Source organism: Cryptosporangium minutisporangium (assembly GCF_039536245.1).
GTDB classification, from domain to species: Bacteria; Actinomycetota; Actinomycetes; order Mycobacteriales; family Cryptosporangiaceae; genus Cryptosporangium; species Cryptosporangium minutisporangium.
In genome coordinates this window covers 56587-111421 of record NZ_BAAAYN010000011.1, presented here as the reverse complement: position 1 = coordinate 111421, position 54835 = coordinate 56587, and the positions used below count along the sequence as shown (strand labels likewise).

Annotated in this window: 56 protein-coding genes (2 of these 56 running past the window's edge); 29 read left to right on the top strand and 27 right to left on the bottom strand. The window is 72.0% G+C overall.

Annotation, left to right across the window (positions count from 1 at the left end):
- Positions 1-656 carry the 3' portion of an NAD(P)H-dependent flavin oxidoreductase gene (locus tag ABEB28_RS08775; RefSeq protein ID WP_345727477.1) on the top strand. It extends 454 nt beyond the left edge of the window, so the window shows 656 of its 1110 coding nt (coding positions 455-1110); its start codon lies beyond the left edge, outside the window; its stop codon occupies positions 654-656.
- A 57-nt stretch (positions 657-713) separates the two neighbouring features.
- On the opposite strand, the gene ABEB28_RS08770 is transcribed toward ABEB28_RS08775, so the two are convergent.
- The 3 genes from ABEB28_RS08770 to ABEB28_RS08760 are packed head-to-tail and all read right to left on the bottom strand — an operon-like array spanning position 714 to position 3860.
- Entirely contained in the window at positions 714-1568 is an 855-nt protein-coding gene (locus ABEB28_RS08770) for a TIGR03619 family F420-dependent LLM class oxidoreductase (protein WP_345727476.1), read from the bottom strand.
- 45 nt (positions 1569-1613) lie between these two features.
- Positions 1614-2666, bottom strand: coding sequence for an acyl-CoA dehydrogenase family protein (locus ABEB28_RS08765; protein ID WP_345727475.1), 1053 nt, complete (start codon positions 2664-2666; stop codon positions 1614-1616).
- A 3-nt stretch (positions 2667-2669) separates the two neighbouring features.
- Positions 2670-3860 (bottom strand): acyl-CoA dehydrogenase family protein, encoded by a 1191-nt coding sequence (locus tag ABEB28_RS08760; RefSeq protein ID WP_345727474.1) that lies wholly within the window; start codon positions 3858-3860, stop codon positions 2670-2672.
- Positions 3861-4013: 153 nt separating this feature from the next.
- Here ABEB28_RS08760 and ABEB28_RS08755 point away from each other — a divergent pair, with 153 nt between their 5' ends.
- From ABEB28_RS08755 to ABEB28_RS08745, 3 genes are read left to right on the top strand one after another with little or no spacing between them, the layout of a single operon-like run.
- Entirely contained in the window at positions 4014-4922 is a 909-nt protein-coding gene (locus tag ABEB28_RS08755; RefSeq protein ID WP_345727473.1) for a 3-oxoacyl-ACP reductase, read from the top strand.
- Between the two features lie 2 nt (positions 4923-4924).
- Positions 4925-5692, top strand: coding sequence for a glucose 1-dehydrogenase (locus tag ABEB28_RS08750; RefSeq protein ID WP_345727472.1), 768 nt, complete (start codon positions 4925-4927; stop codon positions 5690-5692).
- 24 nt (positions 5693-5716) lie between these two features.
- A complete protein-coding gene (locus tag ABEB28_RS08745; RefSeq protein WP_345727471.1) occupies positions 5717-6043 on the top strand; it encodes a WD40 repeat domain-containing protein in 327 nt (108 codons plus the stop codon).
- Between the two features lie 95 nt (positions 6044-6138).
- Here the strand turns inward: ABEB28_RS08745 and ABEB28_RS08740 are convergent, their stop codons facing one another.
- The gene (locus ABEB28_RS08740) at positions 6139-7218 is read right to left on the bottom strand and encodes an epoxide hydrolase family protein (RefSeq protein WP_345727470.1); all 1080 of its coding nucleotides are present in this window, start codon (positions 7216-7218) and stop codon (positions 6139-6141) included.
- A gap of 79 nt (positions 7219-7297) precedes the next feature.
- Between ABEB28_RS08740 and ABEB28_RS08735 the strand changes: the two genes are divergently transcribed.
- On the top strand, positions 7298-7738 hold the full coding sequence (locus ABEB28_RS08735) for a MarR family winged helix-turn-helix transcriptional regulator (protein ID WP_345727469.1): 441 nt from the start codon (positions 7298-7300) through the stop codon (positions 7736-7738).
- Positions 7739-7793: 55 nt separating this feature from the next.
- On the opposite strand, the gene ABEB28_RS08730 is transcribed toward ABEB28_RS08735, so the two are convergent.
- Positions 7794-8414 (bottom strand): L-threonylcarbamoyladenylate synthase, encoded by a 621-nt coding sequence (locus tag ABEB28_RS08730; RefSeq protein ID WP_345727468.1) that lies wholly within the window; start codon positions 8412-8414, stop codon positions 7794-7796.
- A 43-nt stretch (positions 8415-8457) separates the two neighbouring features.
- On the opposite strand from ABEB28_RS08730, the gene ABEB28_RS08725 reads away from it, so the two are divergent.
- Complete coding sequence (locus ABEB28_RS08725; RefSeq protein WP_345727467.1) at positions 8458-9750, top strand: MFS transporter; 1293 nt, start codon at positions 8458-8460, stop codon at positions 9748-9750.
- Here the strand turns inward: ABEB28_RS08725 and ABEB28_RS08720 are convergent.
- The 4 genes from ABEB28_RS08720 to ABEB28_RS08705 all read right to left on the bottom strand — a co-directional run bounded on the left by ABEB28_RS08720 (position 9723) and on the right by ABEB28_RS08705 (position 14185).
- Positions 9723-10646: a TIGR03564 family F420-dependent LLM class oxidoreductase gene (locus ABEB28_RS08720; protein ID WP_345727466.1), complete on the bottom strand. Its 924-nt coding sequence runs from the start codon at positions 10644-10646 to the stop codon at positions 9723-9725. The two genes, ABEB28_RS08725 and ABEB28_RS08720, sit on opposite strands and share 28 nt — an antisense overlap.
- A gap of 52 nt (positions 10647-10698) precedes the next feature.
- Positions 10699-12354, bottom strand: a complete 1656-nt coding sequence (locus tag ABEB28_RS08715) for a class I adenylate-forming enzyme family protein (RefSeq protein ID WP_345727465.1) — start codon at positions 12352-12354, stop codon at positions 10699-10701.
- Positions 12351-13304, bottom strand: coding sequence for a cyclase family protein (locus ABEB28_RS08710; RefSeq protein WP_345727464.1), 954 nt, complete (start codon positions 13302-13304; stop codon positions 12351-12353). Before ABEB28_RS08710 ends, ABEB28_RS08715 begins: the two co-directional genes overlap by 4 nt.
- 161 nt (positions 13305-13465) lie before the next feature.
- The gene (locus ABEB28_RS08705) at positions 13466-14185 is read right to left on the bottom strand and encodes a class I SAM-dependent DNA methyltransferase (RefSeq protein WP_345727463.1); all 720 of its coding nucleotides are present in this window, start codon (positions 14183-14185) and stop codon (positions 13466-13468) included.
- A gap of 172 nt (positions 14186-14357) precedes the next feature.
- Between ABEB28_RS08705 and ABEB28_RS08700 the strand changes: the two genes are divergently transcribed.
- Positions 14358-15539, top strand: a complete 1182-nt coding sequence (locus ABEB28_RS08700; RefSeq protein WP_345727462.1) for a GNAT family N-acetyltransferase — start codon at positions 14358-14360, stop codon at positions 15537-15539.
- Here the strand turns inward: ABEB28_RS08700 and ABEB28_RS08695 are convergent.
- Entirely contained in the window at positions 15536-16270 is a 735-nt protein-coding gene (locus ABEB28_RS08695) for a GntR family transcriptional regulator (protein ID WP_345727461.1), read from the bottom strand. The genes ABEB28_RS08700 and ABEB28_RS08695 overlap by 4 nt on opposite strands.
- A 128-nt stretch (positions 16271-16398) precedes the next feature.
- Between ABEB28_RS08695 and ABEB28_RS08690 the strand changes: the two genes are divergently transcribed.
- The 5 genes from ABEB28_RS08690 to ABEB28_RS08670 are packed head-to-tail and all read left to right on the top strand — an operon-like array spanning position 16399 to position 22054.
- Positions 16399-17439 carry a BMP family ABC transporter substrate-binding protein gene (locus tag ABEB28_RS08690; protein WP_345727460.1) on the top strand — a complete coding sequence of 347 codons (1041 nt, stop codon included), beginning with the start codon at positions 16399-16401 and terminating at the stop codon, positions 17437-17439.
- Positions 17436-19094: an ABC transporter ATP-binding protein gene (locus tag ABEB28_RS08685; protein ID WP_345727459.1), complete on the top strand. Its 1659-nt coding sequence runs from the start codon at positions 17436-17438 to the stop codon at positions 19092-19094. The genes ABEB28_RS08690 and ABEB28_RS08685 overlap by 4 nt, the downstream gene beginning before the upstream one ends.
- Entirely contained in the window at positions 19075-20160 is a 1086-nt protein-coding gene (locus ABEB28_RS08680; RefSeq protein ID WP_345727458.1) for an ABC transporter permease, read from the top strand. Before ABEB28_RS08685 ends, ABEB28_RS08680 begins: the two co-directional genes overlap by 20 nt.
- The gene (locus ABEB28_RS08675) at positions 20157-21071 is read left to right on the top strand and encodes an ABC transporter permease (RefSeq protein ID WP_345727457.1); all 915 of its coding nucleotides are present in this window, start codon (positions 20157-20159) and stop codon (positions 21069-21071) included. The genes ABEB28_RS08680 and ABEB28_RS08675 overlap by 4 nt, the downstream gene beginning before the upstream one ends.
- Entirely contained in the window at positions 21068-22054 is a 987-nt protein-coding gene (locus ABEB28_RS08670) for a nucleoside hydrolase (RefSeq protein ID WP_345727456.1), read from the top strand. Before ABEB28_RS08675 ends, ABEB28_RS08670 begins: the two co-directional genes overlap by 4 nt.
- On the opposite strand, the gene ABEB28_RS08665 is transcribed toward ABEB28_RS08670, so the two are convergent.
- Positions 22040-23347, bottom strand: coding sequence for a M20/M25/M40 family metallo-hydrolase (locus ABEB28_RS08665; protein ID WP_345727455.1), 1308 nt, complete (start codon positions 23345-23347; stop codon positions 22040-22042). The two genes, ABEB28_RS08670 and ABEB28_RS08665, sit on opposite strands and share 15 nt — an antisense overlap.
- 199 nt (positions 23348-23546) lie before the next feature.
- Here ABEB28_RS08665 and ABEB28_RS08660 point away from each other — a divergent pair, with 199 nt between their 5' ends.
- Positions 23547-24230, top strand: coding sequence for an AAA family ATPase (locus tag ABEB28_RS08660; RefSeq protein WP_345727454.1), 684 nt, complete (start codon positions 23547-23549; stop codon positions 24228-24230).
- Positions 24231-24322: 92 nt separating this feature from the next.
- Complete coding sequence (locus ABEB28_RS08655; RefSeq protein ID WP_345727453.1) at positions 24323-24598, top strand: hypothetical protein; 276 nt, start codon at positions 24323-24325, stop codon at positions 24596-24598.
- A 78-nt stretch (positions 24599-24676) separates the two neighbouring features.
- Here ABEB28_RS08655 and ABEB28_RS08650 read toward each other — a convergent pair whose 3' ends face one another.
- Positions 24677-25492 (bottom strand): DUF1684 domain-containing protein, encoded by an 816-nt coding sequence (locus ABEB28_RS08650; protein ID WP_345727452.1) that lies wholly within the window; start codon positions 25490-25492, stop codon positions 24677-24679.
- A gap of 106 nt (positions 25493-25598) precedes the next feature.
- Here ABEB28_RS08650 and ABEB28_RS08645 point away from each other — a divergent pair, with 106 nt between their 5' ends.
- Positions 25599-26720 carry an esterase-like activity of phytase family protein gene (locus tag ABEB28_RS08645; protein ID WP_345727451.1) on the top strand — a complete coding sequence of 374 codons (1122 nt, stop codon included), beginning with the start codon at positions 25599-25601 and terminating at the stop codon, positions 26718-26720.
- Between the two features lies 1 nt (position 26721).
- Here the strand turns inward: ABEB28_RS08645 and ABEB28_RS08640 are convergent, their stop codons facing one another.
- Positions 26722-27432, bottom strand: coding sequence for a PASTA domain-containing protein (locus ABEB28_RS08640; protein WP_345727450.1), 711 nt, complete (start codon positions 27430-27432; stop codon positions 26722-26724).
- Positions 27433-27490: 58 nt separating this feature from the next.
- Complete coding sequence (locus ABEB28_RS08635) at positions 27491-28177, bottom strand: type 1 glutamine amidotransferase domain-containing protein (protein ID WP_345727449.1); 687 nt, start codon at positions 28175-28177, stop codon at positions 27491-27493.
- 68 nt (positions 28178-28245) lie between these two features.
- On the opposite strand from ABEB28_RS08635, the gene ABEB28_RS08630 reads away from it, so the two are divergent.
- Together ABEB28_RS08630 and ABEB28_RS08625 are read left to right on the top strand one after the other, a co-directional pair.
- The gene (locus tag ABEB28_RS08630) at positions 28246-29163 is read left to right on the top strand and encodes a LysR family transcriptional regulator (protein WP_345727448.1); all 918 of its coding nucleotides are present in this window, start codon (positions 28246-28248) and stop codon (positions 29161-29163) included.
- Positions 29164-29221: 58 nt separating this feature from the next.
- A complete protein-coding gene (locus ABEB28_RS08625) occupies positions 29222-30439 on the top strand; it encodes an NAD(P)/FAD-dependent oxidoreductase (protein ID WP_345727447.1) in 1218 nt (405 codons plus the stop codon).
- Positions 30440-30482: 43 nt separating this feature from the next.
- Here ABEB28_RS08625 and ABEB28_RS08620 read toward each other — a convergent pair whose 3' ends face one another.
- A complete protein-coding gene (locus ABEB28_RS08620; RefSeq protein ID WP_345727446.1) occupies positions 30483-31718 on the bottom strand; it encodes a TIR domain-containing protein in 1236 nt (411 codons plus the stop codon).
- Between the two features lie 179 nt (positions 31719-31897).
- Between ABEB28_RS08620 and ABEB28_RS08615 the strand changes: the two genes are divergently transcribed.
- On the top strand, positions 31898-32911 hold the full coding sequence (locus tag ABEB28_RS08615; RefSeq protein ID WP_345727445.1) for a glycoside hydrolase family protein: 1014 nt from the start codon (positions 31898-31900) through the stop codon (positions 32909-32911).
- 38 nt (positions 32912-32949) lie between these two features.
- Here the strand turns inward: ABEB28_RS08615 and ABEB28_RS08610 are convergent, their stop codons facing one another.
- A complete protein-coding gene (locus tag ABEB28_RS08610; RefSeq protein ID WP_345727655.1) occupies positions 32950-34545 on the bottom strand; it encodes an acyl-CoA synthetase in 1596 nt (531 codons plus the stop codon).
- 26 nt (positions 34546-34571) lie between these two features.
- Positions 34572-35003: a DUF1810 domain-containing protein gene (locus tag ABEB28_RS08605; RefSeq protein ID WP_345727444.1), complete on the bottom strand. Its 432-nt coding sequence runs from the start codon at positions 35001-35003 to the stop codon at positions 34572-34574.
- A gap of 61 nt (positions 35004-35064) precedes the next feature.
- Here ABEB28_RS08605 and ABEB28_RS08600 point away from each other — a divergent pair, with 61 nt between their 5' ends.
- Entirely contained in the window at positions 35065-35880 is an 816-nt protein-coding gene (locus ABEB28_RS08600; protein WP_345727443.1) for a GNAT family N-acetyltransferase, read from the top strand.
- Here ABEB28_RS08600 and ABEB28_RS08595 read toward each other — a convergent pair.
- A complete protein-coding gene (locus tag ABEB28_RS08595) occupies positions 35859-36365 on the bottom strand; it encodes a ribosomal protein L7/L12 (RefSeq protein ID WP_345727442.1) in 507 nt (168 codons plus the stop codon). The two genes, ABEB28_RS08600 and ABEB28_RS08595, sit on opposite strands and share 22 nt — an antisense overlap.
- 210 nt (positions 36366-36575) lie before the next feature.
- Between ABEB28_RS08595 and ABEB28_RS08590 the strand changes: the two genes are divergently transcribed.
- Together ABEB28_RS08590 and ABEB28_RS08585 are read left to right on the top strand one after the other, a co-directional pair.
- Positions 36576-36872 (top strand): DUF1330 domain-containing protein, encoded by a 297-nt coding sequence (locus tag ABEB28_RS08590; RefSeq protein WP_345727441.1) that lies wholly within the window; start codon positions 36576-36578, stop codon positions 36870-36872.
- A 46-nt stretch (positions 36873-36918) separates the two neighbouring features.
- The gene (locus tag ABEB28_RS08585) at positions 36919-37986 is read left to right on the top strand and encodes an MBL fold metallo-hydrolase (protein ID WP_345727440.1); all 1068 of its coding nucleotides are present in this window, start codon (positions 36919-36921) and stop codon (positions 37984-37986) included.
- An 18-nt stretch (positions 37987-38004) separates the two neighbouring features.
- Here the strand turns inward: ABEB28_RS08585 and ABEB28_RS08580 are convergent, their stop codons facing one another.
- The 7 genes from ABEB28_RS08580 to ABEB28_RS08550 all read right to left on the bottom strand — a co-directional run bounded on the left by ABEB28_RS08580 (position 38005) and on the right by ABEB28_RS08550 (position 45721).
- A complete protein-coding gene (locus tag ABEB28_RS08580) occupies positions 38005-39108 on the bottom strand; it encodes a hypothetical protein (RefSeq protein WP_345727439.1) in 1104 nt (367 codons plus the stop codon).
- Between the two features lie 84 nt (positions 39109-39192).
- Positions 39193-39858 (bottom strand): helix-turn-helix transcriptional regulator, encoded by a 666-nt coding sequence (locus ABEB28_RS08575; RefSeq protein ID WP_345727438.1) that lies wholly within the window; start codon positions 39856-39858, stop codon positions 39193-39195.
- Positions 39851-40837 (bottom strand): pyridoxal-phosphate dependent enzyme, encoded by a 987-nt coding sequence (locus ABEB28_RS08570; RefSeq protein ID WP_345727437.1) that lies wholly within the window; start codon positions 40835-40837, stop codon positions 39851-39853. Before ABEB28_RS08570 ends, ABEB28_RS08575 begins: the two co-directional genes overlap by 8 nt.
- A 46-nt stretch (positions 40838-40883) precedes the next feature.
- On the bottom strand, positions 40884-41963 hold the full coding sequence (locus ABEB28_RS08565; RefSeq protein ID WP_345727436.1) for a GGDEF domain-containing protein: 1080 nt from the start codon (positions 41961-41963) through the stop codon (positions 40884-40886).
- Positions 41964-42112: 149 nt separating this feature from the next.
- The gene (locus ABEB28_RS08560) at positions 42113-42826 is read right to left on the bottom strand and encodes an ABC transporter ATP-binding protein (protein ID WP_345727435.1); all 714 of its coding nucleotides are present in this window, start codon (positions 42824-42826) and stop codon (positions 42113-42115) included.
- A complete protein-coding gene (locus tag ABEB28_RS08555; protein WP_345727434.1) occupies positions 42823-43653 on the bottom strand; it encodes an ABC transporter ATP-binding protein in 831 nt (276 codons plus the stop codon). Before ABEB28_RS08555 ends, ABEB28_RS08560 begins: the two co-directional genes overlap by 4 nt.
- 37 nt (positions 43654-43690) lie before the next feature.
- A complete protein-coding gene (locus ABEB28_RS08550; protein WP_345727433.1) occupies positions 43691-45721 on the bottom strand; it encodes a branched-chain amino acid ABC transporter permease in 2031 nt (676 codons plus the stop codon).
- 289 nt (positions 45722-46010) lie between these two features.
- On the opposite strand from ABEB28_RS08550, the gene ABEB28_RS08545 reads away from it, so the two are divergent.
- The 7 genes from ABEB28_RS08545 (at position 46011) to ABEB28_RS08515 (ending at position 51926) form a co-directional block, all read left to right on the top strand.
- A complete protein-coding gene (locus ABEB28_RS08545) occupies positions 46011-47228 on the top strand; it encodes an ABC transporter substrate-binding protein (RefSeq protein WP_345727432.1) in 1218 nt (405 codons plus the stop codon).
- 204 nt (positions 47229-47432) lie between these two features.
- A complete protein-coding gene (locus ABEB28_RS08540) occupies positions 47433-48371 on the top strand; it encodes a thiamine pyrophosphate-dependent dehydrogenase E1 component subunit alpha (protein ID WP_345727654.1) in 939 nt (312 codons plus the stop codon).
- Between the two features lie 29 nt (positions 48372-48400).
- A complete protein-coding gene (locus ABEB28_RS08535; protein WP_345727653.1) occupies positions 48401-49378 on the top strand; it encodes an alpha-ketoacid dehydrogenase subunit beta in 978 nt (325 codons plus the stop codon).
- On the top strand, positions 49375-49620 hold the full coding sequence (locus ABEB28_RS08530; RefSeq protein ID WP_345727431.1) for a biotin/lipoyl-containing protein: 246 nt from the start codon (positions 49375-49377) through the stop codon (positions 49618-49620). Before ABEB28_RS08535 ends, ABEB28_RS08530 begins: the two co-directional genes overlap by 4 nt.
- Positions 49617-50972 (top strand): dihydrolipoyl dehydrogenase, encoded by a 1356-nt coding sequence (gene lpdA, locus ABEB28_RS08525; protein WP_345727430.1) that lies wholly within the window; start codon positions 49617-49619, stop codon positions 50970-50972. Before ABEB28_RS08530 ends, lpdA begins: the two co-directional genes overlap by 4 nt.
- 7 nt (positions 50973-50979) lie before the next feature.
- Entirely contained in the window at positions 50980-51720 is a 741-nt protein-coding gene (locus tag ABEB28_RS08520) for a 2-oxo acid dehydrogenase subunit E2 (protein WP_376981110.1), read from the top strand.
- Positions 51720-51926, top strand: a complete 207-nt coding sequence (locus ABEB28_RS08515) for a hypothetical protein (RefSeq protein ID WP_345727429.1) — start codon at positions 51720-51722, stop codon at positions 51924-51926. Before ABEB28_RS08520 ends, ABEB28_RS08515 begins: the two co-directional genes overlap by 1 nt.
- Before the next feature lie 7 nt (positions 51927-51933).
- On the opposite strand, the gene ABEB28_RS08510 is transcribed toward ABEB28_RS08515, so the two are convergent.
- Positions 51934-52656, bottom strand: a complete 723-nt coding sequence (locus tag ABEB28_RS08510) for an IclR family transcriptional regulator (RefSeq protein ID WP_345727428.1) — start codon at positions 52654-52656, stop codon at positions 51934-51936.
- Between the two features lie 128 nt (positions 52657-52784).
- On the opposite strand from ABEB28_RS08510, the gene ABEB28_RS08505 reads away from it, so the two are divergent.
- Complete coding sequence (locus tag ABEB28_RS08505) at positions 52785-54368, top strand: class I adenylate-forming enzyme family protein (protein WP_345727427.1); 1584 nt, start codon at positions 52785-52787, stop codon at positions 54366-54368.
- On the opposite strand, the gene ABEB28_RS08500 is transcribed toward ABEB28_RS08505, so the two are convergent.
- On the bottom strand, positions 54365-54835 hold the end of the coding sequence (locus ABEB28_RS08500) for an FAS1-like dehydratase domain-containing protein (RefSeq protein WP_345727426.1). Its footprint extends 672 nt past the window's final position; only the last 471 of its 1143 coding nucleotides appear in the window; its start codon lies beyond the right edge, outside the window — the gene reads right to left on this strand; the stop codon is at positions 54365-54367. The genes ABEB28_RS08505 and ABEB28_RS08500 overlap by 4 nt on opposite strands.

Sequence of the window (54835 nt, the reverse complement as noted above, 5' to 3'; positions counted from 1 at the left end):
TCGCCCAGGCCCACGACCGCGGCATCCTGGTCGCGGCGCTCGCCGGCCGGGTCGACCACGCCCGGCGCCAGGTCGCCGACGGCGTCGACATCGTGGTGGCGCAGGGGTCGGAGGCCGGTGGGCACACCGGAGAGATCGGCAGCATGGTGCTGCTGCCGGAGATCGTGGACGCGGTCGGCGACCAGGTGCCGGTGCTCGGAGCCGGCGGCATCGGGTCCGGGCGGCAGTTGGTCGCGGCGCTCGCGCTCGGGGCGTCCGGGGTCTGGATGGGATCGACCTGGCTGCTGACCGAGGAGTACGCGCAGGGGATGCCCGGCCAGACCGCGGTGAGCCAGGCGCTGCTCAAGGCGTCCTCGGCCGACACGGTCCGGGCGCGGATCTACTCGGGCAAGATGGCCCGGCTGGTGAAGAGCCGGTGGACGGAGGCGTGGGCCGCGCCGGACGCGCCCGACCCGCTGCCGATGCCGCTGCAGAACCTGCTGGTCGGTGAGGCACACCGCCGGATCGCCGCGGCGAACGACCCGGACGTGGTGGCGATGCCGGCCGGCCAGATCATCGGCCGGTTCGACCACCTGCGCCCGGTCGCCGAGGTCATCGAGGAGATGGTGGCCGAGGCCGACGCGACGGTGAGCCGCCTCGGGACCACCCGGAGCTGAAGGGCGCGACGATGAATCGGGGTCCGAGCGGCGCTTGGACCCCGCTTCGTTGCGTCCTCACAACAGCGCGGCGGGGGTATCGGTGACGAAGCGGAGGAGGGCGTCGCGGTCGCGGCGGACGCGGCCGGGCGGCGACACGATGAGCCGGTCGACTCCGGCGTCGGCGTAGGCGGCGACCAGCGACGCGTCCAGTGCCCGGCCGGCCGGCGTCACCGAGATCTCCAGGCGGCCGAGCTCGGCCGGCCGGTCGAGGTTGTCGGCCAGCTCCGCGAGCTGGGCGTCGACGGCCGCGGTCTGCTCCGGGGTCACCGCCCAGCCGTACCAGCCGTGGGCTCTGGTCACGGCCCGGCGCAGCGCCGCCGGGGACGCGCCTCCGACGTGTACCGGCCGGGCGCCGAGCCGGATCGGACGCGGCCCGGCGGTCACCCCGACGATCGACACCCGCGGCCCGACGACGCGCACCGACGACGTCGTCCAGAGCGCCTGCAGGGCCTCGAGGTACTCGTCGGTGCGGACTCCCCGGTCGGACAGCGGGACGCCCAGCGCGCGGAACTCCGGCTCCAGGTACCCGACGCCGATCCCGAACAGGAACCGGCCGCCGCTGATCCGGTCGACGGTCACCACCTGCTTGGCGAGGAGGACCGGCGGGTGCACCGGCACGACCGTGACGCCGGTGCCGAGCAACAGCGTGCGGGTGACGCCGGCGAGGTGGCCGAGGGTGACGAACGGATCCAGGAACGGCGTGTCGGGTCTGGTCGGCGACGACGGCACCGCGGGGTCGGGGAGGACGTAGTGCTCGCCGGTCCAGACGCTCTCCCAGCCCGCGTCCTCGGCCGCGAGCGCGGTCTCGGCAGCCACCTGCGGGTCCAGCGCGCAGAGGTCGGTGTTGATGCCGAACAGCCCCAGTCGCATGCGGACGGACCTTACCCCGCGCACGGGCGCAAGAGGCCGGATAAGTCACTCCGCGGCGATCACCGCACCCAGATCCAGCAGCTGGGCGGTGGCGCCGCCGCCGTCGAACTCGGTGCGCTTGGCGGCGAGGAAGTAGCGGTGCGCCGGGTGCTCGACGTCGATGCCGGTACCGCCGTGGACGTGAACCAGCGTGTGCGCGACCCGGTGACCGGCCTCGGCCGTCCAGAACTGTGCCGTGGCCACGGCCGCCGCGGGGGATTCGTCCCCGTCGGTCAGCGCGCAGGCCGCGTTCCACAGCGTCAGCTCGAGCGCGCGGACGTCGACGTACGCGTTCGCCAGCCGCTGGCTCACGGCCTGGAACGCGCCGATCGGCCGCCCGAACTGCACCCGGGTCCTGGCGTGCTCGGCGGTCAGCTCGAGCGCCGCCTCCAACACGCCGAGCTGGTACGCCGACCGCGCCACCGCTGCCCGCCCGCGGATCCAGCCCGCGACGTCGTCCCCGTCCAGCCGGCGGTCGTCGAAGAGCGCGACCCCGTCGAGCACCAGTAGGCCGGCGTCGTCCAGATTCGTGGTCGGTTGCCGCTCGATCCGCACCCCGGCGTCGTCCGGCCGGACGAGGAACACCCCGGCGACGGTCTCGACCAGCAGGGCGTCGGCGATCGGGCCGGCCGGTACCGCGCTCACCTCGCCGGACAGCTCCCAGCCCCCACCGGACCGGCCCGCGGCGGCCGGCGGCCGGACGTCGGGATGAGCCAGTGCGGCCGTGAGCACGGTCTGTCCGGCGAGCGCGGGCGCGAGCCACCGGAGACGGGTCTCGGCGGAGCCGAACCGGGCCAGGGCCGGGCCGGCGACCGCGACCGTCTCCAGGTAGGGCACGGGAGCCAGGCCGCGACCCAGCTCGATCAGGACCGAGCACTGGTCGAGAAGGTCGTCGACGCCGAGCAGTCCGGTCTCGCCGAAGGTCTGCCAGAGCGACCGGTCGAAGCGCGATCCGGCCTGCTCGGCGGCGCGCAGGGAGTCCCGGGTGACCCGGTCACCGACGATCCGTCGAGTGAGCGCGGCGAGTTCGGTCTGGGTCTCGGTGAGGGAGAAGTCCATCGTCTACCGCCGTCCGACCGGCAGCCGGAGTCCGCCGGCCGCGATGATGTCCCGCTGGATCTCGTTCGTGCCGCCGCCGAACGTGAGGATGAGCGCCGCCCGGTGCGCACGTTCGATCCGGCCCTGCAGCACCGCACCCGGGGAACCCGCCCGCAGCGTCGCCGCCGGGCCGAGCACCTCCATCAGCAGGCGGTAGGCCTCGGTGGCCAGCTCCGTGCCGTACACCTTGGTGGCCGAGGCGGCGGCCGGCGTCAGGTCGTGCTCCCAGGCCGTGCGCAGGTTCATCAGGCGCAGCACCTCGGTGTGGGCGTGGACGCGCGCCAGGTGGATCTGCACCCACTCGGAGTCCAGGAGCCGCCCGCCGCCGCGGCCCGGCGTGGCGGCGGCCCAGGCGCGGACGTCGGCCAGCGCCTTGCGGAGCGGCGCCGCCGAGGTCAGAGCGACGCGCTCGTGGTTGAGCTGGTTGGTGATCAGCGCCCAGCCCTCGTTCTCCCCGCCGATCCGGGCGTCGACCGGGACGCGCACGTTCTCGTAGTAGGTCGCGCTGGTGGTGACGCCCGCCATCGTGCGCACCGGCGTCCACGAGAAGCCGGGGGAGTCGGTCGGCACGACCAGCATCGACAACCCGCGGTGCCGGACGGCGTCCGGGTCGGTGCGGCAGGCGAGCCAGACGTAGTCGGCGTAACCGACCAGGCTGGTCCACATCTTCTGCCCGTTGATCACGTACTCGTCGCCGTCGCGCTCGGCCTTGGTGCGCAGCGAGGCGAGGTCGGTGCCGGCGCCCGGCTCGGAGTAGCCGATCGCGAAGTGCAGCTCCCCGCCCGCGATCCGCGGCAGGTAGTCGCGCTTCTGCGCCTCGCTGCCGTGGCGCATGATCGTCGGCCCGACCGTGTTCAGCGTCAGGAACGGGATCGGGACGCCGGCCACCGCGGCCTCGTCGAGGAAGATCAGCTGATCGAGCTGCGAGCGGCCCTGGCCGCCGTACTCGGTCGGCCAGCCGAGCACCAGCCAGCCGTCCTTGCCCAGCTGTCGGACGATCTCCCGGTAGGCGCTGCCGTCGCCGTAGTCCCCGCCGCCGTCCTCGGAGCCGCCGGTCTCCAGCGCGGCGCGGCGCTCCGGCGTCATCAGCGCCGCGAAGTAGCCGCGCAGCTCTTCGGCCAGGGCCCGCTGCTCCCGCGTGTAACGCAGCCGCATCCGCGCCTCCCTCTCCTCGTCGGAGTTTCCGCGAACGTAACGCGCCGCCCGTCGTGTCCGCTAGCGTAGAACGCGTTCTAGATTCTGCGCGAGCGCTCGCACTGGACGGGTGCGGGCGCTCGGAGAACCAGTTCTAAGACGGAGGGAGTTCCGGTGTCGACCGACCCGCTCGACCTGTCCGGACTGGTGGCGGTGGTCACCGGCGCCGGATCGGGCCTCGGCCGCGCCGAGGCGCTCGCCCTGGCGGCGGCCGGAGCCGACGTGGTGGTGAACGACGTCACCGCCACCGACGTGCTGGACGAGCTACCGGCCGGCCGGGCGGCGTTCGTCCGCGGCGACGTCGGGGACACGGCGGTGGCGCGCGAACTGGTCGGCACCGCGGTGCGCCGGTTCGGCGGGCTCGACATCGTCGTGAACAACGCGGGAGTGGTCCGCGACCGGATGTTGTTCTCGATGTCCGACGAGGAGTGGGACACGGTCATCCGGGTCCATCTCCGCGGTCACTTCCTGCTCTGCCGGGACGCCGGGGCCTACTGGCGCGAGGCGTCCAAGGCGTCCGGGAAGCCGGTCTACGGACGGCTGGTGAACACCACCTCCGAGGCCTGGTTCCTCGGTGCGGTCGCCCAGCCGAACTACGCCGCGGCGAAGGCCGGGATCACCGCGCTCACCGTCGCCGCCGCCCGTGGCCTCTCGCGCTACGGGGTCCGGGCCAACGCCATCTGCCCGCGAGCCCGCACCGCGATGACCGAGCCGGTCTACGGCCCTGCGCCCGCCGACGGACCCGATCCACTCGGCGTCGAGCGCGTGGCTCCGCTGGTGGCCTACCTCGCCTCGCCGGCGGCGGAGCGGATCAACGGCCAGGTGTTCTTCGTCCACGGGGGCCTGGTGGCGGTGCTCGCGCCGCCCACGGTGGCGGCCCGCTTCGACGCGGACGGAGCCGGCTGGACCGCCGCCGGCCTCGCCGAGACCCTCGGCACGCACTTCGCACAGCACACCCCGGAACAGGTATTCACCGCCCGGGATATCTCGGCGCTCCGGCCTGCGCCGTCCACAGGAGGATGACCATGCGGTTAGAGGGCAAGATCGCTCTGATCACCGGAGCGGCGCGCGGGCAGGGTGCCGCGGCCGCGCGTCGCTTCGTCGCGGAGGGCGCCCAGGTCGTGCTCACCGACGTGCTCGACGAGGACGGCGCGAAGCTCGCCGCCGACCTCGGGGACGCCGCGACCTACACACCGCTGGACGTCAGCGACGAGGGCGCGTGGGAGGCCGCGGCCGACCTGGTCCGCGAGCGGTACGGACGCCTCGACGTCCTGGTCAACAACGCCGGCATCCTGCACTTCTCGGCGCTCGCCGACACGACGCTCGCCGAGTACGAGCGGGTGATCCGGATCAACCAGTTCGGCACGTTCCTCGGCATGCGCACCGCCGTGCGGCTGATGCGTCCGGGCGGCGGGTCGATCGTCAACGTGTCCTCGGTGGAGGGCCTCGGCGGCATGGGGCTGCTCGTCGCGTACTCGGCGAGCAAGTTCGCGATCCGCGGGATGACCAAGGTCGCCGCGATGGAGCTCGGCCGGGAAGGCATCCGCGTCAACTCGGTGCACCCGGGGGCGGTCGACACCCCGATGGTGTCGAACGCGCTCGGCGGGATGACGGTGGAGATGGCGCCGATCGGGAAGAAGGTCGCGCTCGGCCGGGTCGGGACCCCCGACGAGATCGCGAACATGGTGCTGTTCCTCGCCAGCGACGAGAGCGCGTACTGCACCGGTGGCGAGTACGTCGTCGACGGTGGCGCGACCGCGACCCACGCGCTCGCCACGATCCTCCGCACGTAGCCGTCGGCTACTAGCATCACGGGCGTGAGCGTCGATCGCGCACGAATTCAGGCGGTTCTACCGGACTACGCCGTCGGCGAGGAGATCGCGGACGGCGCGGTCTACCGGGCCCGCGAGCGCAGGCTCGGCGAGGACCGCGTGGTGACGGTGCTGGCCTCGTTCGGGCCCGGCCTGGCCGCGCCGGAGCACCCGCACATCGTCCGGATCCCGAACAACGGCTACCTGTTCCGCCCGTCGGTCACGCTGCCGACCGACGCCACCCCGACCGCGGCGGCCTTCAACCCGGACGCCACCCGGGTCGCGGTCGCGGCTGCGGACGGCACCGTGCAGCTCAGGACGCTCCGCCGCTGAGTCGCGGTCTCCGGGTCGCGGTCTCCGGGTCGCGGTCTCCGGGTCGCGCTCCGGGAGGCCCCACGCCGACGTCGGGCGGCGTCCGGCACACGCGGCTAGCCGAGCTTCTCGAAGAACTCGCGGATATCGGTCGCGAGCAGGTCCGGTACTTCCAGGGCGGCGAAGTGGCCACCGCGGTCGAACTCGCTCCAGTGCCGGATGTCGTACGTCTGCTCGGCGAGCGTCCGGACCGGCCGGGTGATGTCCGCGGCGAACACGGCCACGCCGATCGGTACCGGGCAGGGGAGCGGCCCGCCGCCGGTCTCCCGGTGCAGCCGCGCCGCCGAGCCGGCCGTCCGCGTCAGCCAGTAGAGCATCACGTCGGTCAGCTTCCGGTCGACGCTCACCGGCGTCCCGGGGTCGCCCCACTCGGCGAACCGCTCCGCGATCCACGCCAGCTGCCCGACCGGCGAGTCGGTCAGCGCGTAGGCCACGGTCTGCGGCGTGCTCGCGTTCACGACCCTGGCGCCGGGCTGGTGCGTCAGGTACTCCCGGATCTGCGCGATCCGGGCGCGGTCGTCGGGGCCGAACCTCTCGTCGCCGTCTGCGGGCGGCGGGGTCGGCAGGTAGTTCAAGTGGACGCCGACCACCTGGGCAGGCGCCCGATCCCCGAGAATCCGGGAGATCGCGGAGCCCCAATCGCCGCCGTGGGCGCCGTACCGGTGGTAGCCGAGCCGCCGCATCAGCTCTGCCCAGGCGGCAGCCACCCGGTGGACGTCCCAGCCGCGCTCGCGCGTCGGGCCGGAGAAGCCGAAGCCGGGGATCGACGGAACCACCAAATGGAAGGTCTCGGAGAGCGGGGCGAGGACGTCGAGGAACTCGACGATCGAGCCGGGCCAGCCGTGCGTGAGGATCAGCGGCAGCGCCTCGGGGTTCGCCGACCGGACGTGGAAGAAGTGGATGTTCGCGCCGTCGATCTCGGTCGTGAACTGCGGATACGAGTTGAGTTCGGCCTCGTGTGCCCGCCAGTCGTACGCGGTGCGCCAGTGGTCGACGAGTGCTTTCAGCTCGCCCAGCGGGAATCCGTAGTCGCGTCCGGAATCGGGTAGCTCGTCGGGCCAGCGGGTGGCGGTCAGGCGGGCGGCGAGGTCGTCGAGGTCGGCTTGCGGAACGTGGACCTGGTATGGAGTAAACATCGTTTGATCCCCTAACGTTTGTCCGCCTAACGGTAGGTGGGCGATATCGTTAGGTCAACTAATAAACTAGGGTGAGCGCATGGACGAACCGGCCTTCTCCCGCCTGCCGTCCCTGCCGAGTTGGTTGCTGACCCAGACCGCGCTGCACGCCGGGCGACTGGTGGCCGACGGGTTCGCGGCCGACGGAGCGCGCGGCTACCACTACCGGCTGCTCGGCACGCTCGCCGAGGCGGGGCCGTCCAGCCAAGCGGAGCTCGGGCGGCGCAGCGGGATCCATCTCAGCGACGTGGTGGCAGCGCTCAACGAGCTGGCCGCGGACGGTTACGTCCAGCGAGCGCCCGATCCGGCGGACAAACGCCGGAACGTCGTCACGCTCACGGAGGCGGGCCGGGAACGGCTCGCGGTGCTCGAGGCGCGCGTCACCGCGGTGCAGGACCACGTCCTGGCGCCGCTGAACCCGTCCGAACGGAACCAGCTCGTCGCGCTGCTCCGCCGGCTACTGGACCACCACGCGCGATGACGCCGAATCGGCCTCCACCGCGCGCGTGGAGCCCGATTCGGCGTCAACCAGCGGACTACTCGAAGCGGGAGGCGTCCCCGGCGCCGCGGCGGAGCACCTCGGGCTCGTCGCCGGAGAGGTCGACGACGGTCGTGGGCTCCATACCGCACTCCCCGGCGTCCACCACCGCGTCGATCTGGTGGTCGAGGCGGTCCTGGATCTCCCACGCCAGGGTCAGCGGCCCGTCGTCGCCGGGCAGCGTCAGCGTCGTCGACAGCAGCGGTTCGCCCAGCTCCGCCAGGAGCGCCTGGGTGACCGCGTTGTCACAGATCCGGACGCCGACGGTCTTCTTCTTCGCGTGCAGCAGCCGGCGCGGTACTTCCTTGGTGGCCGGCAGGATGAACGTGTAGGGCCCCGGCGTCGACGCCTTGACCAACCGGAACACCGTGTTGCTCACCTGCACGAACTGACCGAGCTGGGCGAAGTCACGACAGACGAGCGTGAAGTGGTGCCGGTCGTCGAGCTTGCGGATCTCCTTGATCCGGTCGAGCCCGTCGCGGTTGCCGACCTGACAGCCGAGCGCGTAGCAGGAGTCGGTCGGGTACGCGATCAGCCCACCGTCGCGGATGAGCGCCACGATCTGGTTGATCGCGCGCGGCTGGGGATTGACCGGATGAACGTCGATGAACCGGGCCATGGCAGGGAGCCTAGGCGGTGAGGCCCCGGTTAGCGTGAGGGCCATGTGTTCCGCGTGTGCAGTCCCGGGTCACGGCCCCCGACCCACGAAAGCCCCACCCCGGTTCGCCGCACTGCGGAACCGCGATTGCCGCCCGTACCTGATCGGTGCCGCGCTGGCGATGATGGCGGACAACATCGAGCACGTCATCACGTACTGGGTGCTCTGGGAGCAGTTCCGATCCCCGGCGCTCGCCGGCTTCCAGGTGATCAGCCACTGGCTGCCGTTCCTGTTCTTCTCGGTGTACTTCGGCGGTCTCGCGGACCGGTTCGACTGCCGCCGGGTCATCCAGGCCGCGCAGGCGTTGTTCATGCTGGTCTCGGTGGCCTGGGGTGTCCTGTTCCTCACCGACATGCTGCAGGTCTGGAGCGCCTGCCTGCTGCTCGTCCTGCACGGGCTCGCCGGTGCGCTGTGGGGGCCGGGCGAGCAGCTGATGCTGCACGATTTCGTGGGGGACGAGGAGCTGCCGAGCGCGGTCCGGCTGAACGCGACGTTCCGCAGCCTGGGCATCCTGTTCGGCCCGGTCGTCGGCTCGGCGCTGTTGCTCGGGCTCGGTCCGACCGCGGGCATCTTCGCCAACGTCCTGTTCTACCTGCCGCTGACGGTGTTCCTGTTCCGGACGAAGTTCACCGGCCACACGCGAGACGGCGGCCTGGTCGAGCGGGCGCGGGTGGGGCTGGTCGATTCGGTACGCGTGCTGCGGGACGTGCGCGACAACCACACGCTGGTCAGCATGATCGTGCTCGGCGGCCTCGGTTCGTTCTTCGTCGGGGCGTCGCTCCAGTCGGCGATGCCGATATTCGCGCAGGACCTCGGCGCCGGCAGCGAAGGCAGTGCGTACGGTGTGCTGCTCTTCGCCAACGGCGTCGGCGGGGTGGTCGGCGGCGTCGTGCTGGAGGCCACCGGCTGGGTGCGGCCCAGCGTCCGGGCAGCGGTGATCAGCACGCTGGTCTACGGCGCCACGACGTGTGTGTTCGCGGTGACCGGCAACTACCTGCTCGCGCTGCTGATGCTCGTGGTGGGTGGCGTCGCGAACCTCGCCGCGATGTCGATCGGGCAGACGATCGTCCAGCTGGAGGCGCCCGCGGCCGACCGGGGGCGGGTCGTCGGCGTGTACGGGACCGCGGCGAACGGCCTGCGTTTCGGCAGCGGCATCACGGTCGGCCTGCTCGGGGCGGTGCTCGGCGTCCACTGGTCGCTGGGGGTGAGCGCCGCGCTGCTCTGCGTCGGCACGCTCGCCGCCGGACTGTACGCGTGGCGGGGAGCTGTTCAGCGGAGCGACCCCAGGAGCGCGTAGGTGCGCTGCTGGTCGGCGGCGCCGGCGAGGTCGGTCTGCGTGAAGACGACCTCGGTCGCCCCCGCGTCCCGGTACCGCCGGACGGCGTCCCCGACCACCTTCTCGTCGCCGAGGACGGCCAGCTCGGCCGACCTGCGAAGGCCTTCTCGCTCGACGACCCGCTGGTAGGACGGCACCCGATCGTAGAACGCGAGCTGGTCGGCGGCGGCCGCGCGGGCGGCGTCGACGTCGGACGCCAGACCGCCCGGCACGAACGCGACGATTCGCGGAGCCGGCCGCCCGGCCCGGGTGGCCGCCGCGGTGATCGTCGGCACGATCTCCTCGGCGAGCGTCCGCGGGCCGGCGAGGAACGGCAGCGTGCCGTCGGCCAACTCGCCGGCCGCCCGGAGCGCCTGCGGGCCCATCGCCGCGACCAGGAGCGGCGGCGGCGTGGCGCCGGGCAGGGTGATCGGCCACGGTGGGGCGGCGGTGACCCGCTCTCCGTGGAAGTCGGCGGTCCCGGTGCTCAGCAGGGTGCCGATCGCGGTGAGGAACTCCCGGAGCAGTGCGATCGGCCGGTCGTAGGCGATCCCGAACGTCGGCTCGACGAGATCCTTCGCGCCCAGCCCGAGACCGAGCTGGAACCGGCCCCCGGTCGCGGCCTGCGCCACCTGGGCCTGGGCGGCCACCAGCAGGGGCTGTCGCCCGAACACGGGTATCGCCGACGTACCGACCCGCAGCTCGGGCAGTTCCCGGCCGACCACGGTCGCCAGCGTGGTGGCGTCGTAGTCGAAACGCTGTCCGAACCAGACCGACCGCAGCCCCGCCTCGCGGGCGGCGCGAGCGTGCGCGAGAGCGCCGTCCACATAGTTCGGAACCGACGGGTCGGTGACGTTGATCGCGATGCCGAGCCTCATGTCCCGGGCCAACCGCCGCCGTGTGATCCCTATTCCCGACCGGATTACAGGGTTATTCGCGCAGCTCCCGGCGCAGGATCTTGCCGGTCGTGGTCTTCGGCAGCTCGTCGACCAGCTCGACCGTGCGCGGGTACTTGTACGCGGCCATGTTCTGTCGGCAGAACTCGACCAGCTCGGCGGGGCTCGCCGACTTCCCGGGCAGCAGCGACACGAACGCCTTGACGGTCTCGCCGCGGTAGGCGTCCGGCACTCCGACCACGGCCGCCTCGCGCACCGCCGGATGCGTGTAGAGCACGTCCTCGACCTCGCGCGGCCAGACCTTGTACCCGGCGGCGTTGATCATGTCCTTCTTCCGGTCGACCAGGTAGAACCATCCGTCCGGGTCCATGAAGCCGACGTCGCCGGTCCGGAGCTCGCCGCCCGGGATCGCCTCCGCGGTCGCGTCCGGCTTGTTCCAGTACCCCGGCACCACCTGCGGGCCGCGGATCGCGATCTCCCCGACCTCGCCGACCTCAGCCTCCTCGCCGTCGTCGCCGAGGATGCGGACGACGGTGTTGAACACCGGGACGCCGATCGAGAGTGCGCCGGACGCGGGGTCCACCGGCGCCGCCGCGCCGTACGGCACCGCGTGCGAGGGCGAGTTCGTCTCGGTCAGCCCGTAGATGTTGTGGATCTCCAGCCCGGTTCTCGTCCGCAGCCGGTCCCGGACGGCCGGCGCGATCGGAGCGCCCCCGGAGTAGGCGATCGTCAGCGACGCGAAGTCCTCCCGCGTGGCGTCCGGCTGGTCGGCGAGGCTGATGAACACCGGAATCGCGGCGACGGTGAACGTCGGCCGGTGCTCGCGGATCGCGTCCAGCACCACGCCGGGGTGGAACCGGTGGGCGAGGATCAGCGGACAGGGGACGAGCAGCGCGATCCCGACGTGCCCGACGAGGCCGGTGATGTGGAACAGCGGCGCGACGCCCAGCACGCGGTCCGCGGGCGTCAGCGCCATCCAGTCCCGGTAGGTCTGGCTGTTGAACGCCAGCGTGCGGTGGGTGTTCATCGCACCCTTCGGCACGCCGGTCGTCCCCGACGTGTAACTGAGCACCGCGACGTCGTCGGGGGCCGGGTCCGCCAGTGGGGGAGACTGGCCCTCGTGCTGGTCGAGTAGGTCGACCAGGTCGAGCGCGTCCTCCACCACCGGCTTCACGACGTGGGCGAACAGCCGTGGGTCCACGCGCTGCTGCCAGTCCAGCGCGGACGCGGTGATCACCAGCCGGACGGCGGTGTCCCCGGACGCGACCACCGTTCGCCCGACGTCGGAATAGAGATCGTCCAGGCAGAGCAGCGCGGTGGCTCCCGAGTCGGCGAGCAGGTACGTGAGTTCGCGGTGCTTGTTCATCGGGTTGATCGCCACCGCGATGCCGCCGGTCTTCCAGGCGGCCAGCAGACCGATCACGAACGCCGGGTTGTTCTGCAGGTACAGCGCCAGCCGGTCGCCCGCGCCGAATCCGCGGTCGAGCAGGGCGACCGCGAGGGCGTCCGACGCCCGGTCGACCTCCGCCAGCGTGAGGACGCCGTCGAAGTACCGGATCACCTCGGTGGCCGGTGCTTTGGCCACCGAGGCGCGGAAGAGGTCGAGCATCGTCGCGTGGTCCGGAACCAGATCGGCCGGTCTGTCTTCCCCGTACTGCGCGAGCCACGGCCGGTCGCCGTAACCGCTCATTTGATCGCCACGGGGTTGACCGGCGCGCCGGTGGCGCGTGCCACCTTCAGCGGGGCCGCGACGTAGAGGAACGTGTACTGCCGGTCCTCGGCGCAGCTCGCGGCGAGCTTCTCCAGGTCGCAGATCTCGGTCAGCGCGATGCCGAGGTCACGCATGAGCGCGCAGTGCAACGGCAACGCGACGCCCGAGACCGGGTCGGTGGTGACCTCGTTCGCGATCGTGTCGGTCACCAGATTCGGGATCTCCTTCTCCTGGAACCAGCGGACCAGTTCGGGGGAGTAGGTCAGCCCCGGCTCGCAGAACCCGTCGTAGAACGCCTCGCCCTGCTCGTAGAAGAGGCGCAGGAAGTTGGTCCGGATGATCACGATGTCGTGGGGCTCGATCGTGTGGCCCTGCTTGGCCGCGCACTCCTCCAGGTCGGTGTGGGTGAACGTCTCCGCCTTGTCGAGGTTCTCCTTGCCCCGGAACCGGGCCATGTCGAGCAGGACACCCCGGCCGACGACGCCGCGCTCGGCGATCGGCTGCACGCTGGCCTTGTCCAGTCCCCCGACGGTCGTGCGGGCGTCGTAGCCGTTCCAGATTTTGCCGTCGTACCAGACGTGACCGAGCGCGTCGTACTGCGTCGAACCCTGGAGGAACGCGTCGATCTTGTCGTCGGCGTAGTGCAGGCCGCCGGGGAACGTCGGCGCCTCGTCGGTGTCCCAGGTGGACTCGTCGAGCAGCATCGTCCGCTTCGCCGGCGCCCGGCCCGGCCAGACCGGGTCGCCCTGGGGGTGACCGATCAGGCGCTGCAGCGTGAAGACCGTTCCGGAGCGGATGTGAGCGGCGCCGCGGAGAACCTCGGCGGCGGTGAGGTGGTTGAGTGCGCCGACCTCGTCGTCGTCACCCCACCGGCCCCAGTTGGATGGCGTATCGCGCAGCAGGTCGGTCATCGCGGGGACGTCGGTCATCGGGCACCCTCCGGTCTCGACGGTGAGACGGCTGACTCCAAACGCATCTCACCGTCACACGCCTGTTTCGCGCTGTCAACGAAACGGGCAATCGGGTATCCCGGTGACCGAACAACTCAGGTCGCGATGCGCCGGAGCGGCTCGACGTCACCTCCGCATGCCTATGCGGGTCGCTCCCAGACCGAGACGTGCTTCGTGCTCTCGCTCGTGAACGGGCGCCGGTCCCAGTCGTCCCAGCGGTGCAGCGGTCGGAGACCGGCGAGTTCGGCCATCAGGTCCAGCTCGGCCGGCCACACGTACCGGAACGGGATCGAGCGGAACTCGCCCGGCCCGACGTAGTTGGAGCTCATCGCCTGGGTCGCGGTGTCGTAGCGGTCGAAAGCCCAGCGGTCGGGCTCGTCGAGGAACGGCACCATCGTCTGGCCGGGTGGCAGCAGCCGCAGACCCGGAACGCCGACCTCGACGACGAAACGGCCGCCGGGAGCCAAGTGCGCGGCGGCGTTGCGGAAGCACGCGACCTGAGCCGCCTGCGTGGTCAGGTTCATGATCGTGTTGAAGACGAGGTACCCGAGCGCGAACGAGCCCTCGACCCGAGCGGACGTCATGTCGCCGATCGTCACCGGGATGTCGTCGCCGCCCGGCTTCGCGCGCAGACGAGCGACCATCGCGCGGGACAGCTCGATGCCGTGGACCGGGACGCCCCTGGCGGCGAGCGGGAGCGCGATCCGGCCGGTGCCGATCGCGAACTCCAGCGCCGGGCCGCCGGCGGCGAGGTCGGCCAGCACGTCGACGGTGGCGCCGACGACCTCGGGGTGGAACTCCGCGCTCCCCGGATCGTCGTAGTCGGCCGCGACGCTCTCCCCGAAGTATCCGTCCTCCACGGTCGGCACCGTACTCCCGCCGGGGCCGCGCTCCGAACCGTTTACCGCTGCGCTCGCGCAGTGCTCAGGCTCACCACCTTCGCGGCCGACGCCCTTCCCCGGCTCGGGATCCGCAACTTTCGCGAGGCAGAGTTCCCTCGATGACCAGCGCCCGACCGACCTGGGAGCCCTGATGTCCGTGGAGATCCGCCCGTTGCGCCACCCGGAGGAGTCCGGGCGTGCGCTCCGGACGTTCTTGAAGGCGATGGTCGGACTGCCGCCGGCGATGCTCGACGCGGATCCGGCGGAGGTCCTGGAGCCGGGGCGGTACCTGGGCGCGGTCGTGGACGGTGCGATCGTCGGGGGCGCGGACTCGTACACCGGTTGGCTGGTGGTCCCCGGTGGGCGGCGGCTGCCGCACGCCGCGGTGACGCACATCGGCGTGCTGCCCACGCACACTCGCCGGGGGATCGTCACCGGGCTGGTCTCGCGGCAGCTCGAGGACATCGCGGCCCGGGGTGAGCCGGTGGCGACGCTGCGTGCGTCGGAGGCGGTGATCTACGAGCGCTTCGGGTACGGGGTGGCGAGCTGCTCGGCGGAGTACCGGATCGCCCGGCGGCGGGCGGTGCTGCGGGAGTCGGTGCCGACCGGTGGCCCGGTGCGGCTGGTGGAGGTCGGCGAGGCCGGCGAGCTGCTGCCGGAGATCTACGCCGCGGCCGGGTGGGTCGGTGCGGTGCGGCGGGCCGATCAGTGGTGGGTGTCGCACCGGCCGGGGCCGGGCGCTCAGCTGGCCGTCCACGGTCCGGAGGGGGCGGAGGACGGCTACCTGGTCTTCCATCCGGTGAACACCGCGGAGTGGTGGAGCGGCGCCGAGCGGACGATCGTCGTCGACGATCTCGTGGCGCACACGCCGGAGGCCTACGCCGGACTGCTGCAGTACCTGCTGCGCGTCGACTTGGTCGACACGATCGTGCTCGGCGGCCGTCCGGTCGACGACCCGCTGCCGACGTTGTTCCGCGACCGCCGCGCGGTCACGGTGGGCAGCATCCGGGACGAGACGTGGCTGCGGCTGGTGGACGTCGGCGCGGCGCTCGCCGCCCGCAGCTACTCCGATGCGGCCCCGGTCACGATCGAGGTCACCGACGACGTCCTCCCGGCGAACACCGGCCGTTACCGGCTCGACGGCAGCCGCACCGACGACCCGGCCGATCTCAGCCTCGACGTCGCCGCGCTGGCCGCGGTCTACCTCGGCGGCACCCGCTGGTGGCAGCTCGCGCTCGCCGGCCGGGTCGCCGAACACACCCCGGGCGCGCTGACCAGGGCCGACGACCTCTTCGCCACGCCGCGGGCGCCCCACTCCGGCACGATCTTCTAGGTGCCGTGGCGGACGATCAGGAAGTCGAAGCCGTCGTCGAGGAAGTAGATCTTCGACCAGGAGAGCGGTCGACCACCGGGTAGGTACTGCACCTGGTCGAGCAGCAGGTACAGCCCGCTCGGGCTGCGTCCGGCACCCCACCCGATGCCGCCGTCGAGCACGGCCCGGACCTGGCAGACCGCTCGCTCCGGCAGCGCGTTGACGCGCGCGAACCGCTCGAAGATCGACCCGGTCAGGTCCTCGGCCGTGAGGTCGTCGGGTAGCACGTCTGTGGCCACGACCGAGTAGTCGAACGCCACGGTCCGGTCGTCCGAGGTGATCTCGCGCTCGATCTCGAACACCTCGGCGGTCGGGCCGCGCTCCAGCCGCCGTGCCTCCTCGGGCGTCACCGGTCGACGGTGGCGCAGCCGGTACGTGGCTCCGGGACGATGCCCCTGCTGCGCGATCAGGTCGTGCAGCGACCGGAGTTCCTGCAGGCCGGCCCGGATCGACGAGTTGTACCGGGTGACGTAGGTCCCCGAACCGTGCCGGGTCTCCAGCAGGCCGGCGCGCTGCAACTGCAGCAGCGACGCTCGCATCGTGTGCCGGCTGACCTGGTACTCGGCGGCGAGCTCGGCCTCGCTCGGCAGCTGGTCGCCGGTCGACCACTCGGCTCCGACGCGCTCGCGTAAAGAGGCGGCGATCACCTCGGGGAGCGCGGTGGCGCGCACCGGACGTCTGGCGATGATCACACTCCTACCTGCGGAAACCGTACGCACGTTAGCCTAGCGATTCGTGGACTCCTTCAGTTGTTCAATCACTGATCGAATCCGTATGCTGCCGGACGCATAACCCATACTGCTGGTAGGAGAACTCTGGAATGCGGTCACGTCGTCACGCCAAGTTGTTGGCCCTCGGGCTGGGCGCTGCCCTCACGGCGTTCGCCGCCACTGGCTGCAGCTCTTCCAGCGACTCCGGAGCGTCCGGGGACAAGCCGCTGATCGTCGTCATCACCCCGAACCCGGTCGGCGTCAACGAGTTCCTCAAGCTCTCGGTGGAGGGCTCGAAGGCCGCGGCGAAGGCGCAGGACGCCGACGTCAAGGTCTACGAGAGCACCGACCCGACGAGCATCTCGCAGAACCTGCAGGCCGCGATCGACCTCAAGCCGAAGCTCATCGTGACGATCAGCTTCAGCTTCGACGACCTGATGAAGACCGCGCCGGTCGACAACCCCGACCAGCAGTTCCTCCAGGTCGACTCGTGCCCGGAGAACCCCGCGAAGAACCTCACCTGCGCCCGGTTCAAGGAGTACGAGGCGGTGTACCTGGCCGGCGTCGAGGCCGGGCTGCTGACCAAGAAGAACGCGATCGGCGCGGTCGCCGCGCTCGACTCACCGTTCATCCACCGCTGGACCGACCCGTTCGGCGAGGGCGCGAAGTCGGTGAACCCCAAGACGACGTTCAGCCCGCTGTTCGTCGGCGGCAACAACCCGTTCAGCGACCCGGCGCGGGCCAACGCCCAGGCCGACACGCTGGCCCAGAAGGGCGTCGACTACGTGATGGCGGCCGCCTCGGCGGGCAACACCGGCGTCTTCCAGGCCGCGAAGGCCGGCGGCTTCTTCGCGTTCGGCGTCGACGTCAACCAGTGCGGCGAGGCGCCCGGCGTCGTCGTCGACAACGCGACCAAGCGGGTCGACGTCGCGATCGAGAACGCGGTCAAGGCAGTCTTCGACGGTAAGCCCGGTGGCGTCACGGAGTACGGCCTGAAGGAGAACGGCGTCGGCCTGACCGGCCTGGAGGACGACGCGGCGTCGTCCGGCTGCGTCATCACCCAGCACCCGGACGTGCTCGCGAAGGTCAAGGAAGTCCGCGACCAGATCGTCTCCGGAAAGCTCGTCGTGAAGGACCCCGCGGCCGCATGACCGAGGTCCGCGTGCACCTCGCCGGGATCACCAAACGGTTCGGCCGGGTGGTGGCCAACGACGACGTCGACCTGGAACTGCGGGCCGGCGAGGTGCACGCGGTCGTCGGCGAGAACGGCGCGGGCAAGTCGACGCTGATGTCGGTGCTCTACGGCAGCGCGCGCCCGGACGCCGGACGCATCGTCGCGCGCGGCACCGACGTCCGCTTCGACTCACCGCGGGACGCGATCGCGGCCGGTATCGGCATGGTCCACCAGCACTTCCAGCTCTTCGAGAGCCTGTCGGTCACCGACAACGTGATCTACGGCGCCGAGCCGACGCGGCGCGGGCTCCTCGACCGGCGCCGGGCCCGGGAGCGGGTCGGCGCGCTGGTCGAGGAGTACGGGTCGCCGCTCTCGCCGACCGCGGCGGTCGGCACGCTGCCGATGGGGCTGCGCCAGCAGGTCGAGATCTTCAAGGCGCTCTACCGTGGCGCCGACGTGCTGATCCTGGACGAGCCGACCGCGGTCCTCACCCCGGCCGAGACCGCGCTGCTGTTCACCTCGGTCCGCCGACTCGCCGCGCAGGGTACGGCGATCGTCCTGGTCACCCACAAGCTGGACGAAGTGATGCAGGTCAGCGACCGGGTCACGGTGCTGCGGCAGGGCGCGGTCGTCGCGTCGATGGAGACCGCGTCCACCACGCCGGCGGCCCTCGCCCAGGCGATGACCGGGCGGGACATCGAGACCGCGACGAACGACGAGCCCGCCGTGGTCGGCTCCGCCGTTCTCGAGGTGACGGACCTGCGGATCCCGGCCGAGGGGACGCGGGCGGCCGTCCACTGCGAGCGGCTCGAGGTCCGGGCCGGAGAGATCGTCGGGATCGCCGGAGTCGCCGGCAACGGCCAGAGCGAGCTGGTGCAGGCCGCGGTCGGCCTCCGGCCCGCGTCCGGAACGGTCCGCATCGCGGGAGCGGACGTCAGCCGGGCCGACGTCCAGGGCCGCCGCGCCGCCGGACTGGCGTACGTGCCGGAAGACCGGGGTGCGGTCGGGTCCGCCCGGAGCCTGAGCATCCGGGACAACCTGGTGGTCGGCCACTACCGCACAGGCTGGCTGAAGCCCGCGGTGCTGCGCCGCTTCGCCGCCGAGCTGATGACGCGGCACGACGTGCGGGGCGCCGGGCCCGACGCGTCGATGGCTTCGCTCTCCGGCGGCAACGCCCAGAAGGTCGTGCTCGCCCGTGAGCTGGCGCACCGCGCGCCGCTGCTGGTCGCCGAGAACCCGACCCAGGGCGTCGACGTCGGGGCGATCGAGTACATCCACCGCGAGCTGCTGGCCTACCGTGCCGCCGGGCACGGCGTCCTGCTGGTCTCGAACGAACTGAGCGAGCTGATCGCGCTGGCCGACCGGGTGCACGTGATGGTGGACGGCCGGTTCGTCGCCGCGTTCGAGCGCGACGAACTCTCCGAACAGCATCTCGGTGCGGCGATGACGAACGCGGCCGGAGCCGCGGCCGTGACCGCCGCGCTCGCGCCGCCGACGGAGCCGGCCGGCCCCGCCGACCCGGCGCACGCGGCCGACCCGGCGCACGCGGCCGACCCGGCCGGGGCGGAACGTTCGGCGGTCGTGGCCGCCGCGGAGGAGGAAGGACGCGCCGATGGCGACGCTCGCGCCTGACCGGCCGACGGTGGCCGCGAGGCTCCGCCGCGCCGGCGGACGGGCCGTGACCGGGGCGGCGTTACCGGCGCTGCTGGCGTCGCTCGTCGTCGGCGCGATCGTGCTGCTCACCGCCGGGACGAACCCGATCACCGGGTACGAGGCCCTGGTCCGCGGCGTCCTGCTCGACACGAACCTGCCCTACCTGGCGGCCGCGTTCGCGCCGATCCTCGGGATGGCGGTGAGCTTCGCGATCCCGCTGCGGATGGGGGAGTTCAACCTCGGCGGGGACGGCCAGCTCGTGCTCGGTGGCATCACCGCCGCCGCGGTCGCGATGGCGATCCCCTCCTGGGGGCTGGCCGGCTTCGGCGTGGCCGCAGTCGCCGGTGCGGCCGCCGCGGCGCTCTGGGCGGCGCTCGCGGTCCCGCTGGCCCGGTACGGTCGCGTGCCGGTCATCATCTCGACGCTCCTGCTCGGGTTCCCCGCGGTGTCGTTCGCGTCCTATCTGGCCCGCTACCCGCTGACCGACAAGGGCACCGGCATCCCGCAGACGCCCCGGCTGCCGGACGCGATGCACCTGCCCGCCCTGCCGGTGAGCGCCTACGTCAACCTCGGGCTGGTCGTCGCGGTGCTGGTGCTGGCCGCGTACTGGGTCGTCGACGCCCGGACCGGCACCGGTCTCCAACTGCGGACGCTCGGCGCGAACCTCCGCTTCGGGCAGTACGTGGGCATCGACGTCGGCCGCCGGGCCACCGGCGCGCTCGCCGCCAGCGGAGCGGTCGCGGGCCTCACCGGGGCGCTGATCGTGGCCGGTCCGCCGTACCGGTTCATCGACGGCGCGCTGGTCACGCCCGGCTACACGTTCACCGGCGTCACGGTCGCCCTGATCGCGTCCGGGCGCCCCGCCGGGCTGCTCGCCGGTTCGGTTCTGTTCACCGCACTCCAAGTGGGGGGCACCGGGATGGAGCGCGACGTCGGCATCCCCCGGCAGCTCACCGCGATCATCCAGGCGTCGGTCGTGATCACGTTCGTGCTGATCGTCGCGGTGCGCGCGTACCGGAGCCGCACCCGGGCAGGTGCCCGGTGAACGTCTTCACGCTCGGGTTCGTCGCCGCGGTCCTGATCGCGCTCGCCCCGGTGCTGCTCGCCGCGCTCGGTGGTGCACTCTGCGCGCGGGCCGGCGTGTTCAACATCGGCCTGGAAGGCCAGATGCTGCTGGGCTGCTTCACCGCGGTGGCGGTGAGCGCAAAAACCGGCAGCGCGCTGCTCGGCGTCCTGGCGGCCGTCGGCGCGGGAGTGCTCACCGCGCTCGTGCTGGCCATCGGCGCGATCCGGCTCCGCGCCGACCCGATCGTGCTCGCGATCGGCACGAACCTGCTCGCGGTCGGCCTCACCGGCTTCCTGCTCCGCTCGGTGCTCGGCACCAGCGGCACGTACAGCAGCCCGGATCTGGCCGGTCTGACCCGGCTCGGCGACACCTGGGTCGGCTCGATCCCGGTCCTGGGCGACGTGTTCCGGAGCAGCAGCTGGATCGTCGTGCTCAGCCTGCTGGCGGTGCCGGCGCTCGGCTTCTTCCTGGCCAGGCACCCGGCCGGTCTCCGGCTGCGCGGCATCGGCGAGAACCCGGACGCCGCCCGCAGCCTCGGCGTGCGCGTCTCCCGGTACCAGCAGACGGCGATTCTGGTCGCCGGTGCGCTCTGCGGCCTGGCCGGTGCGCAGCTCGCTCTCGGCAACGTCCAGCTGTTCAGCGAGCAGATGACGGCCGGACGGGGCTGGGTGGCGGTCGTCGCGGTCATGCTCGGCCGCGGGCGGCCCTGGCTCGTCCTCGCGGCCTGCGTCGTGTTCGGCGCCGCCGAGGCGTTCGGCTTCCGGCTGCAGGGGCTCGGGCTTCCGCAGCAGGCCACCGACGCCGCCCCGTACGTCATCACACTGATTGCGCTGCTGCTCACCTCGGCCGTTTCCCGACGCAACCCCGTACCTGCAGGAGGCACCCGATGAACTCCCGCCGCGCCGTGGTCGTCGACACCGACACCGGTATCGACGACGCGCTCACGCTGGTCTACCTCGCGGCGGTCGGCGGCGTCGAGCTGGTCGCCTGTACCGCCACCCACGGCAACTGCTCGACCGCCGACTCGGCGATCAACGTCGGGCACGTGCTGGGTCTGTGCGGCCTCCCCGACGTGCCGATCCACCTCGGACGACGAGGGCCGATCAGCGGCAAGGAACCGCGGTACTCCCACCGCGTGCACGGCCACGACGGCCTGGGCGACCTCGGCATCCAGAAGCTTCCGAGCACGCCGAGAGACGAGCCGGCCGCCGAGGCGCTGGTCCGGATCGCCGCGGAGCGGCCGGGCGAGGTCGATCTGCTCGTGCTCGGGGCGATGACGAACGTCGCCGACGCGATCGCGATCGACCCGCTGGTGCTCACCCGGTACCGATCGGTCGTGGTGATGGGCGGCTCCGGGCCGTACCAGCCGGCCGGCACGATCCTCGAGGTCGACGCGAACGTGGACGCCGACCCGCAGGCCGCCGAGGTGGTCTTCGGCGCCGAGCGCGGCCACCTGGTCATGGTCGGCGTCAACGTCACGTCGCCAGCGATCCTCGACGAGCGGTTCCTCGCGACGCTCGCCGCGCAGCCCGGCCCGGTGACGTCGTTCTGCACCGCGATCCTCAGCTACTACCTGGACTTCTACCAGGAGAAGTGGGGTCGCCGGATCTGCTCGGCGCACGACCCGCTCGCGGCCGGCCTGCTCCTCCACCCGGAGTGGATCAGCGCCTCCGCCGACGGGCCGGTCAACGTGCGGGACGACGGTTACGCGGTCCGCGCCCGGCTGATGCGCACCGCGGTATTGGAACTTCCCGCGTTCCCGCTGGTCGACACGCCGGACACGCACGTCGTGCTCGACGTCGACCAGGCCGCGTTCCTGGCCGAGTTCACCGAGGTCATGGCCAACGCGGACGCCCGCCTAACAGTCCAGTAGGAACCGCTCCAGCACCTGGACGCCGAACTCCAGGGCGTCGACGGGCACGCGCTCGTCGACGCCGTGGAACAGCGCGCTGAAGTCGAGCTCCGGCGGCAACCGCAACGGAGCGAAGCCGAACGTCCGGATGGTGAGCCGGGCGAACGCCTTCGCGTCGGTGGCCGCCGGGAGCAGGTACGGCAGCAGCCGGGCATCCGGGTCCTCGGCGGTCACCGCGCGGGTCATCGCGTCGACGAGCGGCCCGTCGAACGTCGTCTCCCAGGACGGCAGGTGGCGCCACTCCGCCTCGATGCCGGGCCCCAGCACGTCGACCAGCTCTTGTTCGAACGCGGACAGGCGACCGGGCAGCACCCGGCAGTCGATCTCGGCCGTGGCGATCGACGGCACGACGTTCGACTTGTAGCCCGCCCGGAACATCGTGACGTTCGCGGTGTCGCGGAGGGTCGCGCCGATCAGCCGGGCGAGCGGTCCGAGACGGGCGACGGTCGCCTCCGGATCGTCCGGGTCGAACGTGCTCCCGAGCAGGTCGGCCGCGCCGGTGAGGAAGCCGCGCACCGGGTCGGTGAGCAGCAGCGGAAACCGGTGCCGGTCGAGCCGCGCGACCGCGTCGGCGAGGCGGGCGATCGGGTTGTCCGGGTGCAGCAGCGCGCCGTGCCCGGGTACGCCGTGGGCGGCCAGCCGGAGCCAGAACGACGTCTTCTCCGCGACCTGGATCAGGTAGGCCCGGTGGCCGCCGAGCGTCACCGAGTACCCGCCGACCTCGCTGATCGCCTCGGTGGCCCCGGCGAACAGGTCCGGCCGGTGGTCGACCAGCCACTGCGCGCCGAGGCGTCCGCCTGCCTCCTCGTCGGCGAGGAACGCGAAGATCAGGTCCCGCGGTGGCGCGGTGCCTTCGCGGCGGAACTGCCGGGCGAGCGCGAGGGCGGTGGCCACCGTGCCCTTCATGTCGACCGCGCCGCGTCCCCAGACGTAACCGTCGCGGACCTCGCCGGAGAACGGGTGCACGGACCACTCCGCCGGGTCCGCGGGAACGACGTCGAGGTGGCCGTGCACCAGCAGCGCACCGCGGCTGGGGTCCTTGCCGGGCAGCCGCACGACGACGTTGCCCCGGCCGGGCGCACCGGACTCGACGTACGTGGGGTCGTAGCCGACCTCGGCGAGCATCCCGGCCACGTACTCCGCGGCCGCCCGCTCGGTGCCCGGCGCGTGCGGATCGCCGACGTTCGTGGTGTCGATCCGGATCAACGCGCTGGTGAGCGCCACGACCTCGTCGACAGCGCGCAGCCGGCTCACGAACTCGAACCTACGCGAGTCGGCGCGGACGGTTCGACGGCGATCGGAAGGGCTGACCCTTCGGCGCACGTCGACTACGTCCGGACGCCGGTGTCTTGCATCCGCCGCCGTTGACTGGGTCAATAGCAGTGTGCGGAAAACTACGTCGATCGGGCATTCGTCCTCGCCCTCGTCCGCGCGTCCTGAGTAGGCAGGGCAGATGCGGCGCTACATCCTGACCGGAGCACCCGGAGGCGGGAAGGCGACGATCGCCTACGCCCTGGCGCAGCGCGGCTACCCGGTGATCGGCGAAGCGGCGACCGACGTGGTCGCTCGCGAGCAGGAGCGGGGTGTCGAGGAGCCGTGGCGGGAGCCCGGTTTCGTCGACGCGGTGATCCGGCTCCAGCAGCAGCGGCAGCAGAAGGCACCGTTGGACGGCGGCGCGATGCAGGTCTACGACCGGTCGCCGATCTGCACGCTGGCGCTGGCGCGGTACCTGGAGTTGCCGGTCACCCGGGAGTTACGCGCCGAGGTCAACCGGGTCGTGCAGAGCGCGATCTACCAACCGATGGTGTTCTTCGTCCAGCGGCAAGCCGACATCGAATCGACGTCCGACGGGGAGGTCGACCCGGCTGACCCGGTCACTGTCGCCACCCCGGCCAGCCCGGCCAACCCGGTCGGCTCCGCCACCCCGGTTGGCCCGGTCGGCTCCGCCACCCCGGTTAGCCCGGTCGGCTCCGCCGACGTCAAGCGGTTCGAGGAGCTGCACCGGGCCGCCTACGAGACGTGTGGTTACGAACTCGTCGACGTCCCGCCCGGCGCGATCTCCGACCGGGTCGACCTGATCGACGAGGCGCTTCAGGCCGACGACGTGCGCTACTCCGAGGAAGCCTGGAACTTCTGAGCCGGTACGCGGCTCGAAGTGCGGGTTCGTCGCAGTCGTTCCAGAATGGTCGTTGGGGGCGCACCCGGTTCGAGTGTGAGTGGTGAGTTCGTTTGGACGAGAAGGTCGGATCAGACGTCGACGGATACTCCGTCGTCGCCGGGCACTGGCCGCTGGCCGGTCCGTTCAGCCCAGTCAGGACCGCCTACGCCGCGCAGGCGCTGCGGTCGCTGGTGGCCTACCTCGGGCACGCGGTGGCCACGGTCGAAGGGCTGGGCAGCAGGCAGGACGCCGATCGTGTGCTCGCCGCGGTGGGCGAGGCGCTGACCGGGCTGCCTTCGGTCGCGGTGGTGGCGGAGAAGCGGAGGCCGTCGCTGGGCGACGGATGACGGCCCGGGGTGGGGCGCCGCGGCGCCCCACCCGGGCTCCGATGATCGTTCCCGCCAGCCGGGCCGACCGCCGGGGAGCTAGGAAAGCCGCTCGGTAGGGATCTTCTGACCTGCCTCGACCGCCACCGGGAGCCGGTTCTCCGCCGGGGGCAGCGGGCAGGTGGCCAGGTCGGTGTAGGCACAGGGCAGGTTCGCGGCGCGGTTGAAGTCGAGGGTCACCGTGCCGTCCGCGGCCGGCGCGTCGACCGACAGCGAACGGTTCGCGGCGTACGTCGTGACGCCCGACGTCTCGTCGGTGAACAGGATCGACAGGGTGCCCGGTGCCCTGCCGTTGAACGCGGTGAGGGTCAGGTCCCGGCCGTCGAGCGTGAACCGCACCTCGCCGGGCGCGTCGTAGACGTGCTGCAGCCCTTCGACGGCCGCGCCGACCGTGGTGCGTCGCGGCTGGTCGAACGCCACGTACCGGCCGGTGACGACCCACCGCGGGTGCGGCGGGTAGGTCGGCGTACCGGCGAAGGTCACCCGGAGCGAGTTGTCCGGGTGCCGCGGCCGGACGATGTCGTGCCCCCCGCGCTTGGCCACCTCGATCACGGCGTCGCCGGCCTTCGGGAACAGGCTCGCGCGCTCCGCGATCACCCCGAACTCATGGCGGCCGGTCACGGTCTCGCCGTTGATCTCCAGGTGCTCGCCGGGGGCCAGGCCGACGACGACGCCGCCCGGACCGGTCGACCACTCCCCGGGCGCGTCCGCGAAGCGCTGCGGGGTCTCGTCGAGCCAGTTCAGGCTCGTGATCGCCAGGAAGCCGTGCGGGTCGGCGAGCACCCGCTCGTGCTCGGCCTGCCACGCCTCCCACTCCTGGGTGAAGGCCTCGCTGACGGTGTCCGACGCGGTCATGACACGCTCCCCACAGCTCATACAAACCTATAGGTGAACTATGCTATCTCGGATCCGAGGTGGTGCCGTCGGCCTCCGACGTGCGCACGGCACCTAGGCTCGGTGCGTGCGCTCCGCTGTCGTCGCTCTCCTGCTCCTGGGCCTGCTCGCGACGGTGGGCTGCAGCCCGACCGCGACGGATCCCGCCTCCGCGCCGTCGGCCGCGCCGAAGCCGGGGCTGACGTTTCTCGGTGCGACGACGCTGCCGCGGGCGTCGCAGGTCGAGGCGACCACGGTCGGTGGACTCTCCGGCATCAGCCGCGACCCGCGGACCGGCACGTACTACCTGATCAGCGACGACCGGTCGGAGCGCGATCCGGCCCGGTTCTACACCGCGACCGTCACCGTGACCGCGGACGACGTCCAGGCCCGGCTGACCGGCACGAAACCGCTCCGGCGCGCCGACGGGTCGACGTTCCCGTCGCTCGCCTCCGGTGAGGTGCCGCCCGATCCGGAAGGCATCGCGGTCGACCCGCGCTCGCGGAACCTGTACTGGGTCGACGAGGGGGAGCGCAGCGACTTCCTGGAGAACCCGTCGGTCCGGGTGGCGACGCCCACCGGAAAGTTCGTCCGCGAACTGGAGATCCCGCAGTCCCTGCGGATCGACAGCGGCACCGGGCCGCGCCGCAATCAGGCGCTGGAAGGCGTGTCGTTCACCCCGGACGGGCGTCAGCTGTTCACCGCGATGGAGGAGCCGCTGCGGCAGGACGGTCCGAACCCGACCGCGGAGGCCGGCGCGCCGACCCGGATCACCCGGTACGACGCCGGTCGCCTGGCCGCTCAGTACCTGTATCCGCTCGAGCCGCTCTTCGCCGAGCCGCGCGAGCCGGATTCGGCCGCGACCAACGGGCTGTCCGACCTGGTGGCGCTCGGGGACGGACGGTTCTTGATGATCGAGCGGGCCGCGGTCCCCGATCGGCTGCGGATCGGGGTCCGGATCTACCTGGCCGAGGTCGGCCGGGCGACCGACGTTCTCGGCCGGGACTCGGTGCGCGGTGCGACGCCGATGACGAAGACGCTGCTCCTCGACCTGGACGACGCGCCGGGCCTGCGCGTCGACAACTTCGAGGGAGCGACGCTCGGCCCCGAGCTGCCGGACGGGCGCCGGACCCTGCTCCTGGTGTCCGACGACAACTTCCACTGGGCGCTGACGTCCCAGATCGCCGCGTTCGCACTGACCGGCATCTGACCTAGCCGGAGCAGCGGTCCGTGGGCTCGCCGATCTTCACCACGGTGAGCCGCACCCGGGTGGAGCGCGCCGGGCGGCTACCCGGCGTGACCGATTGTTGGACCACCACCCAGTTCCGGTCCACCAGCTGGCGGCGCCCCTGCCCGCTGCCGTCCACCGACGAGAGCACGTAGAACCCCGCGGCCTGCAGGGCGTCCTGCGCCGCTTGCAGGTCCCGGCAGACGACGTCCGGGACGACGCCGTCGACGGGCGCGTGGCTCGGGGCGCCGTCGGTGGGTTTGCTCACCCGCAGCGTGATCTCGGTGGACGGTGCGACGCGGCTGCCTGCCGCCGGCTCCTGGGTCCGGACGACCCAGTTCTGCCTGCTCAGTACCGTGCGGTTCCGGCCGGTGGCGTCGACCACCCGCGGATCGTCGAAGCCGAGCGCTTCCAGTTGCCGCTCGGCGTCCGGAAGGCGGGCGCCGGCCAGCCGCGGCACCGTCACGGTGCCGCGGCCCGACGACCCTCGCGTTGCCGACGGCCCCGGATCCGACGGCTGGGCCGTCGAGTCCTGGGCCGAGTCCTGGGCCGTCGAGTCTCCGCCCTGCTGGGCGATGGAGATCAGCAGACCGGCGCAGCAGGAGAGCGCCAGGACGACGAGCACGGCGACGACCAGCAGCCAGGGACCGCGGTTGTGCGAGCGAGGTGGCCCGTAGCTCATCGCGTCCCCCACGGATCGTCAGCGTGCGTCTCCACTATGTATCGGATGCACGATCCGCGGGGACCAGCAGCTACTCGGCGAGACGGGTGAGGACCGCTGAGGCCAACGAGGCCGACGAGGCGGGGTTCTGGCCGGTGTACAGGTTCCGGTCGACGACGACGTGCGGCTGCCACGCCAGGCCCTCGTCGAACTCCGCACCGAGAGCGGTCAGACGGTCTTGCAGGAGCCAGGGCGCCTTGTCGGCCAGCCCGGCCTGCGTCTCCTCGGCGTTGGTGAACCCGGTCAGCCGATAACCGGCGAACGGCGAGGTTCCGTCTTCGCGCCGGGCCGCGAGCAGTGCGGCCGGGCCGTGGCAGACGACGGCCAGCGGCTTGCCCGAGTCGAGTGTCTCGGTGAGCACGCGGCCGGAGTCGGCGTCGACAGCGAGGTCCTCCATCGGGCCGTGGCCGCCGGGGTAGAATACCGCGTCGTACGCGGCGACGTCGATCGACGCCAGGTCGAGCGGAGCCTTCAGGTCGATGATCGCCGTCAGCTCCGGCTCGACGTCCTTGCCGTCGTTCACCTCGGGAGCGAGGCTGGCGCGGTCGACGACCGGCTCGACGCCGCCGGGGGACGCGAACACGACGCGGTGGCCGGCCTCGGTGAACGCGCGGTAGGGCGCCAGCAACTCCTCGGCCCAGTACCCCGTGGGGTGGGCCGTACCGTCGTTGAGCGTCCAGTGCCGGGCGCCGGTCAGCACGAACAGAATGGTCGACATGGAATACGTCCTTTCGTCGCCTTCGACGGTAGGCACGGATCCATCAGGCGGAAAATAGGATCGCCGATGTGAGCGATCGGAAAACTGATGGCGGGCTCGACCTCGGTCAGCTCCGCACCTTCCTCGCGGTCTACCGCGCGGGCTCGCTGACCGCGGGTGCCCGCCTGGTGGGCTTGGCCCAGCCGACCGTGACCGCGCAACTGCGGGCGCTGGAGGCCACGCTCGGGCGGCGGCTGTTCGAACGGCTCCCGCGCGGCGTCGCGCCGACCGCGGTCGCGGACGAACTGGCCGCGCGGCTCGCCGCACCGATGGACGCGCTGGAGGCGATCGCGTCCGGCTCCGGGGTGAGTGCACCGGAGCCGCCCGTGCACCTCGGCGGGCCCGCCGAAGGGCTGGCCATGCTCGTCCTCCCGGCGCTCACGCCGCTCCTGGAGACCGGCGTGCGCTTGCGCGTGGTGGCCGGTCTGGCCGACGACCTGCTGGCCGGGCTGCGGGCCGGCGTGCACGACCTGGTCCTCTCCGCGGTCCGGCCGCGCGGGCGTGGCCTGCAGGCCGCCCCACTGGCGGACGAGGAGTTCGTGCTGGTCACTTCACCGGCGCGGTACGAGCGTCTGGACCGGGACGCCCTGGCCACCGATCCGGTGGCCGCGATCGCGGAGGAGCCGCTGGTCTCCTACGCCGAGGATGTGCCGATCCTGCGCCGCTACTGGCGGCACGTGTTCGGCACCCGGCTGACCGCGGATCCGGCGCTCGTCGTTCCCGACCTGCGGGCGGTCGCGTCCGCGGTGGCGGCGGGCGCGGGCGTGAGCGTCTTGCCGCGGTACCTCTGCGCGGCCCAGCTCGCCGACGGGACGCTGATCGCGGTGCTGGAGCCCGACGATCCGCCGATCAACACCCTCTACCTGGTCCGCCGCGTCGGAGGGCCGGCGCATCCGCACGTGACCGCGGTCCACGATGCACTCGTGCGGGCCGCGGCGGCTTGGTAGGTGGAATGCTTCTCTGCAGCCGCGGAGTCTGGAGCCGGCCGCAGAGAAGAGGTGTCGCATGACGGAACAACGAGTAGTCGTCGTCGGCGCGAGCCTGGCGGGTGGCACCGCCGCCCTCGCGCTGCGCGAGCACCAGTTCGACGGGTCGGTGACGCTCGTCGGCGCGGAGCACCAGCCGCCGTACGAGCGTCCGCCGCTGTCGAAGGCGGTGATGCAGGGCGAGCGTGACCAGCCCGACTGGGTGCTGGCCGACGGCGCCGAACAGGCCTGGCGCGAGCGCGGTGTGACGCTCCGGGCGGGGACGCGGGCGGTCGGCGTGGATCCGGCCGCCCGGACCGTCACGCTCGACGACGGGGACGTGCTCGCCTACGACACGCTCGTCCTGGCCACCGGCGCGGAACCGCGGCGGCTACCGATCCCGGGCGCCGAGCGCGCCTTCACGTTGCGCTCACTCGACGACGCGCTCGCGATCCGGCGCGCGGCCCGGTCCGGTGGGCGGGTGGCGCTGATCGGGGGAAGCTGGATCGGCTGCGAGGTGGCGGCATCGCTGCGACAGCAGGGGTGCGACGTCGAGATCGTGGAGAAGGCGCCGAGGCTGCTCCCGGCCCTCGCCTCCGACGCGGTGAGCGAGCGCCTCCTGCAGCTGCACCGGTCGAAGGGCACGGCCGTGACGCTGGGCGCGGACGTCATCGAGGTCACCCCGGACGGCGTCGCGCTCGCGGACCGGTTCGTCGAGGCGTCGGTCGTCGTGCTGGCCACCGGCGTCGCGCCGCGTCTCGACCTCGCGCGGGCGGCCGGGCTCGCGGAGGTCGCTGGCGGAGTGGCGGTCAGCGCGACGTTGCGCACCTCGGATCCGAACATCGTCGCGATCGGAGACATCGCGGCGGTCGACCATCCGGTGTACGGGGCTCCGGTGCGGGTCGAGCACTGGGACGTCGCGCAGCAGCACGGGAAGTACGTCGGTGGGGCGCTCACCGGCGCGGCGCCCGAGCCGTACTCACGGGTGCCGTACTTCTTCTCCGACCAGTACGAGCTCGGTTTCGAGTATCGGGGCTGGGTGGACCCGCGCGGGCCGGAGCCGGAGGTCGTCGTGCGCGGTGCGGACCCGGCCGGCTCCTGGTACGTGTTCTGGCTCGTCGGGGGCGCGGTCCAGGCCGTGCTCAACGCGAACGCCTGGGACGACAGTGCGCCGCTCTGGAAGCTCGCGAACGAGCGGCCGGTCGTGTCGCCGGAGCGGTTGCGCGATCCGGAGGTGCCGCTGACCGAGCTGTTCTGAGGGGGCGGCGGGCCGTCCGGCACCGCGTTCGGAGCGGGCAGCGTCAGGCGAAGTACGCCAGGACGTGGCGCATCGTGTCCCAGTCGAGCGCTTCGGCTGCCGGCTCGAACGCGACGATACGTACGCGTCGGACGTGCCGGCCGGTGTCGTCCTCGCCGGCCAGCGAGCGCAGCGCCAGGAGGTTGAACAAGATCGCGATCGGCAGTGGCATGCCACCGTGGCCGGACCCGAGAACCGGAATCGTCAGCGAGTTCAGCCGGCACTCGTTCATCGTGGCCAGGACGCTCTCCAGCGCCGCGTACAGGAAGTGCGGCTCGGCGCGCAGCCCGACCGAGGACCGTTCCGTGGTCGCCGCGACGAGGATCGTCCGGAGCTCCGGAGCCAGCCCGCGCAGATAGAGCGCCTCGCCGACGCCGTAGCTCTCGCCGATCCGCTGACCGGCCCGGTGGACGCGCTGGGACGGCAGGCCGGTCAGCTCGGCCCGGACCGCCCGGATGAACTCGTCGTGACGACCGCCGAAGTGATGCCGAACGAACGCGCCGAGCGAGCTGTGCGGATCGTTGATGCACTCGTCGTCGAAGTACTCGTTGGCCGGTAAGCCGATCACCGACTGGGCGTCCGACGAGACGTAGTCCTGGATCCGGCCGAGTTCGAGCCGGACGGTCATCCGGCGGAACGTGAACTCAGCCAGGAGCGGCGGCTCGGGGTTGCTGACGACGGAGCCGTCCGCGGGCTGCGCGCTCAGCAGTTCCTCCAGGTCACGGCTCAGACGCTTCATGGCGCGCTCCAGCCGGACCTGCGCTGCGGGTGGTGGCGTCAGCCGTGGCTGTCGTTCGCGTAACGCCCGCCGAATCTGCCGACAGGCCGGGGCGATCGCCGGTCGCTCCTCGCCGCGATCGAACCGGATCGGGTCGTAGTGCGCCGACGTCAACCCGAGCAGATCCGTCGGCAGGTGAACCGGCGAGTTCTTGGGCGTGAGCATGAACGTCCGTTCGGGGCCCAGGCGCCCGAGGAACAGGCCCAACTCGAAGAGGACGTTGTCACGGACGGTCGGCTGCACCGAGCCGCGGCTCTCGGTCGAGTCGTCCGGCCGGAGGACGAACACGCCTGCGTCCGAGGCGTCGAGCGCCGTCAGCAGGCTGTCGAGTGCGCCGCGCGTCAACCGGAAGACGTCCTGGTCCCACACCGTGACGTCGAAGTCCTGCTCCAGCTCGTGCTGGATCGCGTGGCAGATCTTGAGGGCCTCGCTCGAGCTGCCGATAAAAACGCGCGGTCGCATCACCGCTCCTCACGGTGGGCCGTCCGGTGACGCGGCTACGTCGGACGGCGCTGCAGTGGTGCAGAGAGTAGCGCAGCTCGACAAAACCGCATGCGTCCACCTTTCGTCCCTCTTATGGCTTCCTTGCGTCTGGATGATCGTCCTGTCCCGATCGGGGTCGCGCCGGGAAGACTGGCGGGGTGCCCCGCTCCCGACGCCGTGTCGTCCTGATCGTTGCGCTGTGCCTCGGCGTCCTGGTCGCGGCGGTCGGTACCAGAGGGTGGGTGCTCGGCGGCCGAGGGGGCGACAGGGCGCCGGTCGCGGCGGTGATCGGTGACGCCAGCGACCCGGCGACGCCGGCCAGCACGGCGTCCACCGCGCGGCCGCGGGTTTCGGTGGGGCCGGCCCAGTCCGGAGTAGGGGCCAGCCCGTCGCCGCGGGCGTCGCGGACGGTCGGTGGCGCGCGGCCGGTCTCGTCCAAGAAGGGCGCGGCCCTCAATCCGTTCGGTGCGGTCCGCTCGGCGCTCGCGGACGCACGCGTCGGCTGGTACTACAACTGGGCCGCGGATCCGCAGGGCATCGCGGCGCCGCCCGGGGTGGCGTTCACCCCGATGATCTGGGGTGCGGACTCGGTGAACGCGGCCACGCTGGACGCGGTGCGACAGCGCGGCGACACGTTGCTGGGCTTCAACGAGCCCGACTTCGCGAGCCAGTCGAACCTCTCGGTCGACCGTGCGCTCGCGCTGTGGCCGCAGCTGATGGCGACCGGGATGCGGCTCGGCAGCCCCGCGCCCGCCACCGGCGGAGCGACCGACGGAAGCTGGTTCGACCAGTTCATGAAGGGCGCGCAGAGCAAGGGCTACCGCGTCGACTTCATCGCGCTGCACTGGTACGGCGGCGACTTCACGACGGCGAACGCGGTCGGGCAGCTGAAGAGCTACCTGCAGACGGTGCACGACCGCTGGCGCAAGCCGATCTGGCTCACCGAGTACGCGCTGATCGACTTCAGCGCCGGGGTGCGGTTCCCCACGCCGGAGCAGCAGGCCGCGTTCGTGACGGCGTCGACCGCGATGCTCGACAGCCTGTCCTATGTCGAGCGGTACTCCTGGTTCCTGTTCTCGCCGCCGCGCGACGGCGGTGGGAGTGGGACGTCGCTCTACACCGCGGCCGGCACCCCGACCAGGCTCGGCACCGCGTACCGCGCCGCCGGCTAGGCGAGCGTCCGGCGGCGCGGGCGCGGCGAGCACGCTCGCTAGCTGCGCCCGAGGTGGCCGTAGCGGGTGCGCAGTTCTCGCTTGAGGATCTTGCCGCTCGGGTTCTTCGGCAGCGCGTCGGCGATCACCACGTACTTCGGCGCCTTGAACCCGGCCAGGACCTCCTTGCTGAACGCGATGATCGCGTCGGGGTCCAGGCCGCCCGCGGCGGGATCCTTCGGCACGACCACGGCGGTCACCGCCTCGATCCAGTGCGGGTGGTCGATGCCGAACACCGCGACCTCGGCGATGCCCGGATGCTGGTACAGCGCCTCCTCGACCTCGCGGCTCGCCACGTTCTCGCCGCCGGACTTGATCATGTCCTTCTTGCGGTCGACCACCCGCAGGTAGCCGTCCTCGTCGAGGATTCCCAGGTCACCCGAGTGGAACCAGCCGTTGCGGAACGCCTCGGCGGTCTTCTCGTCGTCGTGGTAGTAGCCGAGCGTGGCGTGCGGGCTGCGGTGCACGATCTCCCCGACGGTGCCCGGCGGCACCGGTCGGTCGTCGTCGTCGACCACGATCGTCTCGACGTTGATCGCCGGCCGTCCGGCGCTGCCGGCCCGGGGAAGCTGCTCGTCCGGTCGCAGGATCGTGGCGAGCGGGGCCATCTCGGTCTGGCCGTAGAAGTTCCAGAAGCGCACCTGCGGCAGCCGGCGGCTGAGCTCGTGCAGAATCTCCACCGGCATCGGCGACGCGCCGTAGTAGCCCTTGCGCAGCGTCGACAGGTCGGTCGTGTCGAACTCCGGTGAGCGCAGCAGCGCGATCCAGACCGTCGGCGGGGCGAAGAACTTCGTGGCGCCGTGCTCGGCGATCGCTCGCAGGATCGCCGCCGGCTGCGGCGCAGCCAGGATGACGCTGGTCGCGCCGGTGTAGACGTCGACGTTGAGGAAGCAGTCGAGCTGGGCGCAGTGGTAGAGCGGAAGCGCGTGCACCTCGATGTCGTCGCCGGTCATCTCGCCGTCGATCGCGCAGCTCGCGTACTGCCAGAGCAGCGCCCTGCTGGTGAGGATCGCGCCCTTGGGACGGGACTCGGTGCCGCTGGTGTACATCAGGCGGGTCGGGTCGTCGTCGGCGACCGGGACCTCGGCGGGTAGCGGACCGCCGAACGTCGTCCAGGCGGTGACGTCCTGCCAGCCGGGCTGGGCGTCGCCGGTGCCGAGCGGGATGAACAGCCGCCGGGTGACCGTGCCCCGCGACGCGGCGATCGCCTTCTCGGCGGTGGCGGTCAGCCCGTCCTCGGCGACGAACGCGACCGCGCCGCTGTGGTCGAGGACGTAGGCGACCTCCTCCGGGTTGAGCATGAAGTTCACCGGCACCAGGACGACGCCCCGGCGGGCGGTGGCGAACGAGAGCACCGCGAACTGCCAGCAGTTGTGGGACAGCAGCGCGAGCCGGTCGCCCTTGACCAGCCCGGCGGCGTCGATCGCGGCGGCGGTCCGGTCGACGACGGCGTCCAGCTCGGCGAACGTGAGGCGGGTGCCGCCGTCGACGATCGCGGTCTTTGCGCCGAACCGGCGGGCCGAGCGGCGGGGGATGTCGCCGAGCGTGTGCTGGCGGGCCTGGTCAACGGTCCTCGGCGTACTCATCGGCGGCATCCTTCCGTGGGGCGGCACCGTGATCCTCACATGCCGAGCAACGCCACGGTCCGGTCGTCGGTCTGCCCGTGGAAGTACTTGTCCAGGATCTGGCGGAACGCGGGTTCGTCCGGGTCGGCCGCGGCGAACAACGTCATCGACGACCGGAGCTTCATCGCGTCCACCGGGCCGAGGATCCGGGTGATGCTGCGCCCCTCGACGCCGAGCAGCGCGTCGACCGCGGCCAGCAGCCGGGCCCGGAGAACCGGGTGCGCCAGGTAGGCCCGCGCCTCGTCCCCTGAGGAGACCGCGTACTGCTGGGCCATCGCGCTGCTGCCCAGTCCCTGCACCTGCGGGAACACGTACCACATCCAGTGGCTGACCTTCTCGCCCGCGTGCAGTTCGGCGAGCACGGCGTCGTACCCGTGGCCGCTGTTTTGCGCGCTGACGAATCGTTCGAGCCGGTAGGGGTCGTCCATGACCGCCACCCTGCCGCGCGGCCGCCGCAGTGGCCACCCGGCTCGCCGATACCGTGGGAGCGTGATCGTGCGCGCCGCCGAGGTCGGGGATCTCGCGGGAATCCGCGCGGTCACGTTCGCCACCGACCAGTCCGAGCCGGGGTCCGGGGCCGACGCCGCGTACGTCGAGCTGATCCGGTCCACGGGTACCGCCCTGGTGGCCGTGCAGGACGATCGGGTGCTCGGCTGGGCGGCCACGCTGCCGACGCCGCACGGTGCGCTGCTCACCGATCTGTTCGTGGATCCGGTCGCGCACGCCCGCGGAGTGGGCACCGCACTCCTGGGCGCCCTCTGGCCCACCCCGTCGGCGCGGCGGCGCTACACGTTCAGCTCGAAGCATCCCGCCGCACTACCGCTCTACGCCCGTGCCGGCCTCGTCCCGTCCTGGCCCCTGCTGTACGTCAGCGGCCCGACCGACCGGCTGCCGCTCGGCGTCCTGCGCGTCGACCGGGTGGACGCCGGAGCCGCGGCGGCGGCGGAGTCCCGGCTGGCCGGCGGCGAGCCGCGTCCCGGCGTCTTCGCGTACTACCTCTCCGGGGGCGAAGCGTTCGTCGTGCGGGACCGCGCCCGGGTGATCGCGGTCGGCGCCGCGCAGCCCGGCGATCCCGCCGTGCTCGCGCGCCTCGCCTGTCCCGATCCGGGTGCCGCTGCCGGCGCGCTGTTCGCGGCCGTCGCCGCGCTCGGCGTCGATCGGGTCGCGTTCTGCCTGCCCGGCCCGCACCCCGCGCTGCGGCGACTGCTCGCGGCCGGCTTCCGCGTCGACGATTTCGACGTCACGATGCGGACGCCCGACGTCGCGCTGCCGATCGGCTCGGTCTACTCCCCGGGACTGGGCTGAGCAGCCGCGTCGGTGGCGGGTTGCTTGGCGGCGGCGGGCCGGGGCTCGGCGGTGTCGTCGGCAACGGCCGTGGCGGCCGCGGCGGGCTGCTTCTCGGCGGCGGGGCCGGCCTCTGACGCTGGCCGCGGCTCCGGGGCGGGGCGGGGCTCTGACGCTGGCCGGGGCTCCGGCGCGGGCTCGACCGGCTCGCGTTCCATGTGCTCGACGGCGTCCTTCGCCTCTTTGAGGCCCGCGCCGGTCTGCTCGCGGTACGCCTTGATCGCGGCGATCTTCTCGCCCTTCCGGAGCAGCGCCAGGACCTCCGGGTACGCCTCCCGCGGGAGGTCGATGCCGAGGTGGGCGATGATCACGTCGAGCTTGCGTTCGACGGACGCGAGCTGCCGGGCCGTGCGGTGCTCACGCCGGTCGCGCCCGGCGAGCGACGCGGTGAGCAGGCCGAGGCCGATGACGGCGATCACTAACGCGACGAGCAGCACGTAGTCCATGCCCTCATTGAACCCCGCCCCGACCAGAGCGGCTGGTCGAAGGGGGCGACGCGGACTCGGTCGAACGATGTGGCGTTGGGCTCGTGATAGCGAGCCCAACGCCACATCATTGGTCGCGCCACGACCTGAGGCGACGCGGCTTCGGCTCAGCCGCGCCACCAGTCCGGAACCCGACAGGCATGGCGAGCACCCGCTCCTAGCATCCGGCACGTGACCGTTTACGCCCTTGCGCAGATCGCCATCCACGATCGTCCCCGTTACGACCGGTACGTCGCCGGTTTCTTCCCGGTACTCCGGCAGTACGGCGGGCGGCTGCTGTCGGCCGACGAGTCGCCGACCGTCGTCGAAGGCAGCTGGGAGTACCAGAAGGCCATCCTGATGGCGTTCGACGACGAGGAGAGCTTCCGGCGCTGGGCCGAGTCGCCGGAGTACAAGGCCATCTCCGTCGACCGTGAAGCCGCGACCACCGGCGTCGTCCTGCTGCTCGGAGGGGTACCCGCACGGTGACCCATCTCTCGTTGCCGTAAGGCATACCGTATGTTCGGCTGACTGGGTGACCGAAACAACCACTTCGGCCGGCGACGCGATCCGCGTGACCGGAACCGCCCAGCAGCAGGCGTGGCGGGACCGGGTGCTGCCGCCGGTCGAGCGGGTGCGACCCGGTCTCTGGTCGATCCCGACGGCGTTCCCGGACAACCCGCTGCGGTACGTGCTCAGCTACCTGATCGAGACCCGCGCCGGGCTGGCGCTGGTCGACACCGGCTGGCCCAGCGAGCAGGCCTGGCAGGCTCTGGTGGACGGCGTTCGGGAGACCGGGCACGAGCTGGCGGACGTCGACGCCGTGATCGTCACCCACTTCCACGGCGACCACTTCGGACTCGCCGGCCGCGTCCGCGAGGCCTCCGGAGCCCGGGTGGCGATGCACCGCCTGGACGCGACCGTGCTCCGGACGTTCGAGTCGCTCGGCGACTTCGTCGACACCGACCGCGAGTGGCTCCGCCGCCGCGGGGTTCCAGAGCCGGAACTCGCCGAGATGCTGCCGCCCGTGGACGCGGAGGGCCCGCTCTGGGAGCAGGGCCAGGTCGACGTGCTGCTGGAGGACGGCGACCTGCCGATGGGCACGGGCACGCCGCTGCGAGTGGTCTGGACGCCCGGCCACACTCCGGGCCACATCTGCCTGGTCCACTCCGACCACGACGTCCTGCTCACCGGCGACCACGTGCTGCCGCGGATCAGCCCCAACATCAGCCCGTCGCCGCTCGGCGACGAGGACACGCTCGGGGAGTTCCTCGACTCGCTGGCGCTGATCGGAGACCTCGACGTCGCCGAGGTGCTGCCCGCGCACGAGTACCGGTTCTCCGGGCTCCCGGCGCGGGTCCGGCAACTGCGGCGCCACCACGAGCAGCGGCTGGCCGAGATCCTCGCGGTGCTGGACGCCGGGAACGGGCCGACCACGCTCGAGGTGGCCGGGCGGTTGACGTGGTCGCGGCCGTGGGAGCAGAACCGCGGCTTCATCCGCCGCGCGGCGATCGGCGAGACCTACGCCCACCTGGTGCACCTCACCCGGCGCGGGCTGATCACGCCCGGCAACGGCCCGGACGACGCCTGGCGCCGGGTCTGACCAGCCCGGGGTGACGGGTTAGGCGGGGAGCCGCAGCTCGGTCCAGGTCTCGCCGTCGGTCGTCGTCCAGTAACGACCGTCCTGCACGCCGGTGCCGAGCAACCGGCCGCCGGTGGAGTCCAGCGACCAGAGCGCCGGCCCGTCCTCCACGGCGTACGGCGCGGTCAGCTTCGGCGCCGGGACGAGCACCCGGGCGCCGCCGCTCGAGTCGACGACGACCAACCGGCCCCGCACGGCTGCGGCGTCCCGGCTTCCGCGCAGCGTCGACCCGCGGAGCGAGTGGAGCCGCCAGGTGCGCCCGCCGTCCGTGGTCAGCGACACCGCGGTCGGGCGGAGCAGGCTGTCGTCGTCGGCCCCGAACACCAGCAGGTAGGCGGTCCGTCGGTCGACGGCCGCAACCTGCACGAACGTCCGCGGCGGTGGCGGGAGCGCCGGCGTCACCGCCTGCCAGCGACCGTTCCAGACCGCTACCTGCGCGTTACCGCCGGCGGCCCAGATGCTGCCGTCCGGACCGGCCGAGACCGAGATCGGCTGCCAGGCCGGCTGGTCGGGGAAGGCCGTCGGCTGGCCGGAGTCGAGCGCGTACCAGGCGAGCAGCCGGGGCGGTCGGATCTTCTGCCCCGGGTCCGGTCTGGTGCCGGACGTCGTCCGCAGCCGGACGCCGGTCGGCGGCGCCGCCGGGGCCCGGAGTGCGTCGAGCGCAAGCCCTCGTCGCCACGTCTCGCCGCTGTCCGTACTCAGCCACCGCCGCCTCCCCGCCTCGACGACGATCGTGCGCGGGCCCACCGCTACCAGCTGGACTCCGGTGTCCCGGCCCAGGTCGTCGGTGGGCAGAACGGCCTGCTGCCACGTGCCGCCGCCGTCGAGCGTCCGCCAGAAGCGCGGTTCGCAGCGGGTCGGCGCCGCACACCGGGGCGTCAGCGCCCAGCCGTGGCGCTCGTCGGCGAACGCCACCTGGTTCACGGTCGCGTTCCACCGGACCGATGCCGGTTGGGGCTCCGGCGGTGCCGGCTCGGGGTCGGGTGCGAAGAGCGCGACCCCCGCGGTGACCGCCACGGCGGCGGCGACCAGCGCGGCGAGCAGACCGTAACGGCGACGGGGAGACGACGGTTCCGGCGGCACCGCTCGATTGTCACCCGCGCCCGAGAGGTCAGGCGGGTGGTCGTCGGTGAACTCTTCCCGACCGGTGACGGCCGAGGTCGGGATTCAGTCGTTCAAGTAGTTGTAGATCGTGTACCGGCTGACGCCGAGCGCGCGCGCGGCAAGTTCGACCGACTCCTTGATCAGGAAGAAGCCCCGGCGCTCCAGGTCCTTCACCACGCGGGTCTTGTCCGCTTTCGACATCGCCGCCACGTCGCCCCCGACCGCGCCGATCGCCCGGCGAAGTAGGTCGTCGGTGAGGTTCTCCACCGAGTCGTAGAACGTCTCCGACCGGTCGTGCCCGCTGACGGCGGGTGTGTCGACCAGCGCGGCGAGCAGATCCCGCGCCGCGGTGAGCTGACCGATGTCCCGGTTGAGACAGAGCGCGGCCACCGGCCGGTCGGCATCGCCGCGGAGAAAGATCGTGGAGGAGCGGCAGACGATGCCGCCCGGCAGTTCGGTGCGGTACCCGACGATGCTCTCCGGCGGGTCGTCCTGCATCAGCAGGCGCAGGCCGAGGTCGGTCGCGGGGGCGCCGACGGTTCGGCCGCTCAACCCGCCGGCGATCGCCACGACCGAGTTCGGCAGCTTGCTCAGGTCGTGCAGGACGACCTCGACGCCGGGGCCGACGGCGTGCGCCAGCGGTTCGACGAGCGGCCGGTAAGCCGCGACGACCCGGGCCGCCTCGGCCGCGAACTCCGGTGTCGCCCACGATCCGCCGGAGTCACCCACGGTCGACCCCGAACCGATCGGCCCAGGCCAGCACGTCCGTCACCGTGGCGTTACCACCGCAGAGCACCAGGCCGAGCCGGCAGTCGCCGCCGACGCGTTCGATCACCCGCCGCGCCGCCGGGAGCAGGCAACCGGCGGCCGGCTCGGTCCAGACCTTCGCGGCGTCGGCGAGCTCCAGCGTTCCGCGGACCGCCTCCGCGTCGGTCACCACGAGTACGTCGTCGACGAGTGCGCGGGTGTGCGCGTAGGTCAGCGGTGCGACGGCGGGCGGAGAGAGCGTGGTGACGACCGAGCTCGGCACGATCGGCACCGGGCCGCCTGCCGCGAGCGCTCTGGCCATCGACTCGGAGCCCTCGGTCTCCACGCCCCAGATCCGGACGCCCGGCCGCAGCGCGCGCAGGGCCACCGCGATCCCGCTGATCAGGCCGCCCCCGCCGATGCTGACCAGGACGTCGGTCAACGGGCCGGCGTCCTCCGCGAGCTCCCGGCCGACGGTTCCCTGGCCGGCCACGACGTCCGGGTCGTCGAACGGGTGGATCAGCATCAGGCCCTCCGACTGCAGCCGGACGCCGAGTGCGAACGCCTCGGTGACGTCGGTCGTGAGCTGGACCGCCGCGCCGTGCCGCCCCGCGATGTCGACGGCGCGCCGGGGCGCCGAGCGGGGCATCACGATCGTCGCCTTGACGCCGAGCGCCGCGGCCATCGCCGCGACCGCGATGCCGTGGTTGCCGCCGCTCACCGCGACCACACCGGCGGCGCGCTCGGCGTCGTCGAGCGACCGGAGCTTCGCCGCGGCGCCGCGGGTCTTGAACGACCCCGTGCGCTGCAGCAGTTCGAGTTTCACCGTGACCGGGACGCCCAGCAGCTCGCTGAGGCCGGTACTCACCACCGTCGGGGTCCGGACGACGTCCCCCTCGATGAGTCGTGCCGCCGCCTCGATCGCCGCGTACTCCAGTAGGGGCAGCTCGTCTCCACTCATGTCAACAAACTGTAGAGCATCTTCCACGGCTTGTTGAATCAGGTGGTCAGCGGCGGTGTGCTGCCTTCTCCGCGTACATCCGCGCATCGGCCTGGGCGGCCAGCGCGTCGACGTCCCACAGGCCGGGTCCCTGCGCCACCGCGATGCCGACGCTCACGCCGACGCTCAGCGGGCCGTCGGCGGTCGGCACCGGCAGCGTGACCGCCGCCCGGATTCGATCTGCCACGGACTCGGCCACGTCCCGGTTGGCGCCGCGAAGCACGACGACGAACTCGTCGCCACCCATCCGGACGACGAGGTCCTCCGGTCCGACGCAGGCGCGCAGCCGGTTCGCGACGGCGCACAGGACCGCGTCGCCGGTCGCGTGGCCGTAGGTGTCGTTCACCCCTTTGAAGCCGTCCAGATCGATGCCGAGCAGCGCGCCGGCGTCGTGCAGCGCGGCACAGGGGCCGTAGAGCACGCCGCGGTTGGCCAGGCCGGTCAGCGCGTCGTGGGTCGCCTGGTGCTGGAGCGCGTCCCGGGCAGCCGCCAGCGCGGCGAGGTGCCGGTCCACCGCGGCGCTCTGGCTGCCGACCGTCCAGGCGGCGATGAACCCGAGCACGGCCGCGAACATCCACCCGGTGATCGCCGCCTCGGTGGCCCGTCCGGTGGCGATGCGGTGCTCCGCGACGACGGCGACGACCACGGAGACGACGGCGTGGCCGACCACCCCGCAGGCCCAGGTGAGCAGCGCGCCCCGACGGCCGAACCGGATGCCCGCCACCAGAATCGGGAGCACGATCAGGCAGGCGGCTGCGCCCCGGCTGGTCACCGGCATCACGACCACGGCCGCCAAGACCGCGCCCACGCTGAGCGCGATCTGCAATACGCCCACCTGGGCGTACCGACGGGAATTCCGGATCGAGCGCAGCCCCAACACGCCCGCGGCACAGACCGCGAGAGTCAGCGGCGCGAACAGGGAACTGCTGAGCGGGGCCACCTCCGCCAGCTCGCGCGGCAGCAGGCCCCGGATCGACCAGGTGAGCGCGACCAGCAGGAAGCCCACGACGCCGACGCCGATGCCGGTGAGCTCGGTGGTGCGGCGCCGCTGGTGCAGCGCGTCGAGCTCCCCGGCGTTCTCCGGCACCGGCGGACCGGCGGGGGATCGTGGTCGCCCCCGACCGGCCCGCCGGAATCGCATCTCGCTGCCTTTCGCCACCCGCCGCTGACGCACTGCCCTTGTTCCTCGTCGGCAGGTGACGGCCGGACCTGACCGGTCCGGCAGCCGAGCGGCGCTCAGGCGGCGGTGGCCTCGCCCAGGTAGCGGTGGAGCAGCTCCTCGCCGGCCGCGTCCGCCGGGCCCGTCCAGGACGTCCGGCCGCGCTGCAGGATCAGGCACTGGTCGGCGAACTCCAGCGCCCGCCCGGCGAACTGTTCGATGAGCAGCACCGAGACGCCGGCCGACCGGGCCCGCTCGAGGCTCTCGAAGATCAGGTCGACCAGCTTCGGGGCCAGCCCCAGTGACATCTCGTCGGCGATGACCAGCTTCGGCTCTACCATCAGCGCCCTGGCGAGCGAGAGCATCTGCTGCTCACCGCCGGAGAGTGTCCCGGCCAGCTGCCGACGGCGTTCGCCGAGCACCGGGAAGAGCTCGAAAGCGCGGTCCAGCCCTTCGGCGCGGCGTCGTTTCTCCACCGCGAGCCCCATCCGCAGGTTCTCCAGCACCGTCAGCCCCGGGAACACCCCGCGTCCCTCGGGCAGGTGAACGATGCCGGCCCGGCGCACCTTCGCCGCGGACAGCCTGGTCAGGTCCTGATCGCCGAAGCGCACCGAGCCTTCCGTCTTCGGCACCAGCCCGGACAGCGCCCTGGCCAGCGTGCTCTTGCCCGCGCCGTTGGGTCCGAGAACCGCCAGCGCGCTGTTCGGTGGGATCTCGAACGAGACGTCGGCCAGCGCCTGCGCCGCGCCGTACCGCACCGACAGGTTCTCGACCGTGAGCGTTTCGGTCATGCCGGCTCCTCCTCCGTGGTCTCGTCGACGGCCGTGCCGAGGTACGCCGCGCGCACCGCCGGGTCGTCCCGGATCTCGGTCGGGGTGCCGGCGGCGATGCAGATGCCGAAGTCCAGGACGTGCACCCGGTCGCACATCCCGAGCACCAGCGGTACGTCGTGCTCGACCAGCAGCAGCGAGACGCCGTGGTCGGCGACGAGCTGGCGCAGCGTCGCGGCGAGCTCCTCGGTCTCCCGGACGTCCAGACCGGACGACGGCTCGTCGAGGAGCAGGACGCGCGGGTCGACGGCGAGCGCGCGGGCCACCTCGACCAGGCGGCTGGTGCCGAGCGGCAGCCCGGCTGCGGGCGAGTGCTGCACACCACCGAGGTGGAGCGCGTCGACGAGCGCGTCGACCCGCTCGGTCTCGGCAGCCGGCGGACGGCGGAACCCGCCGCCGGTCAGCAGGTCGGTCCAGAGGCGGCGCTTGGCGTGGCGAATCCGGTAGCCCAGGACGATGTGCTCGCGCACGGTCAGCGTCGAGAACAGCTCCGGGTGCTGGAACGTCCTGGCCAGCCCGCGCCGGGCGCGGGCCTGCGGTGACGCCGAGGTGACGTCCTCGCCGTCCATCAGCACCGTGCCCGCGGTCGGCTTGAGCAGTCCGGACAGGACGCCGAACAGCGTGCTCTTCCCCGCGCCGTTCGGTCCGACCAGCCCGACGATCGACTGCGCGGGTACCTGCACGTCGACGTCGTTGAGCGCGACCAGGCCACCGAACCGCACGGTCACACCCCGTGCCTCCAGCCGGGCCGTGGTCGCCGGGGCCTTCTCTTCCGCCACCGCAGTCATGCGTGATCCTCCGAAGCGAGTCGGTCGAGGCAGAGCGTCATGCCCGGTCTCCCGCCGTGCCTGCGACGGCGTCCGCCGCGTCCGGGGTGGCCGCCGCGGTTCCTCCGGACGCTGCCGGGGTGGCGGCGAAAGCCGCGACCGGCTCGGCCCGGCCGGAGCGGAAGCGGGCTGCGAGACGGGCGATCGCGGCGCCGTTCTGCGCGACAACGCCCTCCGGGTGGTTTGCCAGTGCGATCGCGCCGAGGCCGAACAGGATGACCGGGATGCCCGCGAACTCCGACGGCACGTAGGTGGAGAACAGGCCGGGCATCAGGTAGTACAGCAACCCGGCCGCGAGCGCGGCCATGATCGACCGCGATCCCAGCGTCACCAGCACGGCCAGCCACACCAGGCCGAGGAACGGTGCGAACGAGTCGGGCAGCGACGACTGGAAGTTCATCGCGAGGAACCCGCCGCCGATCGCGGCGACGAACGACGCCACCCCGGAGACCAGGACCTTGGCCTGCAGGACGCTGATGCCCAGCGTCCGGGAGCCGTTCTCGCTCCAGCGGACCGCGCTCATCGCCAGCCCCGCGGTGGATCGCCGGAGGTTGAGCACGACCAGCCCGAGGATGAGGAACGCGCCGAGCGTGATCAGCGCGAAGGTCTGGTTGTCCAGGGCGAACGACGGCCGCGGCATCGGCTGCCCCGACCCGAAGTTGTAGAACCGGTCCCTGGTGAAGACCAGCGTCTGGATCAGCAGGCCGAACGTCAGCGTCACGAGCGCGACGTACAGGTTGCCCAGCCGGATCGTCAGGACGCCGAGGATCACCCCGAGCGGGACGACGACGAGCGCGGCCGCGACGACCGCGAGCAGCGGCGGCCACCCCTGGTAAGTCGCGAGCTCGGCGGAGAGCACCGCGCCGAGCCCGGCGAACGTGATCTGGCAGAGCCACACCATGCCGCCCTCGCCGGTGACCAGCGTGTAGGAGAGCAGTGCGATCGCCAGCGCGATGCCGGCCGCGGCCAGCCCGGCCCAGTACTCGCTGAGGATCAGCGGCAGCATCGCCACGATCGCCACGAACACGACCGTGGGGATGAGGCCCGGCCCGAACCGGCTCAGCGCGGAGTTCGATGCCCGCGCCGTCGTCGTCGCCGGCGTCTCGTCCTGGACGCTGATCGCGCGGTCGAGCGCACCACCCGCGGTGGTGTCACCCGCCTGTCCGCGAGCGGCGTAGTAGAGCAGGAACACGAGCATGAACGCGAACGGAACGCTCGGCACCACGGCGGCGGTGATCGAGCTCTCCGCGTCCAGGTACTTCTGAATCACGGTCGTGACCACACCCATCGCCAGAGCGACCCCGACCGCGATCGGCAGGCTGCGCAGGCGAGCGGCGACGACCGCGGCGAACGCCGCGGACATCAGGACGGTCATGCCCTCGGCGGAGAGGCCGGCGGTCGGCGCGATCAGGATGCCGGCCAGACCGGCGAGGGTGGCGCTCGCGGCCCACACGCCCAGCGAGACGCGGCCGGGGCTGGTGCCCGACAGGCCGGTCAGCGCCTCCGAGTCGACCAGCGCGCGGACTTTCAGGCCGACGTCGGTGAAGCGGAGCACGCCGACGCCGAGCAGCAGGACCACCGCGAGTCCGAGGTAGGCGACGAGCTGGTCGGCGTTGAGCACCGCCCCGAACGGGTGCCAGGTCGCGAGCGGACGCGGTGCCAGGCCCGGTGCGGTGACGCTCGTCAGATGTCCCATGACGAGCTCCACCAGCGGCGGGAGCGCGACCGAGAGGCCCATCGTGGCCATCAGCTTCACCAGCATCGAGCGCTGGCGCAGATGGCGGAAGAGCAGCCAGTAGAGGGCCATGCCCAGCACCGGCGCGAAAAGCAGGAGTGCGACCACGGCCGCCGGCAGGATCGGCCATCCCGCCTCGGTGTTCAGCGCGTAGTACACCCGCGCCACGGTGAAGGCCATCGCGGCGAAGGCAAGGCTGAAGATGCCGGACGCGACGTACGTGACGACGAGGGAACCCGCCGCTATCGCATAGATGGAGCCGAGTGCCAGCCCGGCGAGGACGTAGGAGAGCACGGAGCCTCCAAGCACATGGGACGGGAACGGTCTGCGCGCTCCCACGCTGCGGATCCATCACAGAGTGCTATGCAGTGTGATCCACGTCAATGCTTGTAAATTTTTCGATCCTTGGAAATGATTGCGCACCTCAAACTCTCGGGGAGGGGGCGGCTCGCCCACTCGGCGGCCATCTCCTTGCCGCACGTCTAGCGGGTTTCGCCACCGCTGAGCCCGCGCCGCCGACCCGCGGCGTGCAACCCATCTGAATTTCGACGTTTCCACAACTGTCAGAGAGGACGAGTGGAACATGCGCAAAAGAGGCATCACCGCGATCGGAGCCGCCTGTGCGGTCGTGCTCGCGGTGTCGGCGTGCGGCGACGACGGGGGCGGCGGGACAGCCGCCGGCGACACCGTCAAGTTGGGCATCCTGACGTCGCTGAGCGGCCCGAACAGCGCGGCGTTCAAGGGCACGGTGTCCGGCGCGGAGGCCCGGCTCGCGGCCTACGAAGAGGACGGAGGTAAGTGCGCGGACAAGAAGTTCGAGACCGTCGAGGCGGACGACCAGTCGAACGCGCAGGGTGCGCTGACCGCTTCCCAGAAGCTCATCCAGCAGGACAAGGTCTACTCGATCCTGGCGGTCAGCTCGTTCTTCTACGGCGCCACGCCGTTCCTGACCACGGTCGGCAAGGGCACGCCGATCATGGGCGGTGGCTTCGACGGCGCGAAGGAATGGCAGAACACCAAGAACAACCTGTTCCCGGCGATTCCCGTCCCGAACTACTCCAAGACGTACACCACCGCCGGTGAGTACCTGAAGAGCGTCGGTGGGACCAAGGTCGCCGGAGTGGCCTACGAGAGCCCGAGCTCGCAGCAGGGCCTCGAGGCGTCGATGCGGTCCGCGGAGGCGGCCGGTCTGAAGCGCGGCTACGTGAACACCACGGTGCCGTTCGGCAGCACGGACGTCGGCGCGATCGTGCTCGGCATCATCCAGTCGAAGGCCGACGTCGTCCAGTTCGGAATCAACCCGGACACGTCGTTCGCGATCGTGGCCGGGCTCAAGCAGGCGGGCTACACGCCGAAGGCGATCATCTCGGCCACCGGGTACGGCAATGACCTGCTGGAATCCGCTCCGGCGGTGCAGGCGGGCCAGGGTGTCACGTTCACCACCGGGTGGGCCCCGAACGAGGTGAAGAACGAGGGCACCGAGCGGATGGCGAAGGCGCTCAAGGACCACGCGGGCTCGAAGTCCGGTATCCCCGGGTTCTCCCAGACCATGGGCTGGATGACCGCCGACATGTTCCTGCACGGCCTCGAGGTCGCGGGCTGTGACGCGGAGCAGGCGAAGGTCATCTCCGACCTGCGGGCGGACAAGACGTGGGACGCCGACGGGCTCTACCCCTCGCCGCGCGACTTCACCACGATCGACGCGGACGAGCAGTGCCAGTACTTCCTGAAGCTCAAGGGCAGCGCGTTCGTGCCCGAGCCGAACGCAGCGCCGCTCTGCGGCAAGGTCGTCAGCGGCTGATGTGCGTCGGGGTGCGGCCTCCGGCCGCGGAGGCCGCACCCTTGCGGCTCGCTCAGAGCCGTTGCTAGCTTGAGCGGAACAAATGTTAGGTTTCCGCCTCGCCCTCCCTCCCTTATTCGGAAGACGCTCACCGAGGAGTGCAGATTGACGTCGACCACGGATTTACCGACCGATACCGATCTGGCTCGCCGCCTGTACATCACGATGACGCTGGCCCAAGCGGTCGACGCGCGGTTGCGGAAAGGCATCGGCCGCGGTGAGTTCTTCGCGGTGATCTGGCCGTCCCGTGGCCAGGAGGCGGTCGCCGCCGGTGTCGGCGCCGCGCTGCGCCGGGACGACCGACTCGTGACGACCTACCGGGGCATCCACGACCTGGTCGGCAAGGGCGTGCCGCTCACCGAGATCCTCGGCGAGATCATGGGCAAGAGCATCGGCGCCTCCCGCGGCAAGGGCGGCACCATGCACATCACCGCTCCCGAGCAGGGCGTCGCGCTCACCACCGGGATCGTCGGCGCCGGCGTGCCGGTCGCGGTCGGGCTCGCGCTCGCGGCCAAGCAGCAGGGCAGTGACCGGGTCACCGCGGTGTGCTTCGGCGACGGCGCGACCAACACCGGCTCGTTCCACGAGGGCATGAACCTGGCGTCCACGTGGCAGCTGCCGGTCGTCTTCGTCTGCCAGAACAACCTCTGGGCCGAGATGACGCCGATCGGCGACACGATGAACATCGACCAGGTCGTCGACCGTCGCCTGGCGTACGCGATGCCGGGCGAGCGGGTCGACGGCAACGACCCCGAGGCCGTCCACCGGGCTGTCACCGCGGCGGTCGAGCGCGGCCGGAGCGGCGGCGGCCCGACGTTCATCGAGGCGGTGACGTTCCGCTTCGAGGGCCACTACTTCGGCGATCAGCAGAAGTACCTGCCGGCCGAGGAGCTGGCCGCGGCGAAGGAGGCCGACCCGATCCCGCGGTACCGGCAGAAGCTGCTCGACTCCGGTGCGCTCTCCGCGGACGAGCTCACCGCGATCGACGAGGACGCCACCGCGCAGGTCGAGGCCGCGCTGGCCGAGGTCCTCGCCGCACCCGCCCCGGACCTGGCCGAGCTCGACCAGGACGTCTTCGTGAACATGGAGGGCATCCCGTCGTGACCGCCGTCACAGAGACCGGAACCAAGACGATGACCGTGCTGGCGGCGCTGAACGCGGCCCTGGACGAGGCGCTCGCCGAGGACGAGCGGGTGTTCCTGCTCGGCGAGGACCTCGCCGATCCGGCGAGCGGCGTCAACCACGTGAGCTCCGGCCTGTCCACCAAGCACGGTGCCGACCGGGTGCTGAACACGCCGATCTCGGAGGCCGCGATCGCGGGCGCCGCGATCGGTGCCGCGATCGAGGGGCGGCTCCCGGTCGCCGAGATCATGATCATGGACTTCATCGGCATCGCCGTGGACCAGATCGTGAACCTCGCCGCCAAGGCCCGGTTCACCTCGGCCGGCCGCACGCCGTGCCCGGTGACGATCCGGACCGCGAGCTTCGGTGGGCTGGGCTCGGGCGCCACCCACTCGCAGTCGCTGGAAGCCTGGTTCATGCACATGCCCGGCATCAAGGTGGTGGTGCCCAGCACCCCCGCGGACGCGAAGGGCCTGCTGAAGGCCGCGATCTTCGACCCCGACCCGGTGCTGTTCCTGGAGACCACGGCGCTCTACGGCAAGCGCGGCCCGGTGCCGACCGGTAACCACGTCGTCGAGTTCGGCAAGGCCGACATCAAGCGCGCGGGCTCGGACGTCACGGTCGTGACGTACGGCCGGGGCGTGTACGACGCGCTGGACGCCGCCACCGCGCTGGAGGCGGACGGTATCGACGTGGAGGTCCTCGACCTGCGCACGCTGGTACCGCTCGACATGCCCGCGGTGCTGGAGTCGGTCGGCCGGACCGCCCGGGCGGTCGTGGCGCACTACGCGGTCGAGTTCGCCGGCCCCGGCGCCGAGATCGCCGCCCAGATCAACACCGGCCTGTTCGGACAATTGCGGGCTCCGGTGGCCCGCGTCGGCTCCCGGTTCCGGCCGATTCCGGCCGCGAAGGACCTGGAAGCCGCCGTCTACCCCAACGCCGACCGCATCGCTGCGGCCGTTCGCGCAACCGTGGGATACAGCAAATGACCCAGAAAGTCCCCGTCCAGGTTCCGAAGCTGACGATGGCCACGACGGAGGTGACCTTCCTGGAGTGGCTCGTCGAGGACGGGCAGCCGGTCGAGGAGGAGCAGCCGATCTACGTCGTCGCGACCGACAAGGTGGAGAACGAGGTGGCCGCCCCGGCGTCCGGGATCCTCCGGCACGGCACCGCCGAGCCCGAGGAGGTCTACCCGGTCGGCACCGAGATCGCCGCGATCGAGGTGCCGTGAGTTTCTCGGATTTGGTCGTGCTCGGCGGCGGCAGCGGTGGTTATGCCGCCGCTCTCCGCGCCGCCGAGCTCGGCAAGACCGTCACGCTGGTGGAGAAGGACCGGGTCGGGGGCACCTGCCTGCACCGCGGGTGCATCCCGACCAAGGCGCTGCTGCACGCCGGCGAGGTCGCGGACGCCACCCGTGGCAGCGCAGGCGTCGGCATCCGGGCGACGTTCGACGGCGTCGACATGGCGGGTGTCCACAAGTACATGGACGCGGTGATCGCCAAGAACTGGAAGGGCCTGCAGGGCCTGATCGCCGGTCGGGGCATCACGGTGATCTCGGGGGAGGGGCAGCTCGTCGCTCCCGACACGGTGCGGGTCGGCGACGACGAGTACCGGGGATCCGCCGTGGTCGTCGCGACCGGGTCCGCGCCGGTGGTGCCCCGGGGCATCACCGTGGACGGCCGCACGGTGCTCACCTCGGACGACGCGCTGCGGCTGGACGCCGTGCCGAGCTCCGCGGTGGTGCTGGGCGGCGGCGTCATCGGCTGCGAGTTCGCCTCGGCCTGGACGTCCCTGGGTGCTTCGGTGACGATCGTCGAGGCACTCCCGCACCTGCTGCCGAACGAGGACGAGGACAGCTCCAAGCTGCTCGAACGGGCGTTCCGGCGGCGGAAGATCGGGCTCCGGCTCGGTGCGCGGGCCACCGCGGTCGAACAAACCGCGGACGGTGCGCGGGTCACGCTGGCCGACGGCGCCACCCTCGACGCCGAGGTGCTGCTGGTGGCGGTCGGGCGGCGTCCGAACACCGAGGGGTTGCCGGTCGAGCTGCGCGACGGCCACGTCGTCGTCGACGAGTTCGGCCGTACCTCCGTGCCGGGGGTCTACGCGGTGGGCGACCTCCTGAACACACCGCAGCTGGCACACGCCGGCTTCGCCGAGGGCATCCTGGCCGCGGAGCACCTCGCCGGGCTGGACGTCGATCCGATCGACTACGACGGCGTCCCGCGGGTCACCTACAGCTCACCCGAGGTGGCCTCGGTGGGGCTCACCGAGCGGCAGGCCGTCGACCGGTACGGTGCCGACGCCGTGCGGACCGTCACCTACGACCTCACCGGCAACGGGCGCTCGGCGATCCTCGGCACCCGCGGCGCGGTGAAGCTGGTCGCGACCGGCGATCGCGTCGTGGGGACCCACCTCGTCGGTGACCGGGTGAGCGAGCTGATCGCGGAAGCCCAGGTGCTCTACGCGCTCCAGCCGCCTCCGTCGCAGGTGGCGACGCTGATTCACCCCCACCCCACCCAGTCCGAGGCGATCGGCGAGGCGCACCTGCTGCTGGCCGGGAAGCCGCTCCACGTTCACGGATAGGGCGTTCATGACACAGGTACAGGCTCCCTACCGGGAGCGGATGACCCGGATGCGGAAGATCATCGCGACCCGGATGGTCGAGTCGCTGCAGACGTCCGCGCAGCTGACGTCCGTCGTCGAGGCGGACGTCAGCGGGATCACCGAGGCCCGCCGCCGGACCAAGGACGCGTTCCGGTCCCGGCACGGCGTCGGGCTGTCCTACCTCCCGTTCTTCGCGCTCGCCGCGGTCCAGGCGCTGGCCGAGCACCGGGTCGTCAACGCGTCGGTGGTTCCGGAGACGCACGAGATCGAGTACCACCCGGCGCAGCACCTGGGGATCGCGGTCGACACCGAGCGCGGGCTGATGGTGCCGGTGATCCGGGACGCTCAGGAACTGGACCTGGCGGGCCTGGCCGTCGCGATCGACGACGTCGCGACCCGCACTCGGGAGAGCAAACTCCGGCCGGACGAGGGGAGCGGCGGGACGTTCACGATCACGAACACCGGGAGCCGCGGCGCACTGTTCGACACCCCGATCATCAACGCACCGCAGTCCGCGATCCTCGGCACCGGCGCGGTCGTGCGTCGCCCGGTCGCCCTGACCGACGCCGAGGGCGGCGAGTGGGTGGCGATCCGGTCGATGGTCTACCTCGCGCTCTCCTACGATCACCGGATCGTCGACGGCGCGGACGCCGCGCGGTTCCTGACCGACGTCAAGCGGCGGCTCGAGGATCCCACCTGGATCGACCAGACCATCGGAGGTTCCTGATGTCCGGCTACATCGGTAGCACGGTGCAGGAGATCGAGGCGGCCCCGAACGCGGAGCTGACGGCGGACCTGCTCGACCGGCTGAAGGACCTGGACGCCACCCGGATCAACAAGGACGACCAGATCGTCATGCGCAAGGCGGTGCTCGGGCTGCTCTCGATCGTGTCCACCCTGGAGGCGCGGATCGCCGAGTTGGAGAGCCGCTGATCGCCGGTCACAGGCGTGGCGCCACCTTGGCCGCCTCGTCGCGCACCGCGGCCGCGACCTGCTCCAGCTCGTCGGCCATCCGGGCACTCGGACCGGCCACGGCCAGAGCGCCCACGACCCGGCCCTGCACGACGATCGGGCTCGCGGCCGCGGAGACGTCCGGTACCGTCTCGCCCCGGTTGACGGCGTAACCCTGCTCGCGGACGCGCTCCAACTCGTCCTCGACCAGCGCACGCCGTGCCTCCTCGACGTGCTCGGCGAGGTAGGCCGCCCGCCGACGCGGCGAGAAGTGGGCGAGGAAGCACTTGCCCGAGCTGGTCGGGTAGAGCGGTCGCCGCTGGTTGAGCGGCGCCGAGTACCGAATCATCCGGCGGGACTCCACCATCTCCACGTAGACGACGGCGTCCCCCACCAGACGGCAGAGGATCGCGGTCTCGTCGAACGTCTGCTGGAGGCTCTCCAGGGCACGGCGGGCCGACAGCGTGAACTCCGCGCGCGCCGGTCGCACCAGGACGTCCAGGGCCGGGCCCAGGCGGTAGACGCCGGCCTGTTCCTCCAGGTAACCGGTCGCGACGAGACCCTTCACCAGGCCGTGCACCGAGGACTTCGGGGCGCCCAGCAGCGCGGCCAGACCGGCGAGGCGCACTCCGTCCCGGCTCTGACCGGCGGCCTCCAGGATCGTCGTGACCCGGCTGACCGTCCGGTGCTCCCGCGCCAGGGCATCCGACATCGTTACTCCTCCCGCACCCACGTCCGCACCATTGTGCGCCTGCCGTACCGGGGCCCGTTGACAGGCCTCGCGGCGCCACTTACGTTGGCATAACCGAACGCCAGTTCACATATACGGACGGAGCGTCGATGGCTCAACCTTCTTCCGGGTGGGGCAGCGAGGTGGTCGAGGACACGCTGCACGGCCATTCCTGCCTGATGTACGCACGGCGACCGCGTGACGTGTCCGACGTCCTCGACGCGTCGGCGCGCTGGTCCGACCGGGTCTTCCTGGTGCGGGGCGAGCGGCGGGTCACCTTCGCTCAGCACCGCCGGGCCGTGCAGGCCGTGGCCGCGCGGCTGCGCGCCGACGGGGTGCAGGAGGGCGACCGGGTCGCGCTCTACGCGGCGAACTCCGCCGAGTGGGTGGTGACGTTCTTCGCGGTGATCGCGTTGGGGGCCGTCGCCGTTCCGTGCAACGGCTGGTGGTCGGTGTCCGAGCTGGAGCACGCGTGCGGCGTCGTCACCCCCACCGTCGTCGTCTGCGACGAGCGGCGCGCCGAGCGGGTGCCGCCGCGGCTGCGCCGGATCGCGCTGGCCGAACTGGTGACCGACGACGTGTGGAACGCGCCCGCCGTCGGCGACGACGACCGCGGCGTCCGCGACGAGGACGCGCCCGCCGTCGTGCTGTTCACCGCGGGGACCACGGGCTTTCCGAAGGGCGCGGTCCTCAGCCACCGGGCGCTGCTGGCGAACCTCCAGACGCTGCTCGTCGTCTCCCGGAAGCTGCCGCACGAGATCGCGGAGGACGCTCCGGCGAGCGTCACGCTGGTCGGCCTGCCGCTCTTCCACATCGGAGCGATCCAGCTCGTCCTGGTGCCGCTGATGACCGGAGGCCGGGTCGTGTTCCTGTCCGGCCGGTTCGACCCCGCGGAGGTCCTCCGGCTGATCGACCGGGAGGGCGTCACGATGTTCTCCGGCGTGCCCACGATGATGGAGCGTCTGATCCGTCATCCGGACGCGGCCCGCGGTGGCTACCCGACGCTGCGGACGATCGTCCTGGGCGGCTCGCCGGTCAGCGACGAGCTCCTGGAGCGAGTCTCCGTCACGTTCCCGAACAGTCGTCGCCGGATCGGCCGGACGTACGGGCTCACCGAGGCCGGCGGGGTCGTGAGCACGGGCGTCGGTGCGCAGATCGCCGAGCGTCCGGGCAGCTCGGGCCGGCTCGCCCCGGTCGTCGAGGTGCGGATCGCCGATCCGGACCCGGACGGGGCGGGGGAGGTGCTCGTCCGGTCGCCGGCCGCGATGGACGGGTACTGGGGCCTGCCCGGTGACCCCACGCTCGACGCCGACGGGTGGATCCACACCGGCGACGTCGGCCACGTCGACGCCGACCGGTTCCTCTACATCACCGGTCGGCGCAAGGACGTCATCATCCGCGGTGGTGAGAACGTGTCCGCTGCCCGGGTGGAGACCGTGTTGCAAGAGCACCCGGACGTCGCGGAGGTGGCCGTGATCGGGCTGCCCGACCCGGACCTCGGCGAGGTCGTGGCGGCCGTCGTCGTGCCCGCCGACGGCGCGGACCCCGCACCGGACGAGCTCGAGCGCTGGGCGGGGAGTTCGCTGGCGCACTTCGCCGTCCCGAGCCGGTGGTGGGTCCGCGCCGATGCGCTGCCGGTGAATGAGGCCGGGAAGGTCCTCAAACACCGGCTCGCGCAGGAATGGCCGGCTTAGGACGTCGGGTGCCCGTCGTCGGCGGGGCGCTGGGGCAGGACCACCCTGGCGCTACCGCGGGCGGACTCGTGACCGTCCTGGTTCACCGCGTTCAGCGACACCTCGACCGAGCCGGTGGCCTGGTCGACGGCGGTCACCACGCCGTCGCAGGTGACCAGCTCACCGAGGACGTTGTGCCGCCGCACCTGGACGTCGAGGTACTGCAGGAAGCCGTCGTCGCCCATCCAGTCGGTCACCACGTGCCCCATCCAGGAGACCCGCTCCGGCCCGTAGTCGTACGCGCCGGGCACGCCGACCCGCCGGGCAAGGTCCGGGTCCCAGTGCACGCGCTCCGGCGGCTCCGGCACCCCCCACTCGTTCGGAATGCCGAGCGCCGGGTGCCGGTCGAAGAGATCGAACGCGTCGCCGTGGGCGCGGACGTAGAGGCCACCCCAGCCCAGGAGGTAGGCGATCGCGGTGGTGGCGGT

Bases quoted from the DNA above. Each gene is read 5' to 3' on its own strand.
- ABEB28_RS08770 (WP_345727476.1), bottom strand. From the start codon at position 1,568: ATGCGACTGGGGCTGTTCGGCATCAACACCGACCTCTGCGCGCTGGAC.
- ABEB28_RS08765 (WP_345727475.1), bottom strand. From the start codon at position 2,666: ATGGACTTCTCCCTCACCGAGACCCAGACCGAACTCGCCGCGCTCACT.
- ABEB28_RS08760 (WP_345727474.1), bottom strand. From the start codon at position 3,860: ATGCGGCTGCGTTACACGCGGGAGCAGCGGGCCCTGGCCGAAGAGCTG.
- ABEB28_RS08750 (WP_345727472.1), top strand. From the start codon at position 4,925: ATGCGGTTAGAGGGCAAGATCGCTCTGATCACCGGAGCGGCGCGCGGG.
- ABEB28_RS08740 (WP_345727470.1), bottom strand. From the start codon at position 7,218: ATGTTTACTCCATACCAGGTCCACGTTCCGCAAGCCGACCTCGACGAC.
- ABEB28_RS08735 (WP_345727469.1), top strand. From the start codon at position 7,298: ATGGACGAACCGGCCTTCTCCCGCCTGCCGTCCCTGCCGAGTTGGTTG.
- ABEB28_RS08730 (WP_345727468.1), bottom strand. From the start codon at position 8,414: ATGGCCCGGTTCATCGACGTTCATCCGGTCAATCCCCAGCCGCGCGCG.
- ABEB28_RS08725 (WP_345727467.1), top strand. From the start codon at position 8,458: ATGTGTTCCGCGTGTGCAGTCCCGGGTCACGGCCCCCGACCCACGAAA.
- ABEB28_RS08720 (WP_345727466.1), bottom strand. From the start codon at position 10,646: ATGAGGCTCGGCATCGCGATCAACGTCACCGACCCGTCGGTTCCGAAC.
- ABEB28_RS08715 (WP_345727465.1), bottom strand. From the start codon at position 12,354: ATGAGCGGTTACGGCGACCGGCCGTGGCTCGCGCAGTACGGGGAAGAC.
- ABEB28_RS08710 (WP_345727464.1), bottom strand. From the start codon at position 13,304: ATGACCGACGTCCCCGCGATGACCGACCTGCTGCGCGATACGCCATCC.
- ABEB28_RS08700 (WP_345727462.1), top strand. From the start codon at position 14,358: ATGTCCGTGGAGATCCGCCCGTTGCGCCACCCGGAGGAGTCCGGGCGT.
- ABEB28_RS08690 (WP_345727460.1), top strand. From the start codon at position 16,399: ATGCGGTCACGTCGTCACGCCAAGTTGTTGGCCCTCGGGCTGGGCGCT.
- ABEB28_RS08685 (WP_345727459.1), top strand. From the start codon at position 17,436: ATGACCGAGGTCCGCGTGCACCTCGCCGGGATCACCAAACGGTTCGGC.
- ABEB28_RS08680 (WP_345727458.1), top strand. From the start codon at position 19,075: ATGGCGACGCTCGCGCCTGACCGGCCGACGGTGGCCGCGAGGCTCCGC.
- ABEB28_RS08670 (WP_345727456.1), top strand. From the start codon at position 21,068: ATGAACTCCCGCCGCGCCGTGGTCGTCGACACCGACACCGGTATCGAC.
- ABEB28_RS08660 (WP_345727454.1), top strand. From the start codon at position 23,547: ATGCGGCGCTACATCCTGACCGGAGCACCCGGAGGCGGGAAGGCGACG.
- ABEB28_RS08650 (WP_345727452.1), bottom strand. From the start codon at position 25,492: ATGACCGCGTCGGACACCGTCAGCGAGGCCTTCACCCAGGAGTGGGAG.
- ABEB28_RS08635 (WP_345727449.1), bottom strand. From the start codon at position 28,177: ATGTCGACCATTCTGTTCGTGCTGACCGGCGCCCGGCACTGGACGCTC.
- ABEB28_RS08625 (WP_345727447.1), top strand. From the start codon at position 29,222: ATGACGGAACAACGAGTAGTCGTCGTCGGCGCGAGCCTGGCGGGTGGC.
- ABEB28_RS08620 (WP_345727446.1), bottom strand. From the start codon at position 31,718: ATGCGACCGCGCGTTTTTATCGGCAGCTCGAGCGAGGCCCTCAAGATC.
- ABEB28_RS08610 (WP_345727655.1), bottom strand. From the start codon at position 34,545: ATGCCGCCGATGAGTACGCCGAGGACCGTTGACCAGGCCCGCCAGCAC.
- ABEB28_RS08605 (WP_345727444.1), bottom strand. From the start codon at position 35,003: ATGGACGACCCCTACCGGCTCGAACGATTCGTCAGCGCGCAAAACAGC.
- ABEB28_RS08595 (WP_345727442.1), bottom strand. From the start codon at position 36,365: ATGGACTACGTGCTGCTCGTCGCGTTAGTGATCGCCGTCATCGGCCTC.
- ABEB28_RS08570 (WP_345727437.1), bottom strand. From the start codon at position 40,837: ATGAGTGGAGACGAGCTGCCCCTACTGGAGTACGCGGCGATCGAGGCG.
- ABEB28_RS08560 (WP_345727435.1), bottom strand. From the start codon at position 42,826: ATGACCGAAACGCTCACGGTCGAGAACCTGTCGGTGCGGTACGGCGCG.
- ABEB28_RS08555 (WP_345727434.1), bottom strand. From the start codon at position 43,653: ATGACTGCGGTGGCGGAAGAGAAGGCCCCGGCGACCACGGCCCGGCTG.
- ABEB28_RS08545 (WP_345727432.1), top strand. From the start codon at position 46,011: ATGCGCAAAAGAGGCATCACCGCGATCGGAGCCGCCTGTGCGGTCGTG.
- ABEB28_RS08540 (WP_345727654.1), top strand. From the start codon at position 47,433: ATGACGCTGGCCCAAGCGGTCGACGCGCGGTTGCGGAAAGGCATCGGC.
- ABEB28_RS08535 (WP_345727653.1), top strand. From the start codon at position 48,401: ATGACCGTGCTGGCGGCGCTGAACGCGGCCCTGGACGAGGCGCTCGCC.
- ABEB28_RS08530 (WP_345727431.1), top strand. From the start codon at position 49,375: ATGACCCAGAAAGTCCCCGTCCAGGTTCCGAAGCTGACGATGGCCACG.
- ABEB28_RS08520 (WP_376981110.1), top strand. From the start codon at position 50,980: ATGACACAGGTACAGGCTCCCTACCGGGAGCGGATGACCCGGATGCGG.
- ABEB28_RS08515 (WP_345727429.1), top strand. From the start codon at position 51,720: ATGTCCGGCTACATCGGTAGCACGGTGCAGGAGATCGAGGCGGCCCCG.
- ABEB28_RS08510 (WP_345727428.1), bottom strand. From the start codon at position 52,656: ATGTCGGATGCCCTGGCGCGGGAGCACCGGACGGTCAGCCGGGTCACG.
- ABEB28_RS08505 (WP_345727427.1), top strand. From the start codon at position 52,785: ATGGCTCAACCTTCTTCCGGGTGGGGCAGCGAGGTGGTCGAGGACACG.